The sequence below is a fragment of the Bradyrhizobium semiaridum genome (assembly GCF_020329505.1).
In the GTDB taxonomy this organism is placed as follows: Bacteria; Pseudomonadota; Alphaproteobacteria; order Rhizobiales; family Xanthobacteraceae; genus Bradyrhizobium; species Bradyrhizobium semiaridum.
Map to the genome: position 1 here is coordinate 1 of NZ_JAGKJJ010000005.1, position 57,178 is coordinate 57,178.

50 protein-coding genes (1 of these 50 cut by a window edge) are annotated in these 57,178 nt (G+C 65.7%); 23 read left to right on the forward strand and 27 right to left on the reverse strand.

Annotated elements, in window-relative coordinates:
* A partial coding sequence (locus J6500_RS07585; protein WP_249781398.1) for a sugar phosphate nucleotidyltransferase occupies positions 1-285 on the reverse strand: 285 nt, incomplete at its 3' end.
* 333 nt (positions 286-618) lie between these two features.
* Here J6500_RS07585 and J6500_RS07590 point away from each other — a divergent pair.
* The gene (locus tag J6500_RS07590; protein WP_225712066.1) at positions 619-1,584 is read left to right on the forward strand and encodes a lysylphosphatidylglycerol synthase transmembrane domain-containing protein; all 966 of its coding nucleotides are present in this window, start codon (positions 619-621) and stop codon (positions 1,582-1,584) included.
* A 9-nt stretch (positions 1,585-1,593) separates the two neighbouring features.
* Entirely contained in the window at positions 1,594-2,619 is a 1,026-nt protein-coding gene (locus J6500_RS07595) for an MraY family glycosyltransferase (RefSeq protein ID WP_225712067.1), read from the forward strand.
* A gap of 18 nt (positions 2,620-2,637) precedes the next feature.
* On the opposite strand, the gene J6500_RS07600 is transcribed toward J6500_RS07595, so the two are convergent.
* From J6500_RS07600 to rfaD, 6 genes are all read right to left on the reverse strand, one after another.
* A complete protein-coding gene (locus J6500_RS07600; RefSeq protein ID WP_225712068.1) occupies positions 2,638-3,579 on the reverse strand; it encodes an NAD-dependent epimerase/dehydratase family protein in 942 nt (313 codons plus the stop codon).
* Positions 3,576-4,790 carry a glycosyltransferase family 4 protein gene (locus tag J6500_RS07605; protein ID WP_225712069.1) on the reverse strand — a complete coding sequence of 405 codons (1,215 nt, stop codon included), beginning with the start codon at positions 4,788-4,790 and terminating at the stop codon, positions 3,576-3,578. The genes J6500_RS07600 and J6500_RS07605 overlap by 4 nt, the downstream gene beginning before the upstream one ends.
* Before the next feature lie 46 nt (positions 4,791-4,836).
* On the reverse strand, positions 4,837-6,750 hold the full coding sequence (locus J6500_RS07610) for a nucleoside-diphosphate sugar epimerase/dehydratase (RefSeq protein WP_225712070.1): 1,914 nt from the start codon (positions 6,748-6,750) through the stop codon (positions 4,837-4,839).
* An 82-nt stretch (positions 6,751-6,832) separates the two neighbouring features.
* On the reverse strand, positions 6,833-8,113 hold the full coding sequence (locus J6500_RS07615; protein ID WP_225712071.1) for an O-antigen ligase family protein: 1,281 nt from the start codon (positions 8,111-8,113) through the stop codon (positions 6,833-6,835).
* An 8-nt stretch (positions 8,114-8,121) separates the two neighbouring features.
* Positions 8,122-9,594: a D-glycero-beta-D-manno-heptose-7-phosphate kinase gene (gene rfaE1, locus J6500_RS07620; protein ID WP_225712072.1), complete on the reverse strand. Its 1,473-nt coding sequence runs from the start codon at positions 9,592-9,594 to the stop codon at positions 8,122-8,124.
* A gap of 18 nt (positions 9,595-9,612) precedes the next feature.
* Positions 9,613-10,593: an ADP-glyceromanno-heptose 6-epimerase gene (gene rfaD / locus J6500_RS07625; protein WP_225712073.1), complete on the reverse strand. Its 981-nt coding sequence runs from the start codon at positions 10,591-10,593 to the stop codon at positions 9,613-9,615.
* Between the two features lie 137 nt (positions 10,594-10,730).
* Between rfaD and waaF the strand changes: the two genes are divergently transcribed.
* On the forward strand, positions 10,731-11,795 hold the full coding sequence (gene waaF, locus J6500_RS07630) for a lipopolysaccharide heptosyltransferase II (protein WP_225712074.1): 1,065 nt from the start codon (positions 10,731-10,733) through the stop codon (positions 11,793-11,795).
* Here the strand turns inward: waaF and J6500_RS07635 are convergent.
* Complete coding sequence (locus tag J6500_RS07635; protein ID WP_249781399.1) at positions 11,777-12,868, reverse strand: glycosyltransferase family 4 protein; 1,092 nt, start codon at positions 12,866-12,868, stop codon at positions 11,777-11,779. The two genes, waaF and J6500_RS07635, sit on opposite strands and share 19 nt — an antisense overlap.
* Before the next feature lie 85 nt (positions 12,869-12,953).
* On the opposite strand from J6500_RS07635, the gene galE reads away from it, so the two are divergent.
* Together galE and J6500_RS07645 are read left to right on the forward strand one after the other, a co-directional pair.
* Entirely contained in the window at positions 12,954-13,967 is a 1,014-nt protein-coding gene (galE, locus tag J6500_RS07640) for a UDP-glucose 4-epimerase GalE (RefSeq protein ID WP_225712075.1), read from the forward strand.
* Positions 13,968-14,065: 98 nt separating this feature from the next.
* Positions 14,066-15,871 carry an ABC transporter ATP-binding protein gene (locus tag J6500_RS07645; protein WP_225712076.1) on the forward strand — a complete coding sequence of 602 codons (1,806 nt, stop codon included), beginning with the start codon at positions 14,066-14,068 and terminating at the stop codon, positions 15,869-15,871.
* Positions 15,872-16,080: 209 nt separating this feature from the next.
* On the opposite strand, the gene J6500_RS07650 is transcribed toward J6500_RS07645, so the two are convergent.
* Positions 16,081-17,259 carry a dipeptidase gene (locus tag J6500_RS07650; RefSeq protein WP_225712077.1) on the reverse strand — a complete coding sequence of 393 codons (1,179 nt, stop codon included), beginning with the start codon at positions 17,257-17,259 and terminating at the stop codon, positions 16,081-16,083.
* A gap of 153 nt (positions 17,260-17,412) precedes the next feature.
* Here J6500_RS07650 and J6500_RS07655 point away from each other — a divergent pair, with 153 nt between their 5' ends.
* On the forward strand, positions 17,413-18,114 hold the full coding sequence (locus J6500_RS07655; RefSeq protein WP_225712078.1) for a fumarylacetoacetate hydrolase family protein: 702 nt from the start codon (positions 17,413-17,415) through the stop codon (positions 18,112-18,114).
* 74 nt (positions 18,115-18,188) lie between these two features.
* On the opposite strand, the gene J6500_RS07660 is transcribed toward J6500_RS07655, so the two are convergent.
* Positions 18,189-19,883, reverse strand: a complete 1,695-nt coding sequence (locus J6500_RS07660; protein WP_225712079.1) for an NAD-dependent malic enzyme — start codon at positions 19,881-19,883, stop codon at positions 18,189-18,191.
* 290 nt (positions 19,884-20,173) lie between these two features.
* Here J6500_RS07660 and J6500_RS07665 point away from each other — a divergent pair, with 290 nt between their 5' ends.
* Together J6500_RS07665 and J6500_RS07670 are read left to right on the forward strand one after the other, a co-directional pair.
* Complete coding sequence (locus J6500_RS07665) at positions 20,174-20,434, forward strand: type II toxin-antitoxin system RelE/ParE family toxin (protein WP_312018202.1); 261 nt, start codon at positions 20,174-20,176, stop codon at positions 20,432-20,434.
* Positions 20,435-20,477: 43 nt separating this feature from the next.
* Positions 20,478-20,777 (forward strand): HigA family addiction module antitoxin, encoded by a 300-nt coding sequence (locus J6500_RS07670; protein ID WP_225712080.1) that lies wholly within the window; start codon positions 20,478-20,480, stop codon positions 20,775-20,777.
* A gap of 30 nt (positions 20,778-20,807) precedes the next feature.
* Here the strand turns inward: J6500_RS07670 and J6500_RS07675 are convergent, their stop codons facing one another.
* Positions 20,808-21,737, reverse strand: a complete 930-nt coding sequence (locus tag J6500_RS07675) for an aspartyl/asparaginyl beta-hydroxylase domain-containing protein (protein WP_225712081.1) — start codon at positions 21,735-21,737, stop codon at positions 20,808-20,810.
* Positions 21,738-22,082: 345 nt separating this feature from the next.
* Between J6500_RS07675 and J6500_RS07680 the strand changes: the two genes are divergently transcribed.
* The 3 genes from J6500_RS07680 (at position 22,083) to J6500_RS07690 (ending at position 26,059) form a co-directional block, all read left to right on the forward strand.
* Entirely contained in the window at positions 22,083-23,285 is a 1,203-nt protein-coding gene (locus J6500_RS07680; protein ID WP_225712082.1) for an ABC transporter substrate-binding protein, read from the forward strand.
* A 10-nt stretch (positions 23,286-23,295) separates the two neighbouring features.
* Entirely contained in the window at positions 23,296-25,002 is a 1,707-nt protein-coding gene (locus J6500_RS07685) for an FAD-dependent oxidoreductase (RefSeq protein ID WP_225712083.1), read from the forward strand.
* A gap of 262 nt (positions 25,003-25,264) precedes the next feature.
* Entirely contained in the window at positions 25,265-26,059 is a 795-nt protein-coding gene (locus tag J6500_RS07690) for an IclR family transcriptional regulator (RefSeq protein WP_225712084.1), read from the forward strand.
* 279 nt (positions 26,060-26,338) lie between these two features.
* Here J6500_RS07690 and ahcY read toward each other — a convergent pair whose 3' ends face one another.
* The 3 genes from ahcY to J6500_RS07705 all read right to left on the reverse strand — a co-directional run bounded on the left by ahcY (position 26,339) and on the right by J6500_RS07705 (position 30,629).
* Positions 26,339-27,766, reverse strand: a complete 1,428-nt coding sequence (gene ahcY / locus J6500_RS07695; RefSeq protein WP_225712085.1) for an adenosylhomocysteinase — start codon at positions 27,764-27,766, stop codon at positions 26,339-26,341.
* Positions 27,767-28,020: 254 nt separating this feature from the next.
* The gene (gene metK, locus J6500_RS07700) at positions 28,021-29,214 is read right to left on the reverse strand and encodes a methionine adenosyltransferase (RefSeq protein WP_225712086.1); all 1,194 of its coding nucleotides are present in this window, start codon (positions 29,212-29,214) and stop codon (positions 28,021-28,023) included.
* Positions 29,215-29,273: 59 nt separating this feature from the next.
* On the reverse strand, positions 29,274-30,629 hold the full coding sequence (locus tag J6500_RS07705) for a carbonic anhydrase (protein ID WP_225712087.1): 1,356 nt from the start codon (positions 30,627-30,629) through the stop codon (positions 29,274-29,276).
* Positions 30,630-30,804: 175 nt separating this feature from the next.
* On the opposite strand from J6500_RS07705, the gene J6500_RS07710 reads away from it, so the two are divergent.
* Positions 30,805-32,529, forward strand: coding sequence for a caspase family protein (locus J6500_RS07710; protein ID WP_225712088.1), 1,725 nt, complete (start codon positions 30,805-30,807; stop codon positions 32,527-32,529).
* Positions 32,530-32,751: 222 nt separating this feature from the next.
* Here J6500_RS07710 and J6500_RS07715 read toward each other — a convergent pair whose 3' ends face one another.
* The 6 genes from J6500_RS07715 to J6500_RS07740 form a co-directional block, all read right to left on the reverse strand.
* Positions 32,752-33,870, reverse strand: a complete 1,119-nt coding sequence (locus J6500_RS07715) for a cobalamin-independent methionine synthase II family protein (protein ID WP_225712089.1) — start codon at positions 33,868-33,870, stop codon at positions 32,752-32,754.
* 42 nt (positions 33,871-33,912) lie between these two features.
* Positions 33,913-34,629: an ABC transporter ATP-binding protein gene (locus tag J6500_RS07720; protein WP_225712090.1), complete on the reverse strand. Its 717-nt coding sequence runs from the start codon at positions 34,627-34,629 to the stop codon at positions 33,913-33,915.
* A complete protein-coding gene (locus J6500_RS07725) occupies positions 34,622-35,374 on the reverse strand; it encodes an ABC transporter ATP-binding protein (RefSeq protein ID WP_225712091.1) in 753 nt (250 codons plus the stop codon). Before J6500_RS07725 ends, J6500_RS07720 begins: the two co-directional genes overlap by 8 nt.
* On the reverse strand, positions 35,371-36,402 hold the full coding sequence (locus J6500_RS07730) for a branched-chain amino acid ABC transporter permease (protein WP_225712092.1): 1,032 nt from the start codon (positions 36,400-36,402) through the stop codon (positions 35,371-35,373). Before J6500_RS07730 ends, J6500_RS07725 begins: the two co-directional genes overlap by 4 nt.
* A gap of 10 nt (positions 36,403-36,412) precedes the next feature.
* On the reverse strand, positions 36,413-37,282 hold the full coding sequence (locus J6500_RS07735) for a branched-chain amino acid ABC transporter permease (protein WP_225712093.1): 870 nt from the start codon (positions 37,280-37,282) through the stop codon (positions 36,413-36,415).
* A gap of 204 nt (positions 37,283-37,486) precedes the next feature.
* Positions 37,487-38,665 (reverse strand): ABC transporter substrate-binding protein, encoded by a 1,179-nt coding sequence (locus J6500_RS07740; protein WP_225712094.1) that lies wholly within the window; start codon positions 38,663-38,665, stop codon positions 37,487-37,489.
* A 382-nt stretch (positions 38,666-39,047) separates the two neighbouring features.
* Between J6500_RS07740 and J6500_RS07745 the strand changes: the two genes are divergently transcribed.
* Entirely contained in the window at positions 39,048-39,332 is a 285-nt protein-coding gene (locus tag J6500_RS07745) for a hypothetical protein (RefSeq protein ID WP_376707767.1), read from the forward strand.
* Here J6500_RS07745 and purU read toward each other — a convergent pair.
* Positions 39,329-40,192: a formyltetrahydrofolate deformylase gene (gene purU, locus J6500_RS07750; RefSeq protein ID WP_225712095.1), complete on the reverse strand. Its 864-nt coding sequence runs from the start codon at positions 40,190-40,192 to the stop codon at positions 39,329-39,331. The genes J6500_RS07745 and purU overlap by 4 nt on opposite strands.
* A 137-nt stretch (positions 40,193-40,329) precedes the next feature.
* Between purU and J6500_RS07755 the strand changes: the two genes are divergently transcribed.
* On the forward strand, positions 40,330-41,175 hold the full coding sequence (locus J6500_RS07755; protein ID WP_225712096.1) for a uroporphyrinogen-III synthase: 846 nt from the start codon (positions 40,330-40,332) through the stop codon (positions 41,173-41,175).
* A gap of 203 nt (positions 41,176-41,378) precedes the next feature.
* On the opposite strand, the gene fcl is transcribed toward J6500_RS07755, so the two are convergent.
* The 3 genes from fcl to J6500_RS07770 all read right to left on the reverse strand — a co-directional run bounded on the left by fcl (position 41,379) and on the right by J6500_RS07770 (position 44,233).
* Entirely contained in the window at positions 41,379-42,335 is a 957-nt protein-coding gene (gene fcl / locus J6500_RS07760; RefSeq protein ID WP_283842895.1) for a GDP-L-fucose synthase, read from the reverse strand.
* The gene (gene gmd, locus J6500_RS07765) at positions 42,316-43,401 is read right to left on the reverse strand and encodes a GDP-mannose 4,6-dehydratase (protein WP_225712097.1); all 1,086 of its coding nucleotides are present in this window, start codon (positions 43,399-43,401) and stop codon (positions 42,316-42,318) included. The genes fcl and gmd overlap by 20 nt, the downstream gene beginning before the upstream one ends.
* Positions 43,402-43,558: 157 nt before the next feature.
* Entirely contained in the window at positions 43,559-44,233 is a 675-nt protein-coding gene (locus J6500_RS07770; RefSeq protein ID WP_225712098.1) for a Crp/Fnr family transcriptional regulator, read from the reverse strand.
* A 402-nt stretch (positions 44,234-44,635) separates the two neighbouring features.
* Between J6500_RS07770 and J6500_RS07775 the strand changes: the two genes are divergently transcribed.
* Positions 44,636-45,457, forward strand: a complete 822-nt coding sequence (locus tag J6500_RS07775; protein ID WP_225712099.1) for an ABC transporter ATP-binding protein — start codon at positions 44,636-44,638, stop codon at positions 45,455-45,457.
* Complete coding sequence (locus J6500_RS07780; RefSeq protein ID WP_225712100.1) at positions 45,454-47,382, forward strand: long-chain fatty acid--CoA ligase; 1,929 nt, start codon at positions 45,454-45,456, stop codon at positions 47,380-47,382. The genes J6500_RS07775 and J6500_RS07780 overlap by 4 nt, the downstream gene beginning before the upstream one ends.
* 62 nt (positions 47,383-47,444) lie before the next feature.
* On the opposite strand, the gene J6500_RS07785 is transcribed toward J6500_RS07780, so the two are convergent.
* Entirely contained in the window at positions 47,445-47,810 is a 366-nt protein-coding gene (locus J6500_RS07785) for an endonuclease domain-containing protein (protein ID WP_225712101.1), read from the reverse strand.
* Between the two features lie 105 nt (positions 47,811-47,915).
* Here J6500_RS07785 and J6500_RS07790 point away from each other — a divergent pair, with 105 nt between their 5' ends.
* The 4 genes from J6500_RS07790 (at position 47,916) to J6500_RS07805 (ending at position 52,329) form a co-directional block, all read left to right on the forward strand.
* Positions 47,916-48,809: a branched-chain amino acid ABC transporter permease gene (locus J6500_RS07790; RefSeq protein WP_225712102.1), complete on the forward strand. Its 894-nt coding sequence runs from the start codon at positions 47,916-47,918 to the stop codon at positions 48,807-48,809.
* 106 nt (positions 48,810-48,915) lie between these two features.
* Positions 48,916-49,989, forward strand: a complete 1,074-nt coding sequence (locus tag J6500_RS07795) for a branched-chain amino acid ABC transporter permease (protein ID WP_225712103.1) — start codon at positions 48,916-48,918, stop codon at positions 49,987-49,989.
* Between the two features lie 57 nt (positions 49,990-50,046).
* Complete coding sequence (locus tag J6500_RS07800; protein ID WP_225712104.1) at positions 50,047-51,330, forward strand: ABC transporter substrate-binding protein; 1,284 nt, start codon at positions 50,047-50,049, stop codon at positions 51,328-51,330.
* Between the two features lie 159 nt (positions 51,331-51,489).
* Positions 51,490-52,329 carry an ABC transporter ATP-binding protein gene (locus J6500_RS07805; RefSeq protein ID WP_225712105.1) on the forward strand — a complete coding sequence of 280 codons (840 nt, stop codon included), beginning with the start codon at positions 51,490-51,492 and terminating at the stop codon, positions 52,327-52,329.
* A 60-nt stretch (positions 52,330-52,389) separates the two neighbouring features.
* Here J6500_RS07805 and J6500_RS07810 read toward each other — a convergent pair whose 3' ends face one another.
* Entirely contained in the window at positions 52,390-53,529 is a 1,140-nt protein-coding gene (locus J6500_RS07810; RefSeq protein ID WP_225712106.1) for an AGE family epimerase/isomerase, read from the reverse strand.
* A 95-nt stretch (positions 53,530-53,624) separates the two neighbouring features.
* Here J6500_RS07810 and J6500_RS07815 point away from each other — a divergent pair, with 95 nt between their 5' ends.
* The 3 genes from J6500_RS07815 to J6500_RS07825 all read left to right on the forward strand — a co-directional run bounded on the left by J6500_RS07815 (position 53,625) and on the right by J6500_RS07825 (position 56,911).
* Complete coding sequence (locus tag J6500_RS07815) at positions 53,625-54,848, forward strand: phenylacetate--CoA ligase family protein (RefSeq protein ID WP_225712107.1); 1,224 nt, start codon at positions 53,625-53,627, stop codon at positions 54,846-54,848.
* A gap of 191 nt (positions 54,849-55,039) precedes the next feature.
* Positions 55,040-55,531: an HAD family hydrolase gene (locus J6500_RS07820; protein ID WP_376707768.1), complete on the forward strand. Its 492-nt coding sequence runs from the start codon at positions 55,040-55,042 to the stop codon at positions 55,529-55,531.
* A 114-nt stretch (positions 55,532-55,645) separates the two neighbouring features.
* Positions 55,646-56,911, forward strand: coding sequence for a glycosyltransferase family 4 protein (locus J6500_RS07825; RefSeq protein WP_225712109.1), 1,266 nt, complete (start codon positions 55,646-55,648; stop codon positions 56,909-56,911).
* Positions 56,912-57,040: 129 nt separating this feature from the next.
* Here J6500_RS07825 and J6500_RS07830 read toward each other — a convergent pair whose 3' ends face one another.
* On the reverse strand, positions 57,041-57,178 hold the end of the coding sequence (locus tag J6500_RS07830) for a DegT/DnrJ/EryC1/StrS family aminotransferase (RefSeq protein ID WP_225712110.1). It continues 960 nt past the right edge of the window; the window shows 138 of its 1,098 coding nt (coding positions 961-1,098); the start codon falls outside the window, past its right edge — the gene reads right to left on this strand; the stop codon is at positions 57,041-57,043.

Sequence of the window (57,178 nt, forward strand, 5' to 3'; positions counted from 1 at the left end):
GGCGATCGCCGGTCCCGAATCGCGCCGCATCGGCTCCAGCAGCACGTCGGCCTCGAGCCCGATCTCGGCGAGCTGCTCCAGCACCATGAAGCGGTAGGCCTCGTTGGTGATCACGATCGCCCGCTCGAACGTTGCCGCGTCCGACACCCGCAGCAGCGTCTCCTGGAAGGTCGAGCGCGCCCCGAACAGCGACAGGAACTGCTTCGGATGCACCTCGCGCGAGGCCGGCCACAGCCGGGTGCCCGCGCCGCCGCACATGATCAGGGGGATAATTCGTCGGTTCATCGATGCCTCAAGTCCTGTCACGTCCGTGGATGACACATCAAAATCGCGGGAGGCATCCTGGCGTCGACGGCCCGGTGCCCGGGGGCAACACGGGAGACCTACCACCCAAACCAGAGCGTCCGGCCCGCATTTTGCCGGTATTGTAAACCCCCGGTGTGCGGCTGGCTGCCCCGTTCCGGCCTCTTTAGCCGCCCGGTCGAGCCTGCCGCAATAGGGACCCGGGACGCCTATTGCCAGATCGCTGCAGAAACCATACCAAGGCGGCGAATTTGGGCGCGCGAAAGCGTTTTGCGCTGTTTTTGACACATTCTGAACCTGGCTAGCGCGGGCGACATGCGCCGAATCCTGCTTTCTGCACTCAAGATCGTGGTCTCGGCCGCGCTGCTTTATTTCTCGTTGCGCAAGGTCGATCTGCATGATCTCGCCTCGCGCATCCAGCTCGAGAGCCTCGGCTGGCTGGCGCTGGCGATTGCGATCACCTTCCTGCAGATCTTCCTTGGCGTGCTGCGCTGGCGGGAGATCGGCGTCGAATGCGGCGCGCCGCTGCAGACCTCGCAGGCAATGCGTTTCAACGTGATCGGCACCTTCTTCAATCAGACGCTGCCCTCATCGATCGGCGGCGATGCGGTGCGGCTGTGGCTGGTCGCCCGCAGCGGCGCCGGCTGGCGCGCCGCGACCTATTCGATCTTCGTCGATCGCGCGGTCGGACTGATCGCGCTGGCCGTGCTGATCGCCGCGACCTTGCCGTGGAGCTATCGGCTGATCTCCGATTTCCATGGCTGGACCGCGCTCCTGCTGCTCGACCTGGCGGCGCTCGGCGCCGGATTCGGCTTTCTCATGATCGGCGTCCTGCCGTGGCCCTGGCTGCGGCAATGGTGGGCGACGCATCACATCCATGCCTGCGCCGTGGTCGCCAACCGGGTGCTGTTCAGCCGTGCGCACGGGCTAAGGGTCGCCGTGCTGTCGATCCTGATTCACGTGATGGCCGTCGTGATCGGCTGGTGCGTGGTGCAGTCGATCGCGGCGCCGGTCACGTTCGGCGAGATTTTCCAGCTGCTGCCGCCGGTGATGCTGATCACGATGATGCCGATCTCGATCGCGGGCTGGGGGGTGCGCGAAGCCACCATGGGCCTGGCCTTCGGATATGCCGGATTGGCCGCCAATGAAGGCGTCAACATTTCGCTGCTGTTCGGCGCGGTCTCGTTCGTGGTCGGCGTGTTCGGCGGCCTGGTGTGGATCCTGAGCCCGGAAAAAGCCGCCAAGGGCACCGAGCCGATCGAAGCCCCCGTATCGCAATAGCCGGCCACAATGACCAGTTTCGAAATCCTCCTGTCGCTGCTCGCAGCGATCCTCGCCGCGGCAATCTCGGCGCTCCTGATCCAGGCGACGCGGCCGCTGCTGCTGCGCGTGGCGCTGGCCAAGCCGAATGCGCGCTCCTCGCACCGGACGCCGACGCCGCAGGGCGCCGGCATCGCGGTCGTCATGGCAACACTGCTCGCGGGCGGCATCGTGATCGTGCTGGCGGGATCAGCTGACCTGACCGTACCGCTCACCGTGTTCGCGGCCGGCCTGTTCATCGCGGTGGTGGGCTTTGCCGATGACGTCCGTCCGCTCCCCGTCGTGCCCCGGCTGCTGCTGCAAGCCGCCGCGGTCGCGGCCGTGGTGTTTGCCGCGCCCGGCGAGTTGCGGATCGTTCCGGCCTGTCCCGTCCTGCTCGAGCGCGCCTTGCTGCTGATCGCCGGCCTGTGGTTCGTGAACCTCGTCAATTTCATGGACGGGCTGGACCTGATGACCGCGGCCGAAGCGGTGCCGGTCGCGGTGGCGGTGGCGCTGCTCGGCAGCCTCGGCCACATCCCGGCCGCGACCACGATCGTCGCCGCCGCGCTATGCGGGGCGCTGCTCGGCTTCGTTCCGTTCAACCGGCCGGTCGCCAAAATCTTCCTCGGCGATGTCGGCAGCCTGCCGATCGGCCTGTTGTTGGGCTGGTGCCTGCTCCAGCTCGCGCTGCACCAGCAGTTCGCCGCGGCGCTCCTGCTGCCGCTGTACTACCTGGCGGATGCGACCGTGACATTGCTGCGCCGCATGGCGCGGCGCGAGGCGTTCTGGGCCGCGCACCGTTCGCACTTCTATCAGCGTGCGACCGACAACGGCTTTTCGGTGTGGCGCGTCGTCGGCAGCGTCTTCGCTCTCAATGTCGTGCTGGCGCTGCTCGCCTTCGCGTCGGTCGTGCTGAACTCGGCTTTCGCCGACATCGCCCTGCTGCTGGCCGGTGCGCTCGCGGTCGCCTTGCTGCTGCGCCGCTTCGCGCGGCCGCGCGCGGCCAAGCCCGCGTGATCCGGGCAAGCGGAGCGATCAGCCTGCGGTCTGATCCAAAGCGAGCTTCAAGCCTTCATCGAGGCTGATCGGCGGCCGCCAGCCGCTCGCGGCGAGCTTCGAGAGATCGAGCTCCAGCGACCCGAGCAGACTGTCATTGGCTTCGCTGCGGCCGCTGATGTGGAGCAGCGTGCGCAGCAGCGGCGGCGGCAACCAGAACAGACGCGGCGAGGTCCGCGCCGCGAATGCGAGGCGCTCGATGAACTGCGGCGTCGAGACCTGCTCGCTGTCGGCCACCAGGAACACGTCGAAATCCTGTCCCGGATGAGTCAGGCGATGCAGGATGAACGCGGCCAGATTCTGCACCGACAGGAACGCGCGGCGGTTATCGATGTCGGCCAGCGGCAGCGGAATGCGGCGCTTCACCGCCCTTTCGAGCAGCGCGAAATTGCCCCTGGCCCCGGCGCCGTAGATCAAGGGCGGCCGGATCACGGTCACCCGCATGCCGTTGCCCGGCACCAGTTCCTTCAGCCGGACTTCGGCGGCCGCTTTCGACATGCCGTAGAGACCACGCGGCGTCAGGATGTCGTCCTCGCGAAACGGCGGGCGCCCGTCGTTGCTGCGGCCGTGGACCAGGATCGTGCTGACGAAGATGAAATCTCGCACGCCGGCCGCGATCGCGGCACGCGCCAGATGCAGCGTGCCGCCGACATTGATGTTGTGGTAGAGCTCGATGGCGTGCTCTTCGTCCTGGTGATGGACGCGCGCGGCGAGATGCACCACGGCATTCACGCCGGCGAGCGCGGCGCGCCAGTCCGTGGTCGGGCCGAGCGACTCGATCTGCACGTCACGGGCGTCCCGAGGCGGGGTTCGCACGGCACGGCGCGTCGACCAGCCGTTGCGCTCCAGCAAGGGCAAGACGTGGCGGCCGACGAAACCGCTGGCGCCGGTCACCAGAACCGTCGGTCGACCGTCGCTCATGCCGTCCGCTCCACGTCCCGATTGCACAACAGCTCCCCGATCAGCGCGGCATAGCTGCCGAGCGCCCGCTCCGGACTGTAGGTCCGCGCAGCCGCCACTGCCCGCTCGGCCATCGCGGCATCCCGCGACTGCGAGGCCAGGCGGACGGCATCGGCGAGCCGATCGGGCCGGCCCGGCGTCACCACCCAGCCGAGCCCGCTCTCCTTCACCGTGAGCGCGGCCTCGGCCTCCGGCTCGGAGACCAGGATGACGGGACGGCCGGCCGCGAGCAGATTGTAGAACCGGCTCGGTACCGACACGCCGGCGACGTCCTTGCGATAGGGAATAAGCCACACATCGGCGCTGGAGAGAAGCGCATCGAGATCACCGTCGGCGACACGGTCGACCAGCGTGACATTGCCGAGCCGCGCTGCGGCCTGCATCTGCTTCAGGCGATCGAAACCGATGCCCCAGCCCGAGAGCAGGAAATGGATGTCCCCCTCGTCGCGCAGCAGCCGCGCGGCCTCGAACACGATATCCGGGTCGTGGGTGAAGCCGAGATTGCCCGACAACCCGACGACGAAGCGCGCGGCGATCGCCTTGCGGAACGGATTGTCCGGGCTCACCGGCCGCGGGCCGGGCGGCAGCGTCGCCCAGTTCGGGATGAACCTGATCTTGTCCGGCGTCATCCCGCGGTAGCGCAGCAGCAGCTTCTCGGCGTCGCGGCCGATCACGATCACCGCGTTCAGGGCGCGGAACATCAGCGCGTTGATCGCCCGCATCGCGCGCGCGACGAGCGAGGTCGGCCGCAACAGCCCGGCCATGACCAGCACGTCGGGAAACAGATCGTGCAGGATCAGTGCCGACTTCGCCCGCTTCAGCCGGGCCGCGGCGGCCACCGCGTAGGGAAGCACGAAGGGCGCGGTCACCGTCAGCGCCACGTCGCCGCGCTTGAGCCGCGTCAGCAGCGCGGCGAAGATCCGCGCCGTGAACAGCAGCTCGGCCGTTGCACGCCTGATCAGCGCCGCCTTGCCCGGCAGCCGGTTCTTGATCTCGACCACGACCGGCCGTCCGGGCGCGGCGGCCTTCGCCGAGCCGGGCATGCCGGAGACGACCACCACCTCGGCATCCTCTGCGATCCGCTCGGCGATCGCGGCCATGATCGCGGCGGTCGTCGAATGATCCGGCGGATAATGCTGGCTGACGACGACCACTTTGTTGGGCTTTCGCATCAGCGGCTTTCGCGATGGAGCGTCCGTACCGCGCGCGACGGCGCGATCAGGCTGCATTCGATCCGAACTCCGGTACGGCGTCCTGCAACACGGCGCGGATGGTCACGCGATCGTCCTTCTCGATCGCCTCCTCCAGCGCCGCGAGCCATTTGCGCATCGTCGACATCGGCGGCTGGTTCGGCTTGGCCGCCATCATGCCGTCGACGCCGATCTCGATGGTCGGCTCCTGGCTCGCGAACAGGATCTCGTTCAGCCGTTCGCCGGGGCGGATGCCGCTGAACACGATCTCGACATCGACGCCCGGCTGCAGGCCGGACAGGCGGATCATCCGCTCGGCGAGGTCGACGATCTTGACCGGCTGCCCCATGTTCAGCACGTAGACCGAAACGTCCGGCCGCGCCGGCGTCATCGCGTGCGTCGCCGCCGTGATGACGAGGTCGCAGGCCTCGCGGATGGTCATGAAATAGCGGACCATGTCCGGATGCGTGACCGTGATCGGCCCGCCGGCCTCGATCTGGGCCTTGAACTTCGGCACCACCGAGCCGTTGGACGCCAGCACGTTGCCGAACCGCACCGAGATCAGGCGCATATGCGGCTTGCTGCCCGCCTGCGCCATCAGGTCGTGATCGAGCGCCTGACAATACATTTCCGCGAACCGCTTGGTCAGGCCCAGCATCGACACCGGCTCGATCGCCTTGTCGGTCGAGATCATGACCATGGCGCTGGCGCCGGCGGCGAGCGCGGCGTCGGCGACGTTGACCGAGCCGAAGATGTTGGTCTTGACGCCTTCGCTCCAGTCGCGCTCGAGGATCGGCACATGCTTGAGCGCGGCGGCGTGGAACACGATGTCGGGCTTGAATTCGCGCATCAGCCGCGTGATGCGCTCGCGATCCCTAATGTCGGCGATGCGGCCCTCGATCACCGCGCCGGTGTCGCGGGTGGACAGCGCTTCGGTGACGGCATAGAGCGCAGGCTCCGAATTCTCGACCACCAGCAGGCGCGCCGCACCGAAGGTCGCGACCCGGTCGCAGATTTCCGCGCCGATCGAGCCGCCGCCGCCGGTCACGATCACCGACTTGCCCTTCACCAGCGCCTCGAGCCGCGCATAGTCGATCTTCTGGGTCGGACGCAGCAGCAGGTCCTCCACCGCGACATTGGTGAGCCTCGGCGCATCGCCGCTCTCGAGCGACGGCAGCCGGCTGACCATCATGCCGAGCCGCTTGGCGCGCATCAAGACGCTTTCCGGATGCGCCTCCGGTTCGAACGCCGAGGGCGTCATGACGACCCGCTTGATCGGCCGCTGCCGGCCTTCGAAATCGCGAATCACGGCCTCGATGTCGTCGACGCCGCCGACCACGGGAATGTTGCGGATCATCTGGCCCTGGTCCGACGGCGACGGCGACAGCACGCCGACCGGCCACAGCCGCTTGATGGCACCGTTCTCGATGCCGCGCAGCACCACCTCCGCGTCGGCGGTGCGTCCAACCAGCAGCGCAGGGGCGGCGTTGTCGGAGCGGGCATGCAGCCGAGTGCGCGAATAGCGGAAATAGCGATAGCCGAGCCGCAGCGCGCTCAGGGCGGCGATTTCGAGGAAGAAGAACAGGATGATCGTGATGCGGCCGAGGAAGACCGAGCCATGCGCCCCCGCCCCGGTGAAGAAGTAGACATAATCCAGCACCACGAGAGCGAGCGTCAGGATCACCGCGACGCGCAGGATGTTCACTGCATCGGGCAGCGAGGTGAAGCGCCATTTCGCCGTGGTCAGGTTGCAGAAATAACTGACCACGATGCTGAACAGCACGAACCAGGGCAGGATCCGCAGCAGCTGCGGCAAGCGGTCGGCGAGCAGATTGCCCTCGAAACGCAGATAAAAGCTCGCCAGCAACGCAAACGCCGTCGCGAGCGCGTCATGGGCCAAGATCAGGAAGTTGCGCAGAGTGAACTGTGAAAGGCGCGTCATGCAGCGGACGGGTTAACGGCAAACGGGAATTTGGGACGAGACGTCAAGGCTGATAGCGCATCTATAGCGCGCATGCCAGCGATCATGGTCGGACTGGGCGTTCGGGTTCCGTGCCGGCCGCCGCCCGCCCCTTCAACGCCATGCCGCCGGCGACGCCGACCCCCAGCACATACATCCATCCCTCGTGAAAATCGAATATGTGAGAATTGAACAATGATGAAAAAACATTCTGCACCACGACGAGAAGCCCGACCCAGTTGACGAGACCGCCGCCGCGGAACAACAACAGGTGCAGTATCCACATCGCATAAAGCAGCGCAACGCCGATCATGCCCCACTGGACGGCGACGTTCAACGTTTGATTGTGCGGATTGCCGATCACCTCTCCCGAGGCGCTTCTGACGCCGCCGGTCGCGACGCGCTCGAACAGGCCCCGCGTGGCTCCGGTGCCATGGCCGATCAGCGGCGCCTCGGCAAAGAAGCCGAGCGACTTGCGCCAGAATTCCAGCCGCAGCCCGATCGAGGTCGGCGCGTTGCGCTGCTTGTAGAGCTGGTAATCGCGGTTGAAGCTTTCGGCGGTCCGGCGCAACTGCGGCGATGAAGACCACGCCACCACGGAGAGCGCGGCGACCCCGCACAGGATCAGCACGATGCTGCGCCAGCGCAAATGCAGCAGCGCGAACACCGCGAACATGATCGGCACCGTGACCAGTGCCGTGCGCGACACCACCACGAACGCCATGTTGGCGAAGAAGCTCACCGCAATTGCGGTCAGCAGCGCGGCCAACGCGAAACGCTTCGAGCGCAGCAGCATGACGATCGGATAGCAGAGCGCCACCGCGCACAGGGTGAACTCCTGGCTCTGGTTGATATGATCCTTGACGAAGATGCCGCGCTCGGCGGTGTTCGGCGGCTTCAGCGTAAGGCCGGGATATTTCAGCAACAGCCAGGACATCGCCATCAGCAGCGTGCAGGAGACCAGGAACGCCACGAAAACCCAGGTGCCGCGCGTCGAGCGCTGGAAATGATAGAACAGCACCGGAAGCACCAGCAGCTTGGCCGTCGGTTCGACCGCATAGAACCGCGCGCGCCAGGCCGCATCCGACCAGAGCGTGCCGATCAGGGCGAGCGCGAACAGCGCGATCGGCACGATGCAGATCGGCCGCTTCAACAGCGCCCAGAACGCCCTGATGTCGATCGTCGGCGCGATCGCAATCAGCAGCACCACGCCGAAAATGCCGACCAGCGAAGTCGACCATGGCAATGACAGCGCAATCAGGACCGCGACCACATCGCTGGTCAGCTCCCAGCGCGCCGGGTCGCGCCAGGCGGGCAGCGCTGCGACCTGCGGTGAGGAAGCCATGCTCACGCTCACACCTTGCCTCCGCGGGCGCGATCGACCAGCGATGTCGTGCTGTGGCCCGGCAGGATGTCGATCAGCACCACCTCGCCGCCGGCGGCTTCGACGATCTCATGGCCGACCACCTGCTCGCGGGTGTAGTCGCCGCCCTTGACCAGTACGCTCGGCCGCACCCGCCTGATCAGGTCGATCGGCGTGTCCTCCTCGAAGATCGCGACGAGGTCGACCGCCTCGAGCGCCGCCAGCACCTCGGCGCGCGCCCGCTCGTCTTGCACCGGGCGTCCCTCGCCCTTCAGCCGCCGCACCGAGGCGTCGCTGTTCAGGCCGACGATCAGGCGGTCGCAGGCACTGCGGGCCGCGGTCAGCACCTTGACGTGACCGGGATGCAGGATGTCGAAGCAGCCGTTGGTGAAGCCGATGCGCAGATCCTGGCTGCGCCATGCAGCGAGATGCGCGTCGATGTCGCCGCCGGCCGCAACGATCTTCTCCTCCGCCACCAGCGAGGCGTGCGGCAGGATCCGCCGCCGCAATTCATCCGGCTTGACGATCGCGGTGCCGGTCTTGCCGACCGCCACCGCGGCCGCCGCGCTCGCGATCCGCAGTGCGCCGTCCCAGTCTGCGCCGCTGGCCAGCGCCAGCGACAGCGCCGCAGCGACGGTGTCGCCGGCACCGGAGACGTCGCGCACCTTGACCGGCAGCGCCGGCACATGGATCGACCGGCCGCCGCGCGCCACCAGCGTCATGCCGCGCTCGCCCTGCGTCACCAGCATCGCCTCGCAATCGGCGAGCACCATGGCGTCCGGCGCGGCCTGCGCGATGCTGTCCTGGGTGTCGGCGCGGCTACGGGTCGCCTCGGCGAATTCCTTGCGGTTCGGCGTCAGCACGGTGGCGCCACGATAGATCGCAAGATTGGCGCTCTTCGGATCGACGATCACGCGCTTGCGCGCCTGGCGCGCGGCATCGATCACGTTGCGGATCACCCGCGCGGTGAGCACGCCCTTGGCATAGTCGGAGAGCAGCACGATGTCGGCGCGCGCGAGCTGCGGCAGGATCGCATCGATCAGCTGCTGCTCGATCGCGGGCGCGGCCGGCGCCGCCAGCTCCCAGTCGGAACGCAGCATGTGGGTGGAGAAATGCTCGGATACGAAGCGCACCTTGCGCGTGGTGGGGCGGGTGGCGTCGCGCACCAGCACGCTCTCGATGCCGTGCTCCTTCTCAAGCGCCGCGGTCAGCGCCGCACCGGCGGCGTCCTCGCCGATCAGGCCGACGAAGATGCAACGGCCGCCGAGCGAGGCGATGTTGCGCGCGACATTGCCGGCGCCTCCGATATTGCGCTCGCTGCGCCGGACCGCGATGACCGGCGCCGGCGCTTCCGGCGAGATCCGCGACACCTCGCCATAGACGAACTCGTCGAGCATGAGGTCGCCGACGCAGAGCACGGTCTGGCCGGACATCGCACGCGAGATGGCTTCAAAATCGAACATCTGTGACCATGCCCCGCTTCAGCGATAGCGATCTGCGCGGTTGAGAAAACCCTTCACATAAGCCTCGACTGCGTCTTCCAGTGCCGTGAAGCCGCCGTTATAGCCCGCGTGCTGCAGGCGATCGACCGCGGCTTGCGTGAAGTACTGATAGCTGCCGCGAATCTGCTCCGGCATGTCGACATAGTCGATGTTCGGCCGCAGCCCCAGCGCGCCATAGGCGGCGACGATCAGGTCCTTGAAGCTGCGCGCCGTGCCGGTTCCGACGTTGAACAGCCCGCTGACATTGGGCGTCGCGAGCAGCCACAACATCACCCGCACGACGTCGTCGACATAGATGAAATCGCGCCGCTGGTCGCCGTCGGCGATCCCGTCGCGATGCGACTTGAACAGCTGCACGGCGCGGCCCGCTTTGACATCGTCGAAGCGCCGCGCCAGCACGCTCATCATCGGGCCCTTGTGATATTCGTTCGGACCGAACACGTTGAAGAACTTCAGCCCGGCCCATTGCGGCGGCAGCTTCTCGTCGCGCGCTGCACGCTCGGCGACGACGAGGTCGAATAGCTGCTTGCTCCAGCCGTAGAGGTTCATCGGTCGCAGCCGCTTCAGCGCCGCGACCGACGGGTCGTCGTCGAAGCCCTGGTCGCCGTCGCCATAGGTCGCGGCCGACGAGGCATAGAGGAAGGGCGTCGCATTGGCGGTGCACCAATCGAGCAGCCGCAGCGAGAGGCGGAAATTGGTCTCGACCACGAGGTCGCCGTCAGTCGCGGTGGTTTCCGAGATGGCGCCGAGATGGATGACGGCATCGAGGTGCCGTCCCTTCAGCCAGTCGCCGAGCTCGGCGGGTGGCACCAGGTCGGCCAGCTGGCGCTTCGCCAGGTTCCGCCACTTGCCATCGTGCCCGAGGGTATCGGCGACCACGACGTCGCTGCGGCCGGCGTCATTGAGCGCCGCCACGACGTTCGATCCGATGAAACCGGCACCCCCGGTTACGAGAAACATATGGAAATCCCACCAAATTTCACTTGCTGCCGCCAGCTTTGCCCCACTCCAGCGCCGCAGGCAACGACGGCTTTGACCTGCCTGTGCGAACCAGATACCGGAATGGCCGCAATCGTCCGGCTTGGCCATTTTTAGCTATGAACGACAATTCAGTATTAGGGATCGAGACCCAGGACGCCTCGGATACGCGCCCGATCCTGGTGATTCCCTATGTCTGGATCGGCGATTTTGTCCGGGGCCAGACCGTGGTCCGGGTGCTCCGCAAGCGCTGGCCGAACCGGCCCGTGGACCTGCTGGTCACCCGGCTATGCGCCCCGCTGGTCGACTACATGCCGGGGGTCCGCGCCGGGGTGGTTTTCGACCTGCCGCGCAGCCAGCTGGCGCTGGGCAAGCAGCGGGCGCTCGCCGCGGAACTGCGCGGGCGGAACTATGCCACCGCCCTGGTGCTGCCGCGCACCTGGAAGGCCGCCCTCGCGCCGGCCCTGGCCGGCATCCCGGAGCGGGTCGGCTTCTTCGGCGAGGCCCGATTCGGCCTGATCAACGCCATGCGCTGGGGCGAGCGGCAGCTGCCGCGCTTCATCGACAAGAATGCCGTCCTGGCGCTGCCTGACGGCGCGCCGCGCCCGCCGGAATGGCCGGTGCCGCAGCTCAGGGTTCCCGCCGAGGAGGCCGCCGGGTGGCGGCAGGCCAATGGATTGGGCACCGGGCCGGCCATCGCGCTCGGCCCGGGGTCGGTCGGCGAGTCGAAGCGCTGGACCTATTACCCGGAGGCCGCACGGCTGTTCGCCGAGCGCGGGCTCGACGTCTGGGTGGTCGGAGGTCCCGGCGAGAAGGCCCTGGCGCAACAGATCACGGCCGCCGGCGGGCCAAGGGTCCGCGATCTCACCGGCACCGACTTGCGCAACGGCGTGCTGGCGATGGCCGCGGCCAGCGTCGCAATTACGAACGATTCGGGGCTGATGCACATCGCGGCCGCGATCGGCACGCCGACCATGGGCATCTTCGGCCCGACCAGCCCCTATCTCTGGGCCCCGCTCAACGGCCTCGCCGCCACGGTGCTGCAGACCAAGAGCAAGCTGCCGTGCCAGCCTTGCCAGCGCACGGTCTGCACCATGAACGATCATCGCTGCATGCGCGATCTTCCTGCCGAAGAGGTGGTCGAGATCGCCCAGCGCGTGCTGGCTCAGATCAGCGTGCGATAGACCTCGGCGATCGCCCGCGCCTCGGCATCGAGGCTGAACTTATCCACAACCTGTGCCCGCGCCCGCGCCCCCATCGCTTTGGCCGACGCGACGTCGCGCATCAACGGCTCCAGCGCGGCGGCCAGCGCGGCGGCGTCGCCCGGCGGCGTCAGCACGCCGGTGACGCCGTCCTCGACGACGAACTCGGCGGCGCCCGCGCGCGCGGCGACCAGCGCCGCGCCTGTCGACATCGCCTCGATCAGGGTCAGGCCGAAGCCTTCGTTGCGCGAGGTGAAGGCATAGATCGTCAAACGCTGGTACCAGCGCACGACATCCTCGATCGGCAGCTCGCCGGTGATGATGATGCGCGACTGCAAGCCTGCGGCGGCGATGCGCTGCTTCAATTCATTGGCAAAGCCCTGCTGCTCAGGCACCACGGCGCCGACGATCACGGCGGTGAAATCCGGATAGCGCGGCAGCAGGGCGCACATCGCATCGACGAACACGTCGCTGCCCTTCTGTGCGCGGACGCGGCCAAAGCAGCCGATCGCGTAGCGCCCTGGCAGCCCGCTCTCGGCAAACGCTGCGGCGCGATCGGCCGGCGGCGCATAGCGATCCGTGTCGACACCATGCATCACCACCGTCGCATCGCGCTTCAGATATGACGCCGACAGCGGACTGGTCGCGATGACCGCATCCATGTTGCGGATCAGCCAGCGCGTCAGCCAGGTGTGATGGCGCTGCGCCGCCGAGGTGAAGATCAGTTTCAGCGGCCAGCCGAGCGCACGCAGCACGAGCCCTGCGATCATCTCGTCGTTGCGGCGTGCATGCCAAATCAGCGGCGCCTGTCGCCGCCACAACCGCATGAGGCCGACGAATCCCAACGCGGCGAAGCCGCCCGGCCGGTGCGAGCCGAGCCAGGCCGCGCGAAACATCTTCGCCAGCAGCGGGGCTACCATCCGGTTGGTCGCGGTGACGCCGGAATAGCGCCTGTGCAGATTCGGCACGATGAGTTCGAGCTCGCCGGCGGATATGTTCTCAATCGGCACGCAAGTCTCCGTTTCGCGCCAGTTCCTATACGCAACATTAAGCATGGTGGCCAGTTCGGCCGCGGCGAAACCCCCTCTTCACCACGCTCCCGCTAGCATCGCCAGTTAAAGATATCGGGAGAGCTGTTCGATGACCGTGCTCGTGACCGGCGGTGCCGGCTATATCGGAAGTCACATGGTGCACGCGCTGGTCGATGCCGGCGAGAGCGTCGTCGTGGTCGACAATCTCTCCACCGGTTTCTCCGCGTTCCTGCCCGAAACTGTTCCGCTGTTCATCGGCGATGCTGGCGACGAGAACCTCGTCGAAGGCGTGATCGCCCAGCACCAGATCGACTGCATCATCCATTTCGCCGGCTCGATCGTGGTGCCGGACTCGATGCGCGATCCGCTCGGCTACTACCGCAACAACACCATGACGACGCGCAGCCTGCTCAACGCGGCGGTGAAGGGCGGCGTCAGCCGTTTCATCTTCTCCTCGACCGCGGCGGTCTACGGCAATCCGGAACAGGTGCCGGTGCCGGAGATCGCGCCGACCCGTCCGCTGTCGCCCTACGGTTCGTCGAAGCTGATGACCGAGATCATGCTGCATGACGTTGCCTCGGCGCACGGCATGGGCTACGTCGTGCTGCGCTACTTCAACGTCGCCGGCGCCGATCCGCATGGCCGCTGCGGCCTTGCCACCGTCGGCGCCACGCATCTGCTCAAGATCGCGGTCGAGGCCGCGACCGGCCAGCGCGCCAAGATCGACGTGTTCGGCACCGACTATCCGACGCCGGACGGCAGCTGCATCCGGGACTTCATCCATGTTAGCGACCTCGTCGAGGCGCATCGCGCGGCGCTGTCCTATCTGCGCGGCGGCGGCCAGTCGGCGACGCTGAACTGCGGCTATGGCCGCGGCTATTCGGTGCTCGAGACGATCGAGGCGGTGCGCCGCGTCTCGATGCGCAATTTCGCCGTCGCCTACGCGGCGCGCCGGCCCGGCGACATCACGGCGATGGTCGCCGACACCAGCCGCATCCGCGCGACGCTCGACTGGACGCCGCGCTACGACAATATTGAGACCATCGCGGCCCATGCGCTCTCCTGGGAGGAGAAGCTGTTCAGGGAGCGCGGCGGCCTCCCGCGACAGGCAGAATCGGCCTAAAGATCAAGCCTTTATTGGGCTTGAAAAAGCAGCAACAAGCGGGCAAGGAGTCTTCGCAACCCTGACGGCCGGCGCGGCCCGCCGTCAATGGAACGCGGATGGCCCAGTTTCCAAAGAAAATTACCGACGATCCCTATGGCGCGGCGATCCTGATTCGCCGCCTGGTCATGGAACAGGGGATCATCTACTGGCGGCGGTACCTGATGGCGTTCGGCCTGATGGCGCTCGCCGCCGGCGCTACCGCCGGTGCGACCTATGTGCTCGGCCAGGTGATCAACCAGGCCTATGTCGACAAGAACATCCCGGGCATCGCGATGTTCGCCGGCGTCACCTGCGTGTTGCTGTTCATCAAGGGCGTGGCGACCTACGGCCACATGGTGATCCTCAACAAGATCTCCAACGCCATCCTCGCCAACAACCAGCGCCAGTTGTTCGCCAAGCTGATGAGCGAGAGCATCGGCTTCTTCTCGGAACGGCATTCGTCGGAATTCCTAGCGCGGCTCACCGCCGGCGCCAAGTCGATCACCGACGTGCTCAACATGCTGGTCAACGCGATCGGCCGCGACTTCCTGATGCTGATCAGCATGGTCGCGGTGATGGTGTGGCAGGATCCGCTGATGTCGTTCATCGGCCTCGTTGCGGTGCCGCCGGCGATGCTGGTGCTGCGCAAGCTGGTGAAGCGCATCAAGGGTCTCGCCTACAACCAGTTCACCGGCACCGCCGACATCCTCGAGACCATGCAGGAATCGCTGCAGGGCATCCGCACCGTGAAGGCGTTCACGCTCGAAGGCACGATGCAGCAGCGGATCGACGCCAACATCGCAACCGTCGAGAACAACGCCAACAAGATGGCGCGGATCGCCAACCGCTCCAACCCGCTGATGGAGATGCTGGGCGGCTTCGCGGTCGCCGGCTGCCTGCTCTATGGCGGCTACAGCGTGGTCGCGCTCGGCGCCACCCCGGGGCAGTTCTTCTCGTTCCTGACCGCGTTCCTGATGGCGACGGAACCTGCCAAGCGGCTGGCGCGGCTCAACATCGATCTCAACAGCCAGCTGGTCGGCGCGCGGATGCTGCTCGAAGTGGTCGACAGCCCAGCCAGCGAGCAGTCCGACGACGACAAGCCGGCGCTGCAACTCTCCGACGCGCGGATCGAGCTGCGCGACGTCAGCTTCGCCTATCGCGCGGGCGAACCCGTGCTCGACCGCATGAGCTTCATGGCCGAACCGGGCAAGGTGACCGCGCTGGTCGGCCCCTCCGGCGGCGGCAAGTCGACGGTGCTGGCTTTGCTGCTGCGCTTCTACGAGACGACGATGGGCTCGATCCTGATCGACGGCCAGTCGATCTCGCAGGTGTCGCGAAAATCGCTGCGGCAGCAAACCGCCTATGTCGGCCAGGACGTCTATCTGTTCCGCGACACCATCCGGAGCAACATCGCCTTCGGCCGGCCAGGCGCCAGCGAGGCCGAGATCATCGACGCCGCCAAGGCGGCCTGCGCGCATGATTTCATCATGAGTTTCCCGCTCGGCTACGACACGCCGGTCGGCGAACACGGCACCCAGCTCTCCGGCGGCCAGCGCCAGCGCATTGCGGTGGCGCGCGCGCTGATCAAGAACGCGCCGATCATCCTGCTCGACGAGGCCACCGCCGCGCTCGACTCCGAATCGGAGAAGCAGGTGCAGGAGGCGATCGAGCATCTGTGCCAGGGCCGCACCACGATCGTGATCGCGCACCGCCTGCACACCATCATGCATGCCGACGCGATCTTGGTCGTCGAGGCCGGCACCATCGTCGAGCGCGGCCGGCACGAGGACCTGCTCCGCCGCGGCGGCCGCTACGCCTCGTTCTTCCGCCTGCAGCATCACCACGACGTCTCGCCGCTGGCGCCGATCAGCGCCACCGCCTGAGCGTGATGAAGTTAGATTGAATTCGGTTTCGCCGTTGGCTCGGTCCACCTCTCCCCGACGGGGAGAGGTCGATTTGCGCCAGCAAATCGGGTGAGGGGCCGCAGCACTCGCGAGAGGCCGTAACCCCTCACCCGGCGCTACGCGCCGACCTCTCCCAAGGGAGAGGTGAAGCTACGATGCTGCTCCAGCTTAATCCGATCTCTAGAGTCTCATCCCTTCGGCATCAGCCCCGCGCGCAGCACGCGCAGGACGTTGCCGCCCATCACCTTGCGGATGTCGTCCTCGGAGAATCCGCTTTGCATCAGCGCCTGGGTCACGGCGACGACCTCACCGGCATCGAAGCCGGTGGTGGTCGAGCCGTCGAAATCTGAGCCGAGGCCGACGTAATCGATGCCGACGAGATCGCGGACATGAGCGATGGCCCGCGCGACATTCTTCGGATCGAGCGAGCAGACCGCGCCCTGCCAGAAACCGATTCCGATCACACCGCCGGTGCGCGCCACGCCCTTGATCTCGTCGTCGGTGAGGTTGCGGTTGACCTTGCAGGTCGCCTGCACGCCGCCGTGACTGGAGACCACCGGGCGCGTTGCCATCGCCAGCACGTCGGCGACCGCGGCATGGCTGGCATGGGCGATGTCGACGACCATGCCGATCCTCTCCATCCGCTGCACCACCTTGCGGCCGAGCGGCGTCAGCCCGCCCTTCGCAATGCCGTGCAGCGAGCCGGCGATGTCGTTGTCGAAGAAATGCGTCAGGCCCGCCATTCTGAACCCGGCCGCGTACAGCACATCGAGATTGTCTATATTGCCCTCGAGGTCGTGCAGGCCCTCGACCGAGAGCATGCCGCCGACCACCGCTGCGCCGCCTTTCCGATCGGCGAGCAGTCGATCGATGTCCGTGGATGTCGCGATCAGACGCAGTTGCCCACCCGACGCATCGGCAAAATTCCGCAATTTCTCGGCATGCCACAGCGAGCGTTGCAGCAGCGAGAACCAGGTTCGCGGCGGCTGCAGATCGATGATGGCGAGGTTGGTGATGGTGTCGGTATCTGATGGGTTCGAGTCGTAGTTCTGCCCCTTCGGCGATTTGGTGAAGGATGCGAACACCTGGAGCGCGTAATGTCCCGCGATCAGCCTCGGCAGGTCGACATGGCCGTGATCGGCGCGGGCCAGCAGATCGCGCTTCCAGGCCAAGCTGTCGGCATGCATGTCGGCGACGTCGAGCGTCGCCTGCAACGCCCGCGCCGCAGGCGTAATATCCAGCGCGACCCGCTGGACCCTGTTCTGCGCCCGGTCGATACGCTCCGGCATGATAGCGAAAACCGTGGCGCCACCGCCGACGATGACGGCGGCGACGACGGCGAGGCCGATCAAAAGCCGTTTCCTCACCGCCAGGACCTCCCCGGCCAGCCGCTGCCCGCTGTAACCAGCGGAAAGCTGGCCCCACATCTGCGCCGGGCAGGGCCGCAGCCCCTAGCCGCAAAGGCCGCAACCGCGTAAATACGGGGCGCTCTTTCTCCTTCAACCCACCGAGACCCGTCCATGAACGCCGCCTCCACTGTCATTCCGCTTCCGCAGCAAGCCTCGCTCCCCGTCGTCGGAGAGGCCGGCGTCTATCCGGTGCGCCGCATCTGGTGCGTCGGGCGCAACTATCTCGAGCATATCAGGGAGATGGGCAATGACGAGCGGGCGCCGCCGTTCTTCTTCGCCAAGCATGCCGACATGCTGGTAGCAGACGGCGCCACCATCCCCTATCCGCCGCTGACCAAGGATCTGCATCACGAGGTCGAACTCGTGGTCGCGATGAAGAGCGGCGGGCTGAACATCCCGGCCGACAAGGCGCTCGATCACGTCTACGGCTACGCCGTCGGCATCGACCTGACCCGCCGCGACCTGCAGATCGCCTCGCGCAAAAAGGAGCGTCCCTGGGAGATCGGCAAGTCGTTCGACTATTCGGCGCCGTGCTCGGCGATCCAGCCGGCCGCCAAGATCGGCCATCCGACCGCCGGCAAGATCTGGCTCACCGTCAACGGCAAGGAAACCCAGAAGGGCGACCTCACCGAACTGATCTGGAACGTGCCGGAGATCATCTGGCAGCTCTCGCAGCAGGTGAAGCTTGCCGCCGGCGACATCATCATGACCGGCACCCCGGCCGGCGTCTCGCAGCTGCAGCCTGGTGACGTCATCGAATGCGGCGTCGACGGTGTCGGCAAGCTGAAGGTGTCGATCGGCAAGCCGGAGTAAGCTCACCGCAAATTCACGGCGATTGCAAAGCCCCGGACCTGGCGTCCGGGGCTTTTACGTTGCTGTTTCGTCCATCAGGAGGCTGCGCCCGCCCGCTTGTACGGCACGTAGCGTGGCGCCCACATCTTGGCGTAGATGCGGGCCTCGATCTGGTCGATCGGCACGTCGCCGACGAGGCCCTCCTTGTGCGCCTGCAGCGCCACCGCGAGCGCGACGGTCACCGCGACGTCGCGCAGCGCGCTGACCGGCGGCAACAGATTGTGCTTCGGATTGTTGCGGGCCGGCGAGACGCTGGCGAGCGCCTTGGCCGCGGCCATGAACATCCCGTCGCTGACGCGGCGGGCGCCAACCGCGAGGGCGCCGAGGCCGACACCGGGGAAGATGTAGGAGTTGTTGGTCTGGTCGATCTTGAAGCGGGCCCCGTCGCGCATGATCGGCGGGAACGGGCTGCCAACGCCGATCAGCGCCCGCCCTTCGGTCCAGGCCTCGATGTCGACCGGTGTCGCCTCCGCGCGCGAGGTCGGATTGGACAACGGAAAGATCACCGGCCGCTTGTTGCATTCGGCCATCGCGCGAACCACCGGCTCGGAGAACGCGCCGGCCTGGCCGGAGACGCCGATCAGCACGGTCGGGCGCGCGTTGCGCACGACGTCGAGCAGCCCGATCTTGTCGGGATGGGTGAGTTGCCAGCCGGCGACCGCCTGCTTGTTCTGCAGGAACGGCAGCTGAAACGGCGCCAGCCCGCTCATGCCGTCGAGCAGCAGCCCGTCGCGGTCGACCATGAAGAAGCGCGTCGCCGCCTCGCTTTCGGACAGGCCGGCGTCGCGCATCGCGGCGCGGATCAGGCCGGCGATGCCGCAGCCGGCCGAGCCGGCGCCAAGCACTGCGACGCGCTGCTCGGTGAGCGACACGCCGGTGACGTTGATCGCCGACAGCAAGGTGCCGGTCGCGACGGCGGCGGTACCCTGGACGTCGTCGTTGAAGGTGCAGAGCCGGTCGCGATAGCGCTCCAGCATGCGCGTCGCGTTGTTCTTGGCAAAGTCCTCCCACTGCAGCAGCACGCGCGGCCAGCGCTTCACCACTGCCGCGATGAAGGCCTCGATGAAGTCGTCATATTGCTGGCCGCGGACGCGCTCGTTGCGCCAGCCGATATAGAGCGGGTCGGCGAGGCAATCCGGATTGTCTGTGCCGACATCGAGCAGGATCGGCAGCGTCGTCGCCGGATGCAGCCCGCCGCAGCCGGTATAGAGCGAGAGCTTTCCGATCGGGATGCCCATGCCGCCGGCGCCCTGGTCGCCGAGGCCGAGGATGCGCTCGCCATCGGTGACGACGATCGCCTCGACCTTGTCGAAGCGCGGCTGCGCCAGGATGCGGTCGATCCGGTGCTGGTGCGGGATGCTGAGGAACAGCCCGCGCGGCTTGCGGAACAGCCGGCTGAACTGCTGGCAGCCGGCGCCGACGGTCGGCGTGTAGACGATCGGCAGCAGCTCCTCGAGGTTCTCGACCAGCAGCGCGTAGAACAGCGTCTCGTTGGTGTCCTGCAACTCGCGCAGGAAGGCGTAGCGCTCGAGGTCACTCTCGAAACCGCGCAGCGCCTGCAGGCGGCGCGACACCTGCTCGTCGAGCGTCGCGACGTTCGGCGGCAGCAGCCCGTGCAGGTCGAACGCCTCGCGCTCGGCCTCGGAGAACGCCGTCCCCTTGTTGAGCTGCGGATCGGCCAGCAACTCGTACCCGCTCAGCGCGGTTGTGGCGAAAGACGTCTCGGACATGACAGAGTCCCCTCAAAGCAAGTACCGGCGCGGTGTTATACCAGCTCCGCGCAACGAATCGGAGACAACCTCACCTTCGGCATCAGGGCCAGCCAAAGATGCGTGATGTCCGCCCGCAAGGCATGATCAGCGCCGCTGCGAAGAGCGGAGCAGCCTGCCCCGGGCGATCGCGGCGCCGACCTTCCCATCGCCGGATCAGATTTGGGGGGTCTGTATCATACTGCGATACAGATTCGTGCCTTTTGTATCACAGTATGATACATAGAGCATCGTGATCAGGAGCTTCAAGGATGCGAGGACCCAGGCAGCCTTCAAAGGCGAAGCTCAAAAGGGCTCTCCCGACGATCAAGGTCGCCCGCCGAAAGCTCCAGTATCTCCACGCGGCAGTGACGTTGCAGGACCTGCGATCTCCGCCCGGCAATCAATTGGAAGCTCTCAAGGGCGACCGCAAGGGCCAGCATTCGATCCGCGTGAACGAGCAGTTTCGCATCTGCTTCGTCTGGACCGCCGACGGTCCAGACGACGTGGAGCTCACCGACTATCATTCCTAGCCACGCCGAGGGACCATTGCCCGGATCGCAGAAAGGATCGCACATGGCCAAGAAACTGCCTCCCATGCACCCTGGCGAAGTGCTCCGGGAAGAATTCCTCGTTCCGCTGGCGCTGTCCGCCGGCGCGCTCGCCAAGGTTTGCGGCGTTCCGCGGACCAGGATCGAGCGGATCGCGAATGAGGAGACTGCCATCACGGCAGATACCGCGCTCCGCCTGGCCAAGGCGCTGAACACGTCTGCTCAGCTCTGGCTGAACTTGCAGACCGCCTATGACGTTCGCACCGCGGAAGCCTCGCTTGGAAACGAGCTCAGCAAGATCAAGCCTGTGGTGCAGGCGGCCTGAAACCGGACGGATTGACCATCCGGCGCATGCTCACCGCAGCGCCGACATCACAATCAGGCCGAGGATCAGCGCGGTGAGCGAGTATTTCAGCGTGTAGTACACGTTGCGGTTCCACTCCTTGACCTTGCGGCTTAAGAGGTGGACCTCATAGAGCTTGCCGAACACCTTGTTGAGTGCGCCGACGTGTTCGCCGTCGACGTTCTGGGTCGCCGAGGCCTTGACGATGTTGTGGCTGACCCAGCGGTTCATCCTGGTCATGAAGCCGTACTTCATCGGCCGCTCGACGTCGCAGAACAGGATGATGCGATTGACGTCGGTCTTGTTCTCGGCGCTGTGGATGAAGGTCTCGTCGAACATGAAGGCCTCGCCGTCGCGCCAGACGCATTCGACGCCGTCGACCAGGATCCGGCACTCGTTCGAATTCGGTGTCACCAGACCGAGGTGATAGCGCAGCGAGCCGGCAAACGGATCGCGGTGCGCGCCGAGCTTGCCGCCCGGCGGCAGCATCGCGAACATCGCGCCGTGCACGTACGGGATCGAGTTCAACAGCTCGACGGTCTTCGGGCACAGCGCGCGCGCCGACGGCAGAAAGTCGTCGTACCATTTCAGATAGAAGCGCTTCCAGCCGCTCTTGAAGAAGGAATAGAAGCCCCAGTCGTTGTTCTTCGCCGCGGCGCGGATGAAGCCCTCGTCGAACAGGCGGGTGGCCTCGTCGCGGATCGTCTCCCAATTGTCGGAGAGCTTCTTCAGTTCGGGAAACTGCTCGACCGGGATCACCGGCGTGTTTGCTACCGCCGAGCCCGCATACATCAGCACGTTGTAGGGCGCGAGGTAGGTGGAGTGATCGCCGAGCTGGCGGGCGAAGCGCAGACGCTGCTTGCCGCGGAAGTGGACGTAGAGCGTGGAAGCCACCAGCACGTAGAGAATCACGAGCTGCGGCGCAAAGAGCTGTCTCAACATGGTCCGTCTATGATCGCGTCCCCTCGACGCCCTCCAGGCGCCGTCCTGCACGAGCTTCCCAAATAGGTGGCTCAGCATGGGCGGAGGAAGTGTCGTCCGCGAAAATTCCCCTTGTTCGTGTCTTGCTTGGCGCCGTCACAGGGCTCCGCACCGGACGCCGGAAGCCCCTGCCGAGGCGCCATCGAAAAATGCTTTGTAAGCGTCCGCTCACCGAATGGGAAGGCTTGCCCCATTCGATCAACGGTCTTGTGACAGGCCGGATTATTAGCCATTGACAAATTGATTATACAATTACTAATCAAGCCATGAGCCGCCGCCCGAGAACGCGGACAATCAAGAGGAGGAATGATGAGACACGTTGTGGCAGCCGCCCTACTCGCGGCCATAGCATCGGCCGCACATGCGCAGGTGTCCGATGACGTCGTGCGTATCGGCGTGCTGACCGACCTGTCGAGCTGGGGCCGCGACAATTCCGGCCCGGGTTCGGTCGAGGCGGCCAGGATGGCGGTCGAGGAATTCGGCCCGACCGTGCTCGGCAAGCCGATCGAGATCGTCTCCGCCGACCATCAGATGAAGACCGACGTCGGCGTGCAGATCGTGCGCGGCTGGTTCGACAACAGCAAGGTCGACGCGGTAGTCGATATCCCGAACTCCGGCATCGCGATCGCCGTGCACAACATGGTGCGCGAGCGCAACAAGATCGCCCTCCTCTCCGGCCCCGGTGCGAGCTCGCTGACGGACGAGCTATGCAGCCCCAACACGGTGCATTTCGCCTACGACACCTACGCGCTGTCGAAGGTGACGGCATCCGCGGTGATCCAGCAAGGCGGCAAATCCTGGTTTTTCGTCACCGCGGATTATGCTTTCGGCCAGCAGCTCGAGAAGGACGCCACGCGCTTCATCAACGAGATGGGCGGCAAGGTGCTCGGCGGCGTCCGCCATCCGACCAACACCGCCGACTTCTCCTCCTTCGCGCTGCAGGCGCAGAGCTCGAAGGCCGACGTGGTGGCGTTCGCCAATGCCGGCCAGGACACCGACAACGCGATCAAGCAGTCCGGCGAATTCGGCCTCGTGCAGGGCGGCCAGAAGCTGGTCGGCCTGTTGATGTTCGACACTGACGTGCACGCCATCGGCCTCAACGCCGCGCAGGGCACTTACATGACGACGGCATCCTACTGGAACATGGACGACAAGACGCGCGCCTGGTCGAAAAAATTCTTCGCCCGCGCCAATGTGATGCCGACCATGATCCACACCGGCGTCTACGGCTCGGTGCTGCATTATCTCAAGGCGATCAAGGCGGCCGGCAGCGACGATCCGAAAGCGGTGATGGCCAAGATGCGCGAGCTGCCGATCGAGGACACTTTTGTGCACGGCGGCAAATTGCGCGAGGATGGCCGCGTCATCCGCGACATGTATCTTGCCAGGGTGAAGAAGCCGTCGGAATCCAAGGAGCCGTGGGACTATCTCGATATCGTCAAGACCGTGAAGGGCGAGGACGCCTTCCGTCCGGTCTCCGAGTCGAAATGCCCGCTGCTGAAGCACTAGGATCGACCGCGTGGCCAGCGAGGAAACTCAGGAAATCTATCAATGCGACGCGCTGGTCGTCGGCTCCGGCTGTGCCGGGCTGTCGGCGGCCGTCACCGCCGGCCATCATGGCCTGAAGGTGCTGGTAGTCGAGAAGGAGGCGAAATTCGGCGGCACCACTGCCCGCTCCGGCGGCTGGCTGTGGATTCCCGGCACCTCGCTGGCGAAGGCGTGGGGCATCGAGGAGAGCCCCGATCAGGCCAAGACCTATCTGCGCCATGAGGCCGGCAACAGCTTCGATGCCGCGCGGGTCGATGCGTTCCTGACCGAGGGGCCGAAGGCGGTCGACTTCTTCACGACGAAGACTGCGGTGCGCTTCGACATGCCGCTGACCTTCCCGGACTATCACGCCGAGGCGCCCGGCGGCGCGCAGGGCGGCCGCTCGATGGTGACGCGGCCGTTCGACGGCCACGAGCTGGGTGAGGCCATCAAGGATCTCGGCAGCCCGCTGCCCGAGCTCACCGTGTTCGGCATGATGCTCGGCTCCGGCAAGGAGATCATCCATTTCATGCGGGCGACAAAGTCGCTGCCATCGGCGATCTACGTCGCCAAGCGGCTGTCGCGGCACGCCATGGACGTGGCGCGCAACGGCCGCGGCATGACGCTGACCAACGGCAATGCATTGGCCGGCCGGCTGGCGAAATCCGCCTTCGACCTCAAGATCCCGCTCTGGCTGTCCTCGCCGGTGCGCGAGTTGATCGTCGACAACGGCGCGGTGCGCGGCGCGGTGGTCGTACGCGAGGGCCGCACCATCCGCGTGATCGCGAAGCGCGGCGTCGTGCTCGCCTGCGGCGGCTTTCCGCACGACGTCGCACGACGACAAAAGATGTTCCCGCACGCGCCGACCGGCAAGGAGCATTACTCGCCGGGACCGGTCGGCAACACCGGCGACGGCTTGCGGCTTGCAGAATCCGCCGGCGGCCGCGTCGAGGATTCGCTGCCGAACGCGGCGGCCTGGGTGCCGGTCTCGGTGACGACGCGTAAGGACGGCTCGAAGGGCGTGATGCCGCACTTCATCGACCGCGCCAAGCCCGGCGTGATCGCGGTGATGGCTGACGGCAAGCGCTTTGCCAATGAGGGCAATTCCTACCACGACTTCGTCCAGGCGATGGTCAAGGCGGCGAAGCCTGGCGAGGAGATCGCAGCGTATCTCGTCTGCGATCACCGGACGCTGCGCAATTACGGCCTCGGCTGCGTGCCACCACGCCCGATGCCGCTCGGCCATCATCTGAAGACCGGCTATCTGAAGCGCGGCACGACGCTCGCGGACCTCGCCGCGCAGACCGGCATCGATGCGAACGCGTTCGAAGCCACCGTCGCCGAGTTCAACGCGTCGGCGGCCGAGGGCCGCGACCCCGCCTTCGGCAAGGGCTCGCGCGCGTACAACCGCTACCAGGGCGATGCGCTGCACGGGCCCAACCCCTGCGTCGCGCCGATCCAGCACGGGCCGTTCTACGCCATCAAGATGGTGATCGGCGACCTCGGCACCTATGCCGGCATCCGGACCGACGCCAACGCCCGCGCGCTCGATGCCGACGGCCGGCCGATCCAGGGCCTCTACGCCGCCGGCAACGACATGGCGAGCATCATGGGCGGCAACTATCCCGGCGCCGGCATCACGCTCGGACCGGCACTGACCTTCGGCTACATCGCGGGCAAGCACATCGCGGGGGTGTGATAGGAGAGCGGATCAAGCCCCGGCATTCCCAGAGAATGTGATTCACGAGCGACACCAAACTCAATGTCGTCCTGGCGAACGCCAGGACCCATTACCCCAGCCGCTTGTCCTTGAGCAACGCTGGGACCTCGATCGAATTCGGTGGTTATGGGTCCTGGCCTTCGCCAGGACGACGGCGCGGGGTGACCTCCCGCGCGTCGACGTCTCGCGGTCGATGCGGCTTCCGTGCTAAGTGCGAGAACGCGGACAGCAACAGGGCGACATGACGAAAGAAAGCCGCGGCATACAATCGATCGAGGTCGGCGGGGAGTTGCTCCGCGCGCTCGCCCGCAGCGGCGAGCCGATGATGCTGCGCGACCTGGCGCGCGAGGCCGGCATGCCGCCGGCCAAGGCGCATCCCTATCTGGTAAGCTTTTCCCGCATCGGCCTGATCGAGCAGGACGAGACGACAGGCCGCTACGAGATCGGCGCGCTGGCGCTCGAGCTCGGGCTGATCAGCCTGCGCCGGCTCTCCGCGGTGCGGATCGCGACGCCGCGGATCGCAGCGCTGGCCGACAGCATCAATCACGCGGTGTCGCTGTCGGTCTGGGGCACCCACGGCCCGACCGTGGTGCGGCTCGAGGAGCCGAGCCATCCGGTGCATATCGCGATGCGCGTCGGATCGGTGGTGGCCCTGCTGGAGACCGCGACCGGCCGCGCCTTCGCCGCCTTCATGCCGCCGAATGCGGTCAAGACGGCGCTGGAGAGCGGCCTCGACCGGCTCGGCGTCGGCTACAATCCGAAGCGCGCGCCGGCGAGCGCCAAGACCGCGGAGATACTCGCCGAGGTGCGCAGCCGCGGACTGGCGCGCGCGATCGGCGATCCCCTGCCCGGCGTCAACGCTTTCGCCGCGCCGGTGTTCGATCACGCCGGCCACGTCGCGCTGGTCATCACCGCGATGGGACCCGAAGGCACCTTCGACGTCGATTGGGAGAGCGCGATCGCGGCAGCGCTGCGCAGCTGCGGGAGCGAGATCTCGCGGCAGCTCGGGCACGGCACGGTGCAGGCGCCTGAGTGATACGGATGAAGGTGACGGTTCCGTAGCCCGAATGCAGCGAAGCGAAATCCGGGGCCGCCCTCACCTGTCGCGGCGCCGGTCCGGGATTGCGCTGCGCTCCGTCCGGGCTACGCAATGTTTGAGCGGCACGATGGATTGCTTCGTCGCTTCGCTCCTCGCAATGACGGCCGAGCTTCCGGTATACGAAACCATTCGACGCGTGGGAATGAATGGAATCACCCAGCAAAAAGCCCCGGGCGATGCCGGGGCCTTTCACTGAACTCGTCGCACCGCGAGGGATCAATAGCGGTAGTGATCGCTCTTGTACGGGCCTTCCGGCTTGACGCCGATATAGTCGGCCTGATCCTTGCGCAGCTCGGTCAGCTTGACGCCGATCTTGGCGAGGTGCAGGCGGGCGACCTTCTCGTCCAGCGTCTTCGGCAGCACGTAGACCTTCTTCTCGTACTTGCCGTCCTTGTTGTTGGCGAACAGCTCGATCTGCGCCAGCGTCTGGTTGGTGAAGGACGCCGACATCACGAAGGACGGATGGCCCATCGCATTGCCGAGGTTCACCAGGCGCCCTTCCGACAGCAGGATGATGCGGTGCTTGTCGGGGAATTCGATCTCGTCGACCTGCGGCTTGATGTTGGTCCACTTCAGGTTACGCAGAGCCGCGATCTGGATCTCGTTGTCGAAGTGGCCGATGTTGCAGACGATGGCGCGATCCTTCATCGCGCGCATGTGCTCGATGGTGATGATGTCCTTGTTGCCGGTGGCGGTGACGAAGATGTCGGCGCGCGGCGCGGCATCTTCCATGGTCACGACCTCATAGCCCTCCATCGCCGCCTGCAGCGCGCAGATCGGATCGACCTCGGAGACCATGACGCGGCAGCCGGCCTGGCGCAGCGAAGCAGCGGAGCCCTTGCCGACGTCGCCGAAGCCGGCGACCATCGCGACCTTGCCCGACAGCATCACGTCGGTGCCGCGGCGGATGCCGTCGACCAGCGACTCGCGGCAGCCATAGAGATTGTCGAACTTCGACTTGGTGACGCTGTCGTTGACGTTGATCGCCGGGAACAAGAGCGTGCCCTTGCCTGCCATCTCGTAGAGACGGTGCACGCCGGTGGTGGTCTCTTCCGAGACACCCTTGATGTTCTTCGCGATCTCGGCGAACCAGCCCTTCGGCTTCTCCTTCAGGAGCCGCTTCACCAGCGCGTAGAAGATCTCCTCTTCCTCCGATGTCGGCTTGTCGAGGAAGGCAACATCGCCCTGCTCGGCGCGGTAGCCGGCGTGCACCAGCATGGTAGCATCGCCGCCGTCATCGAGGATCATATTGGGCGTGCCGCCGCCGTGCCAGTCGAACAGCTTGGCGGTGTAGTCCCAGTACTCGGTCAGCGTCTCGCCCTTGACGGCGAACACCGGAATGCCGGCGGCGGCGATCGCAGCTGCCGCGTGATCCTGGGTCGAATAGATGTTGCAGGAGACCCAGCGGATATCGGCGCCAAGCGCGGCCAGCGTCTCGATCAGGACCGCGGTCTGGATCGTCATGTGCAGCGAGCCGGCGATGCGCGCGCCCTTCAGCGGCTGCTTGGGGCCGTACTCCTCGCGGGTCGCCATCAGGCCGGGCATCTCGGTCTCGGCCAGCGAGATCTCCTTGCGGCCGAAATCGGCCAGCGAAATGTCCTTGACGATGTAGTCGGTGAAGCCGGGCTTCGTGGGGGCGTTCATGTCGGTTTCCTAATGTGTGAGTCCAGCGTGTCAGTAACGAAGCAGGCCCTACGCCCTGCGGCGCGGCCCTCTCCCTCGCCCCGCTCTTGCGGGGAGAGGGCTGGGATGAGGGGCTCTATCCGCGCAAAGATTCGCGGAGAGCCCCCCTCACCCACCGCTTCGCGGGTAGCCGAAGCTTTGCTTCGGCGTCGTTTTCAAGTACGGCCGCCGAAGGCGGCCTGTGCTCTCCCCGCAAGCGGGGCGAGGTAAGAGCGTTACAGCGCGCGCTTCAGCGGCTCGACGAGATCGGTCTTCTCCCAGGAGAAGCCGCCCTCGTTGTCCGGCGTGCGGCCGAAATGGCCGTAGGCAGAGGTGCGCGCGTAGATCGGGCGGTTGAGGTCGAGATGGGTGCGGATGCCGCGCGGCGTCAGATCCATCGCCTTCGCCGCCGCCCGCTCGAGTTCGTCCTCCGACACCTTACCGGTGCCGTGGGTGTCGATGTAGATCGACAGCGGACGCGCCACGCCGATCGCGTAGGCCAGCTGCAGCGTGCAGCGGTCGGCGAGGCCGGCCGCGACGATGTTCTTGGCGACATAGCGCGCGGCATAGGCCGCGGAGCGGTCGACCTTGGTCGGATCCTTGCCGGAGAACGCGCCGCCGCCATGCGGGGCCGCGCCACCATAGGTGTCGACGATGATCTTGCGGCCGGTCAGGCCGGAGTCGCCGTCGGGACCGCCGATGTAGAACTTGCCGGTCGGGTTGATGTGCCAGATCGTCCTGTCGTTGATCCATTCCTTCGGCAGCGCCGCGCGCACATAGGGCTCGACGATGTCGCGAATCTGCTTGGACGAGATGTCCTCGACCAGATGCTGATGCGAGACGACGATCTCGCGAACGCCGACCGGCTTGCCGTTCTCGTACTGCACGGTGACCTGGCTCTTGGAGTCCGGACCCAGCACCTTCTCCTTGCCGGAGTGGCGCGCTTCGGAGATCAGGCGCAGGATCTTGTGGGCGTAGAAGATCGGCGCCGGCATCAGGTCGGGCGTCTCGTTGGTGGCGTAGCCGAACATGATGCCCTGGTCGCCCGCGCCCTCTTCCTTGTTCTCGGGCTGCTGCGCATCGACGCCCTGCGCGATATCGGCCGACTGCGGATGCAGCAGGATCTCGATATCGGCCTTCTCCCAGTGGAAGCCGTCCTGCTCGTAGCCGATGTCCTTGATCGCGGCGCGCACCACGCCCTCGATCTGCTCGTTGGTCACCGAGCTCGGGCCGCGCGTCTCGCCGGCGATCACCACCTTGTTGGTGGTCGCGAGCGTCTCGCAGGCGGCGCGGATCTGCCAGGGGTCGATGCCGGCCTTCGGCCCTTCCCGGTAGAACAGGTCGACGATTTCGTCCGAGATGCGATCGCAGACCTTGTCCGGATGGCCTTCGGAGACCGACTCGCTGGTGAACAGATAGGACGCGCGCATCAGTTGGACCTCATAATGATCGCCATTCCGGCGGTGGTTGTTGTGGATGTCATGGAATCTCAGTCGCGACGACGCGAGATGACGTAGGATTCGTCGTAAAACCAAAGCCCGTTGTGTTTGCGCAGAACCTCTCGGGTTGCATCGAGGGTCCGAGCGCTATCAGTCATTTCCGTCAGCCGGTCGTCTTCAATCTGCGCGACATACACCGCCGCGTTCCAGGCTGCAAAGGCCGTGGAGGTTCCGATCGAGCCGGTCACCTCATTGGGCAGCGCCTCCATAGCATAGCGAAAGATCGAGCGGTTATCCGCGTAGGCATTGAAGTTGAGGTCGCGCCCGGAGGCGCCCAGCTCGTACTTCACGGCGCGCAATATCTCATGGCGGCTGACGGCGAAAGGATTTTCCCCGGGCCAGACGGCTTGAATGATTTCAAGCCCCGGATCGTGCCCGTGGGAGTGGATTCCTATCAGCCGTCCGCCGCCGCGCAGGGCGCGCGCCAGCGGCGCGATGATGCGCTTGGCCCGGAAATTCACCGAAGATTTGGCCCGATAGGGCTGCGAGGCGATCACAAGGTCGAAATTGGCTTCGGTCCGGCCGGCCCGCGGGATGATGCCATCGAGCAGGAAGCGGTGATCGTCCCGGTACAGCACAAGCGCCACCGGCCGCTCATAGATCGGCATCGCGGTTCGCGGGCTGATATTGGCACGCCAGTTCTGCTCCAGAAACGGGCCGAGCTCCGCGATCTGAGCCTCGAAGTCACCGGAGGCGGCGCCCCGCAACGGCACCTCGTGCCAGATCATGCTGGCGGCGGCCGCGTTCGCCCGTGGTGTCAGCCAGGGCGCCTCGGCGTAGTACATGTTGGTGAACACGAAGACGCTTGCCGGATGCTCCACGATGCGGTCCGGCACCTTGTCGAGGGTGAGGCGGATGTCCTCCACGCTCAACTCCTTGCCGGCGACATAGAACGGCATATGAGGAAAGCGGCCGTGCATCGCCCGCAGCACCCGCGCCAGCACCGTGCCGTCGCCGATGCCGGCATCGAACACCCTGAGCGCCGGCGGCCGCGGCTGGATCGCCGACAATTCCAGCGCGACGCGGTCGGCGATCACCCGCTTCTCGCTGCAGGTATGGACGAACAGCAAATAGCGCTGGCGGTTCTCGAAGAAGCGGAAATTGCCCCTGGGGTCGCGCTTTTCCGGCGGCACCACGAGGCCGCGCGGCGGCGTCACTCCGCCCGGGGTGGACGCCGCGATGAAGGCGTTGATGCGGTCGAGCGTGTCGATGGTGATGCGCTTGCCCTCGCGCAGGCGGTGCACCAGCTTGCCGTCGTTGACCGCCCGGCGGCCGAACGTCGTCTCGGCCATGTCCGAGCGCCGGCAGAAGTCCGTGATCTCGCTGAGGATTTCGTCGTTCTTCATGGAGCCAGTGATGAACGGCGGCGAGTGGGACAAAAGTGGGCAGGAGCCGAGTTCGAACGTCTCTTAGCACCATTTTCCCACCAATTGAACCCCCATCTGGGATCCAATCACAAACAATCTCCCGAACGCCTTGTCGTGACCCGGCCGTTACAACCGTTTGCCCTTTGGATGCTCCATGCGCCGCCTGCTCATGATCTCTTGCCTGCTTGCCGCCATCCTGTGGGCAGCCCCCTGCCTCGCCCAGTCACGTGCGCAGCTTGGCCCACTCTGCACCACCGAGACCACGCCGGCCGACCAGATGATCGATGCCTGCACCAAGATCATCGCGCTGAAGGTGTTTTCCGGCGAGAAGCTCGCGACCATCCATTTCTGGCGCGCAGTCGGCTGGAACAAGAAGGGCAACTATCCGCAAGTGATCGCCGACGCCACCGAGGCGCTCCGCCTCAAGCCCAGCACAGCCGTCTACAATCTGCGCGGCTCAGCCTATTTCGACAAGGGCGAGTACGACATCGCGATATCAGACTTCAACGACGCGCTGCGGATGGGACCGCCGAGCGGCATCATCTTCCACAACCGCGGCAACGCGTATCGCAGCAAGGGCGACTACGCCAAGGCGATCGCCGACTATGATACCGCGATCAAGGCCGGCCCGAAGTCCGCCTTCTCCTATCAGAACCGCGGCAGCTCCAAACAGGCGCTTGGCGATCTCGCTGGTGCGCTCGCCGACATCAACGAGGCGATCCGCATCGACCCCTCGCTGCCGCAGCCTTTGATCAGCCGCGCGGTGATCTGGCGCGCCAGGGGCGATGCCGATCGCGCGATATCGGACACCACGGAGGCGATCCGGCTGGCGAAGGCGAAGGCGCCGGTCAATATCATGACGCCGCCCGGCAGCGTGCTGATCTCGGCCTACACCCAGCGCGGCCTGACCTATGAGGCGAAGGGCGACGCCGAGCGCGCCAGGCAGGACTATGCCGCCGCGCTCGAAGGCCGCGCCTCTGATGCCGGCAGCAAGGCCAACCAGGCCACCGCCAAGGTGCGGCTCTCGCTGCTGGAGGAAGCCGCCGTGCCGCGCAAGGGGGCAACGTCAGCCGCCGACGCGAGCCAACCGGCCTCGCCGGCTGCGCCGGCCGCCGAACCGGCTCCGCCGCCCGCGCGGGCAAAGGCTGTGGAAGGCAGCCGCCGCGTTGCGCTGGTGATCGGCAACGGCAGCTACGCGCATGTCAAGGCGCTGCCCAATCCGCCCAACGATGCGCGGGCGATGGCCAAGAGCCTGCGCGAGATCGGCTTCACCGTCTCGGAAGGCCTCGACCTCGACCGCGAGGCCATGCAGCGGACGATCCGCGATTTCCTGCGCGAGGCGGCACGCTCGCAGATCGCGGTGGTGTATTACGCCGGGCACGGCGTGCAGGTCGACGGCCGCAACTACCTCGTGCCCGTCGACGTCGCGTTCAAGGCCGACGGCCGCACGACCGATGCGATGGTCGACATGGACACCATCACCGCCGGCCTCGACGACCAGATCCGCACCAACATCCTGATCCTCGATGCCTGCCGCAACAATCCGATGGCGCCGCAGCTGGCGTCGGCGGGCGCCAGCCGCGGCATCGAGGGCGGATCGCCCGGCCTTGCCGCGCCGACCTCGCTCGGCACCGGCTCGACGCTCGGCGCCGGCACGCTGATCGCGTTCGCGACCGCGCCGGGCCAGGTCGCGCTGGACGGCGAAGGCGCCAACAGCCCGTTCTCGGCCGCGCTGTCGCGTCACATCGGCACGCCCGGCCTCGAGGTGCAGCAGATGCTGACCCGCGTCCGCGCCGAAGTGGTCGCAGCCACCAAGGGCAAGCAGGTGCCGTGGTCGAACTCCTCGCTGCTCGGCGAGGTCTTTCTGGCGGAGAAGTGACGGCGCGTTTAGCGCCGTCATTTAGGGGCTTGCTTGTTCAACTTGCTCGGTGTCATCACTCGCGCATGCGGCGATCCAGTATTCCAGAGGCGAGGGTGATTGAACCGAAAGGCCGCGGCGTACCGGATCGCCCGGTCCATGTGCGCAATTGCGCACGGGCCGGGCGATGACAGCGGTGAATGAGTGCGACGCTTCGCGCCATGCCGAAATGACGGCAGCGCGTCATTTCCCCCACACCTCGTTCGCGATCTCGACGGCGAGCCGCAGCTTGGCCCACTGCTCGTCCTCGGAGAGGATGTTGCCCTCTTCGGTCGAGGCGAAGCCGCATTGCGGTGACAGCGCGAGCTGCTCGAGCGGGGCGAACTTCGCCGCCTCATCCAGCCGCCGCTTGATGTCGTCCCGTTTCTCGAGCTCGCCGAACTTCGAGGTGATGACGCCGACCACCACGACCTTGTTGCCCTTCGGCAGGAAACGCAGCGGCTCGAAGCCGCCGGCGCGGTCGGAATCATATTCGAGAAAGTAGCCGTCGTAATTGGTGCCAGCCAGCATGGTCTCGGCCACCGGCTCGTAGCCGCCGGAGGAAATCCAGGTCGAGCGGAAATTGCCGCGGCAGACATGGGTGGTGATCACCATGTCGGCGGGGCGCTCGGCGATCGCGTAGTTGATGATACGGGCGTAGATTTCCTGCAAGCCGTCGGGATTGTCGCCGCGCTCGCGCGACTTCTGCAATTCCTCCTGCGAGCACAGATAGGCCCACACGGTGTCGTCGAACTGCAGATAGCGGCAGCTGGCATCGTAGAACGCCTTCACCGCCTTGCGATAGGTCTTGCCGAGGTCCTGATAGAACTCCTCGAGATCGGGATAGACCTCCTTCGAGATCAGCTTGCGGCCGCCGCGGAAGTGCAGCACCGCCGGCGACGGGATCGTCATCTTCGGCGTGACGTGAGCCTGGTCGGCGCATTTCTTCAGGAAGCGGAAGTGATCGAGCATCGGGTGCCGGTCGGAGAAGTCGAGCTTGCCGATCACCCTGATCGCGTCGTGCCGGGTCTGCACGCCCGCGAACTGGATGCCCGTGTCGGGATGGAACAGCTCGCAGCCGGTCAGATGGCTGAGGAAATCGAAATGCCACCAGGAGCGGCGGAACTCGCCGTCGGTCGCGAGCTTCAGACCGAGCGAGGCCTGCTTGTGCACGACCTTCTCGATCTCCATGTCCTCAACCTTGCGCAGCTCGTCGGCCGAGATCTCGCCCTTCTCCAGCCTGGCGCGGGCCTCCTTGATCTTCGGCGGACGCAACAGGCTGCCGACCTCGTCGGCACGGAACGGAGGCTTGGTTCGCTGCATAGTCAACTCCCGGACGTTTCTGATTTTGCCTCTAACGTGTCTCTAGTGCAGTTTCGTCCCGGAGACGCCGAGATGGCGCTCCAGGACCGACGGATCGGCCTTCAGCGCGCTGCTCGGCGCGTCGTGCACGATCGTGCCGCGTTCCAATATCACAACGCGGTCGGCGAGCCCCAGAATCTTTTGCGCGTGCTGCTCGACGATGATAGAGCAGATGCCGCCGGCCCGCGTGATGGTTCCGATCGCCTTTAACAATTCCTCAACGATGATCGGCGCCAGCCCCTCGGTCGGCTCATCGAGCAGCAGCACCTTCGGGTTCAGGGTCAGCGCACGGCCGATCGCCAGCATCTGCTGCTCGCCGCCCGACAGCTGGTTGCCGAAGTTGCCGCGGCGCTCCTTCAGCCGCGGAAACGTCTCGTACACCCGCTCGACCGTCCACGGCCCGGGCTGCGCCACCGCCGTCATGTTCTCTTCCACCGTGAGCGAGCGGAAGATGTTGCGCTCCTGTGGCACCCAGCCGATCCCGGCGCGGGCGCGCTGGTCCGGCCGCAGCGCGGTGATATCGAGGCCCGCGAGCGACAGGCTGCCGGCGAACCGCCTGACGATGCCGACGATCGAGTTGATCAGCGTGGTCTTGCCAGTGCCGTTGCGCCCGAGCAGCGCCAGCACCTGCCCTTCGGCGAGCGACAGCGACATGTCGGGCAGCACCACGGCCTCGCCATAACCGGCGCGCAGGCCCTTGATCGTGAGCAGATCAGGCATGGGCCGCCTCGCCGAGATAGACCGCCTTGACCTGCGGATCGCGCGCGACCTCGTCGGGCGCGCCCTCGGTGAGCAGCCCGCCATTGACCAGCACCGAGATGCGGTCGGCGAAAGAGAACACGAGGTCCATGTCGTGCTCGATCAGGAGCACGGTGACGTCGCGCGGCAGCGCGGCGACGGCCGCAAGGATGTCGTGACGCTCGCTCTCGGGCACGCCGGCGGCCGGCTCGTCGAGCAGCAAGACGCGCGGTCTGGCGGCGATCGCGACCGCGATCTCGAGCAGGCGCTGCTTGCCGTAGGGCAGTGTCGAGGTGAGCTCGGTCATGACGTCGAGCAGATGGAAACGCGACAGGATTCCGGCGACCTCGGCGTTGACGTCGTCGCGCGTCCCCATCCGCCGCCACCAGTCGCCGCCGTGGCCCATCCGCTCGGAGACCGCAAGGCCGATGGTCTCCAGCGGCGTCAGTTCGGGATAGAGCTGGTTGATCTGGAAGGTGCGCGACAGGCCGCGCAGCACCCGCCTGTGCACGGCAAGATCGGTGATGTCGCTGCCCTCGAGGAGGATGCGGCCGCTGTTCGGCTTCAATACACCGGTGAGTTGGTTGATGACCGTGGTCTTGCCGGCGCCGTTCGGCCCAATCAGCGCATGGCGCGCGCCCCGCGCCACCCGGAGCGACAGATCGCGGGTGACGCGAAGCCCGCCGAATGATTTTTCGAGGTTGCGGGTTTCGAGCGCAATCGTCATGGCGCGTCCCTCTCGGGCACGGCGACCACAGCCTTGCGGCCGGCGAACTGGCGGATGACCAGGTTCGGCACGAACAGCACCCAGCGATGGATGCGCTCGCGGCCGACCAGCACGATCACGACCAGCACGAGGCCGATCCAGAACAGCCAGTATTGCGGGGTGATGCTCTGAAACAGCTCCTGCAGCATCTTGAACACGACCGCGCCAATCAACCCGCCATAGAGATAGCCGGTGCCGCCGATGACCAGCACCAGCATCAGGTCGGCGGAGCGCTCGAAGGCGAACACGTCGAGCGAGGCCAGCGCCGTGGTCTGGGTGAACAGCGCACCGGCGATCCCGGCATAGAACGCGGCGAGCGTATAGATCGCGATCAGGCGGCGATTGACCGGCATGCCGATCGCCGCCGCGCGCAGCGGATTGTTCCTGATCGCCCGCAGCGACAGGCCGAACGGCGAATGCACCACGCGGCGGGCGAGCAGGAACAGGATGAACAGCACGATCAGCGAATAGAACAACCCGGTCTTGCCGAACATGTCGAAGGCGAACAGGCCGAGGATCGGCTGCATCTCGATGCCCTGCAGGCCGTCGGTGCCGCCGGTGATGTTGGAGAAGCGCTCGGCCAGCGCCTCCAGCAGCAGCGCGATCCCGAGCGTCACCATCAGCCGCGTCAGGTCGACGCCGCGGATGACGAGGAAGCTGGTCAGGAAGCCGAGCACCGCCGCGACGAGCCCGGCGACGACGAGTGCGATGACCGGCTCGTTGATGATGCCATGCAGCGCCAGCAAACCGGCCGAATAGGCACCGACCCCGAAGAACGCGGCATGGCCGAGCGAGACGACGCCGGCATAGCCGAGGATCAGGTCGAGCGACAGCGCGAACAGCGCCAGCCGCACGATGTCGGTCATGATCAGATAGCGCGACGGAAACAGGAAAGCGCAGGCCAGCGTCAGCACCCAGAACGCGACCTCGCTGACGCGCCAGCGCGCACCGGCCTTCGCGTGGGTCGAGACGTCGGACAGCGCGGTCATGGCGGGCTCATCATCGCGCCGCGGTGCGGCCGAACAGGCCGTTCGGGCGCCAGAGCAGGATCACGATCATCACGGTGTAGATCACGAACGGACCCATCTTCGGCACGTAATACTTGCCGGCGACGTCGGCGATGCCGAGCAGCAGCGAGGCCAGGAACGGCCCGGTGATCGAGGAGGAGCCGCCGACCGTCACGACGATCAGGAAGTAGATCATGAATTTCAGCGGAAAGTACGGATCGAGCCCGAGGATCTCCGCGCTCAGCGCGCCGCCGAGACCGGCAAGGCCGCTGCCGAATGCGAAGGTGAACGCGAACACCTGCGGCACGTTGATGCCGAGCCCGATGGCGGCACGCGGGTCGTCGACCGCGGCGCGCAGGCGGCTGCCGAACCGGGTCTTGGCCAGGATCAATTGCAGCGCCAGCGTCAGCAGCCCGCAGATCACCACGATCATCAGGCGGTAACGCCCGATGCCGACGCCGAACAGGCTGAGCTGGCCCTCCAGTGCGGCCGGCAGCTTGATGAAGATCCGCGACGATCCCATGATGTAGTCGACCGCCGCGACCGACATGAAGACGAGCCCGATCGAGAACAGCACCTGGTCGAGATGGCTGCGGGTATAGAGATGGCGGTACAGCGTCCGCTCCAGCGCGACGCCGATCGCGGCGCTGGCGACGAAGGCGAGCGGCAGCGCCGCGAAGAACGGCCAGCCGGAATTGTTCACGAGCACCGCGCAGATATAGCCGCCGGCCATCGCGAAGGCGCCGTGCGCCAGGTTGACGAAGTTCATCAGGCCGAGCGTCACCGCGAGCCCGCAGGCGAGCACGAACAGCAGCATGCCGTAGGCGACGCCGTCGAACAGGTTGGTGAGGATGGAAGCCATGGGGTCAGCTTAACCGAGAGGATGCCATCACGTCGCGCGCGAGGAAATCGTGATCGCCGGGCTTGTCCCGGCCATCCACGTCTTCCTCGCACGCCGCGGGAAAGACGTTGGATGCCCGGCACATCTGCGCGAAGACGCGCTTCGCGCTTTTGGCCGGGCATGACGCACAAGATGCGGCACGCGTCGAGAATGACGGCAGCAGCGTCACTTCTTGGTCTTGCCGGAATCCTTGACGGCCTCGAAGGTCGCGAATTCCACATTGTAGAGCTCGCCGTCGACCTTCTCGACCTTGCGGATGTAGATGTTCTGCACGATGTCGCGGGTCTCGGGATCGATCGAGATCGGGCCGCGCGGGCTCTCCCACTTCATGCCCTTCATCGCCTCGACCAGCTTGTCGCCGTTCGTATCACCGCCCGTCTTCTTCAGCGCCTCGTAGATCAGGTGCATGCCGTCATAGCCGCTGACCGCCATGAAGCCCGGGCGGTTGCCGAACGCCTTCTTGTAGGCGGCGACGAAATCCTTGTTCATCTGCGAGGGGTGCGCGGCCGAGTAGAGGTGCGCGGTGACCGCGCCGAGCGCGGCATCGCCCATGTTGTTGAGCAGATCGTCGTCCATGACGTCGCCCGGCCCGATCACCTTGATGCCGCTCTTGTCGAGGCCGCGTTCGGCATACTGCTTCATGAAGTTGCCGCCCTGCCCAGCCGGCACGAACACGAACATCGCGTCGGGCTTGGCGTCCTTCATGCGCTGCAGGAACGGCGCGAAGTCGGGGTTGGCGAGCGGCACCTTGACCTCTTCGACGACCTCGCCGCCCCCGGCGGTGAAGTGCTGCTTGAAGAAGGTCAGCGCGTCGTTGCCCGGGGCGTAGTCGGAGGTCAGGGTCGCGACCTTCTTGATGCCGTTCTTGATCGCCCAGTCGCCGATGATGGTGGAGGACTGCGCCAGCGTGAAGCTGGTGCGCACGATATAGGGCGAGCGCTCGGTGATGATCGAGGTGCCGGCCGCCATCACCACTTCCGGGATCTTCGCTTGGGTCGCCAGCGGCGCCGCGGCGAGCGCGGCGGGCGTCACGCCGAAGCCGGCGATGAAGTTGACCTTGTCGTTGACGATCAGTTCCTGGGCGAGCCGCTTGGTGTTGTCGGGCACCGCGGCGTCGTCCTTGAGGATGACCTCGATCTTCTTGCCGGCGACGGTATCGCCCTTCTGCTGCATGTAGAGCTTGACGGCGTTGTCGATCTGCTTGCCGGTCGACGCCTGGCCGCCGGTCATCGGCACGATCAGCCCGATCTTCACGGTCTCCTGCGCGGATGCCGGCATGGCGCAAAACCCGGCAACCGAGACCGTCGTGGCGGCCCACAGCAACATTTTGCGACGATTGTACATGAACGTCCCTCTCCCCCTTCCGAGGCGAACCGAGTCCCCGGCCCTTGCCTCACGTTACCCCATCTTCTTTGCGGCGGGGCCGCAAGGCGACATGGCGTCGTCCGCAGCCCCATTGTCAATCGGACGATGGGCGAGGGCCGCGGCCGGCGCGCGATCGGCCAACACCTTCCGGTATTTTACTACCGATAACGATCTGCGAGCAGAACGCCCCCGGAGACACTGAAACCGCGCGGCCGCCGGCTTCGCAGGTTGGAATTGACCGTCGCGTGATTTGTACGATTGTACAAACGAACTTGCGATGTCAACAAACAAGCACAATTGCAGCCGAACGCTCGTGCCCTAGATCCATCATCCTTAAAGATTACGGTTCTATCGTTCTCCGATGCTGACGATTACCCGCCATATCCCCGTCATGACCGTCCTGGTGCTCGCAGCCTGCGCACTCGGCGGATGCAGCTCGGTCAATGAAAAACTCTCGGCCGGCATGGCCGACTACATTCCCGCCTGGGCAGGCGGCCTGCCCGCGGATGCGCCACCGCGACAGGGCACGCCGGAATACGACGCCTTCATGAAGGAGCGCGAGCGCAAGCGGCTGATGCCGGCCGCAGAGCGCGGCGACGATCCCAAGGCCGCGCCGGCCGCGACCTCGCAGACTGCCCCGCGCTAATCGACGAACACCACGGTCTTGCGGCCGTTGAGGATGACGCGGTCGGCGAGGTGGTAGCGGATCGCCCGCGCCAGCACGCGCCGTTCGATGTCGCGGCCCTTGCGCACGAGGTCCTCGGGGGTGTCGCGATGGCTGATGCGCTCGACGTCCTGGTCGATGATCGGGCCCTCGTCGAGATCGCTGGTGACGTAATGCGCGGTGGCACCGATCAGCTTGACGCCACGCTCATGGGCCTGGTGGTAGGGCTTGGCGCCCTTGAAGCCCGGCAGGAACGAGTGATGGATGTTGATGCAGCGGCCACTCAGCCGCGCCGACATCTCGTCGGACAGGATCTGCATGTAGCGCGCCAGCACCACGAGATCTGTGTTGGTATCCTGGACCAGCTTCCACACCGCGTCCTCCTGCTGGCGCTTGGTCTCCCTGGACACCGGCAGATAGTGGAACGGGATGTCGCCGAAATCGAGCGCGCCATAGCTCTCGCGCGGATGGTTGGAGACGACGGCGGTCGGGATCATCTCGAGCTCGCCGGTGCGCCAACGATAGAGGATATCGACCAGGCAGTGATCGGACTTCGAGACCAGCAGCATCACCCGGCGGCGGCTGGCGCGGTCGCGCATCTGCCAGTCCATTGCGAAGCGCTCGGCGATCGCGGCAAAGCCGGTCTGCAACGCCGCCAGCTCGACCGCGAGATCGGCCGCCGTGAACACCACGCGCATGAAGAACTTGCCGGTCTCGATGTCGTCGAACTGCTGGGCGTCCAGGATGTTCTGGCCGTTATGGGCGAGGAAGGTCGAGACCGCCGAGACGATTCCCGGGCGATCCGGACAGGACAAAGTGAGGACGAATTGACGGTCGGGCATGCAGATTGACCAGCATTTGAGCAGATGCGCGGAACGGCGAATTTCGGCCCTCGTCTATCACCGCCTGCGGCCTTGCGCCAATCCCGCCGCAGGGCTCAAATCGAACCAATGACGACAATGTTTGTTAGGGCACCATCATGGCTGACCGGCTCAACGGCTACCGCATCCTGATCCTCGAAACCCGCGAGGAGGCGCAGTTCTCCCGCCTGCTCGCCGAGCAGGGCGCGGACGTCGTGCAATGCCCGATGTTCACCATTCATGACGCGCCCGACCCGGCACCGATCGAGGCCTGGATCCGCCGCGCCGTCGACCGGCCGCTCGACGACCTCGTGCTGATGACTGGCGAGGGCCTGCGCCGCCTGATGAAGGTGGTGCGCCGGATCGGGCTTGAGGCGGAGTTTGTTGGCAGCCTCGCCAAGGCGCGCAAATTCGCTCGCGGCCCGAAGCCCGGCCGCGCGCTGCGCGAGATCGCCCTGGAGCCGCAGATGACGACGGAGAAGCCGACCTCGGAGGGCGTCGCCGAGATGCTATCCAAGCTCGACCTGAACGGCCACCGCCTCGGCCTGCAGCTCTATCCCGACAAGGACCACGCGGCGCTGATCGGCGCGATCAAGGCGCAGGGCGCCGAGGTCGATACGGTGCTGCCCTACGTCTACGACGCGCAGGCCGCCGACGCCAACATCGTCACCGCGATCGCGGAGATGGCGCAGGGCCGCATCGACGCCATCGCGCTGACCAGCTCGGGCCAGGTCCGCCGCCTGATGGATGTCGCCAAGGCGCATGGCTGCGAGCCGCAGTTGCGCGACGGGCTGCAGCAGACGCCGATCGCCTCCGTCGGGCCCGTGGTGTCGGACGAGCTGAAGGCGTTTGGCCTGCGCACCGATATCTATCCAGCGAACGATGCCTTCTTCATGAAGCCGCTGATCTCGGCGATGGCGACCGAGCTGGCGAAGAAGCCGCCGCGGATGGCGGCCCGGTCGTGACCTGAGCCGTCATTGCGAGGAGCGAAGCGACGAAGCAATCCACCACTCCGCAAGTGGCGACATGGATTGCTGCGCTTCGCTCGCAATGACGAGGTGGAGAGGGCAGCCGTAGCCCGGGTGAGCGAAGCGATACCCGGGAGGTCTCCCGCATGTCGCTTCGCTCATGCGGGCTACAAGTCCTCAAGGGGGGAGAGAGCTGCGCCCTACTCCGCCGCCTGCTTGGTTTCGCTGAGATAGGCCTGATACGCGAGCTTGATGCCGTCCTCGAGCGAGGTCGTCGCGCGCCAGCCGAGCTTGGCGAGCCGGCCGACGTCGAGCAGCTTGCGCGGCGTGCCGTCGGGGCGCGAGGTGTCGAAACTGATCCCGCCGCGATAGCCGACGGCGGCTGCGACCACGCGGGCGAATTCGGCGATGGTGATGTCCTCGCCGGTGCCGATGTTGACCAGTTCCGGCGAGGAATAGGTCTTCATCAGATGGATGCAGGCGTCGGCGAGATCGTCGACATAGAGGAATTCGCGCCGCGGCGTACCGGTGCCCCAGACCACGACATTGTTCGCGCCCGACAGCTTGGCTTCGTGGAAGCGGCGGATCAGCGCGGCAACGACGTGGCTGTATTCGGGGTGGTAATTGTCGCCGGGGCCATAGAGGTTGGTCGGCATCACGCTGATGAAGTCGGAGCCGTATTGGCTGCGATAGGCTTCCGCCATCTTGATGCCGGCGATCTTGGCGATCGCATAGGGCTCGTTGGTCGGCTCCAGCGGGCCGGTCAGCATCGAATCCTCGCGCAGCGGCTGCGGCGCCAGCCGCGGATAGATGCAGGACGAGCCGAAGAACATCAGCTTCTCGCAACCATTGGCGTGGGAAGCCTGGATCACGTTGGTCGCGATCGCGAGGTTGTCGTAGAGAAATTCGGCGCGCAGCGTGTTGTTGGCGACGATGCCGCCGACCTTGGCGGCGGCGAGGAATACCGCCTGCGGCCGCTTGGCGGCGAACCAGGCGTCGACCGCGGCCTGGTTGCGCAGGTCGACCTCGCCGCGCGAGATCGTCAGGAGGTCCGCGCCCTCACGCGCCAGCCGGCGCATCAGCGCCGAGCCGACCATGCCGCGATGGCCGGCGACGAAGACCGTCCTGCCCTTCAGTTCAAACGGAGCGTTTGCCATTGGCGGCGTCCTGTCGGGCCTCGGCGAGATCGCCGGCGACCATTTCCTTCACCAGCTGCGCGAACGGGGTCTTCGGCTTCCAGCCGAGCTTGGCGCGCGCCTTGCTGGCGTCGCCGATCAGAAGATCGACCTCGGTCGGGCGGAAATAGGTCGGGTCGATGCGCACCACCGTCTTGCCGGACGCCTTGTCGACGCCGATCTCCTCGACGCCCGTGCCGCGCCATTCGATGCTGCGGCCGACCTCGCCGAATGCCAGCTCGACGAACTCGCGCACCGAACGGGTCTCGCCGGTCGACAGCACGAAATCGTCGGGGCTATCCGCCTGCAGGATCATGTGCATGCCCTCGACATAGTCGCGCGCATGGCCCCAGTCGCGCTTGGCCTCGAGATTGCCGAGATAGATGGTGTCCTCGAGGCCGACCTCGATTCGGGCCACGCCACGCGTGATCTTGCGGGTCACGAAGGTCTCGCCGCGGATCGGACTCTCGTGATTGAACAGGATGCCGTTGCAGGCGAACATGCCATAGGCCTCGCGGTAGTTCACCGTGATCCAGTAGCCGTAGAGCTTGGCGACCCCATAGGGCGAGCGCGGGTAGAACGGCGTGGTCTCCTTCTGCGGCACTTCCTGGACCAGACCGTAGAGTTCCGAGGTCGAGGCCTGGTAGAACCGCGTCTCCTTCTCCATGCCGAGGATGCGGATCGCCTCCAAGAGGCGCAGCACGCCGATCGCGTCGGCATTGGCGGTGTATTCCGGGCTCTCGAAGCTGACCGCGACGTGGCTCTGCGCGGCAAGGTTGTAGACTTCCGTCGGCCGGATCTGCTGCATCAGGCGGATCAGATTGGTCGAATCGGTCATGTCGCCGTAGTGCATCAGGAACGGCACATTGCCGACATGCGGGTCCTGATAGAGGTGATCGACCCGGGCGGTGTTGAACGAGGACGACCGCCGCTTGATGCCATGCACGGTGTAGCCGAGGCCGAGCAGATATTCGGCGAGATAGGCGCCATCCTGCCCGGTCACACCGGTGATCAGCGCGACGCGCCGCTTCGATTCCTGAACTGCCATATCGTCTCCAGAGCGCGAAATGTGCGCGGGGGCCCGGTCGGGCCGGGCCGGTCTGTAGCATCCGACCCGCCCCAAGTCTAATGCCCGGAGGCCACGGCCCGGGCGGCCGGAATCCGGCCTCAAAGCTCAAAAAACGGCCCGGAACGCCCGGGGAACATCATTCGCCGTAGTGGCGGAGACGCTCGAGGTCGATGATGGTGACCCCGCCATATTCCAGCCGCAGCAGCCCCTCCCGTTCCAGCCGCTTCAGGCACTGGTTGGCGTTCTGCCTAGAGATCCCGGACAGCGCCCCGATCTCCTCCTGGGTGATCTCCAGGTGCCGCGTCAGGTCCGGGTAGAGAATCGGGTTGAACAGCGAGGCGATCGAGCGGGCCAGCCGGGCGGTGGCATCCAGGGTGCGGCCGTATTCGAGCAGCGCGATGAACTGGCCGAGCCGCTCGTTGAGCTGGCCGACCAGGAATCGGTTGAAGCCGACGCTGTTCTCGAACAGCCAGACGAAGGTGCGGCGGTCCATCATCGCCAGGCGGGTGTCGCGCAGCGCGACCACGTCGTAGCGCCGCGGCTCGTTCTTGAGCACGGTGCCCTCGCCGAACCACGCACCGGCGGTGAGGCCGGCAAAGCTCGCGGCCTTGCCGCCGCGCGACACGATGCCCATCCGCGCAAGGCCGGTGACGATGCCGGTCCAGTACTGGAAATTGTCGCCGCGCATGAAGATGAATTCATCGGCGCGATAGGATTTCTCCGAGATGCCGGCGCGCGCGATCTCGATTTCCTGCTCCGTCAGCTCGCGCGACCAGGCCGCGATGCGCTTCAAATTATCAGCAGCGATCATTCCAGCGACGGCATCCCACCCCAGCTATTGCATGCCTCGATATTGCACCGCAACAAGGTCGCGGCACCGGTCAGGAACTCGACGCCTGGAATGCCAGCGAAAATTCCTGACCAATTGTCCGGCACATGACAATTCAACCTATCGCTTTCCCGTATTGAGAACCACCTCGCGTAACGCCGCGCGCTCCCGATGGATCGCCAACGGCAGGTGACGCGAGGTTGGGACAGGTGGGTGCGGCGTTACCGCGCATGATGTCGGAGAACGCGAGCGCAGCGCGGACACCCGGCATCAGTCGGATGGTCACCCCACAATGGCCCATGTAAGATCGAGTTTTGAGATCGCGTTCGAGCTTTCGAACAACAGATGAAGAGCGCACCAAGCGCCTTATCCGGAGGGAACAGGGTGGCTTACAGTCTTGAGGTGCGCGGAGTCTCATTGCGGTTTGGTGGCGTTCGCGCCCTGACCGATGTGAGCTTCGGCGTCAACGAGGGCGAGCTGTTCTCCATCATCGGCCCGAACGGCGCCGGCAAGACCTCGATCGTCAACTGCATCTCCGGGCGCTACCGACCGACCGAAGGCCAGCTGTTCTGGCGCGGCCAGGACATCACCGGCCTCAATCCGAATGCGCGGCCTGCGCTCGGCATCGGCCGCACCTTCCAGAATCTGGCGCTGTTTCACCATATGAGCGTGCTCGACAACATCATGGTCGGCCGCCATCACCTGCTGAAGAACAATTTCATCACGGGCTCGCTATACTGGCTCACCGGCGCGCGCCGCGAGGAGCTGAAGCACCGCCGCAAGGTCGAGGAGATCATCGACTTCCTCGACCTGCAGTCGGTGCGCAAGGCGACCGCCGGCACCCTGCCCTATGGCCTGCGCAAACGCGTCGAACTCGCCCGCGCCATGGCGCTGGAGCCGCGGCTGATCCTGCTCGACGAGCCGATGGCCGGCATGAACTTCGAAGAGAAGGAAGACATGGCGCGCTACATCGTCGACCTCAACGAGGAGTTCGGCATGACCGTGATGATGATCGAGCACGACATGGGCGTCGTGATGGACATCTCGCACCGCGTCATGGTGCTGGATTTCGGCCGCAAGATCGCCGAGGGCGATCCGGCGGCCGTGCTCGCCGATCCCCATGTCAAGCGCGCCTATCTCGGCGAAGAAGACGAGGTGCTGGTCGATCCCGACGACAAGGCGTCGGTGCGGGAGAGCGCGGCATGATGGACTATGCCGGTCGCGCCGCGCAGGCCGACACGTTCCCGAAAATGCTGCGCCTGAACGCGAAGGAGCACGGCGGCGAGATCGCGCTGCGCGAAAAGGATTTCGGGCTGTGGCGCGAATTCACTTGGAACGACTACCAGACCCGCACCCATGATTTCGCGCTCGGTATGGTCGAGCTCGGGCTCGGCCGCGGCGATGTGATCGGCATCATCGGCGATAACCGACCGGACTGGGTGGCGGCCGAGATCGCGGCCCATGCCATCGGCGCGATGAGCCTCGGCCTCTATCGCGACGTGCTGGACGAGGAAGCCGCCTATCTTCTCAGCTATGGCGAGGCCAGGCTGGTGTTCGCCGAGGACGAGGAGCAGGTCGACAAGCTGCTCGGGCTTGCCGATCGCGTGCCGCATCTCAAGCACATCGTCTATTCCGACCCGCGCGGCATGCGGAAATATGACGATCCGCGGCTGATGGAGGCGAGCAGACTGGTCGCCATGGGCCGCGACCGCGCCGCGCGCGAGCCGGGCCTTTACGACAAGCTCGTCGATGCCACCAAGGGCGAGGACGTCGCGATCCTCTGCACCACCTCGGGCACTACGGCCAATCCGAAGCTTGCGATGCTGGCTGCGGGGCGCGTGCTGCGGCACTGCGCGACGTATCTCTCGTTCGATCCCAAGGGCCCTGACGACGAATACGTCTCGGTGCTGCCGCTACCCTGGATCATGGAGCAGGTCTACGCCCTCGGCAAAGGTCTGCTGTGCCGGATGAAGGTCAACTTCGTCGAAGAGCCCGACACCATGATGCACGATTTCCGCGAGATCGCGCCGACTTTCGTGCTGTTCGCGCCAAGGGTCTGGGAATCGATCGCCGCCGATGTCCGTGCCGGGGTGATGGACGCCTCCCCGTTCAAGCAGCGGCTCTACGATCTCGGCATGCGAACCGGGCTTGCCGCGCTCGCCGAGGGCAAGCGCTCGCTGTTCGCCGACCAGCTCTTGTTCCGCGCGCTGCGCGACCGGCTCGGCTTCACCCGGCTGCGCTCGGCGGCGACCGGCGGCGCCGCGCTCGGGCCCGAGACGTTCAAGTTCTTCCAGGCGATGGGCGTGCCGCTGCGCACGCTCTACGGCCAGACCGAATTGCTCGGCGCCTATACGCTGCACCCCGAAGGCGAGGTCGACCCCGATACGACGGGCGTGCCGATGGACGAGACCATCGAGATCCGCATCGACAATCCCGACATCAACGGCGTCGGCGAGATCGTTGTCCGTCACCCCAACATGTTCCTCGGCTACTACAAGAACCCCGAGGCCTCGGTCGCCGACATCAAGGACGGCTGGATGCATTCGGGCGATGCCGGCTACTACAACGACAACAAGCAGCTGGTCGTGATCGACCGCATCAAGGATCTGGCAGAGACCTCGCGCGGCGAACGCTTCTCGCCGCAATATATCGAGAACAAGCTGAAATTCTCGCCCTACGTCGCCGAAGCCGTCGTGCTCGGCGCCGGCCGCGAGGCGCTCGCCGCGATGATCTGCATCCGCTACTCGATCATCTCGAAATGGGCCGAGAAGAACCGGCTCTCGTTCACCACCTACACCGACCTCTCGTCCCGTCCCGAGGTCTATGCGCTGCTGAAGAAAGAGGTCGAGACCGTCAACGCCACGCTGCCGCCGGCGCAGCGCATCTCGCGCTTCCTGTTGCTGTACAAGGAGCTCGACGCCGACGACGGCGAACTGACCCGCACCAGGAAAGTCCGCCGCGGCGTCATCAACGAGAAATACGCCGAGATCATCGAGGCGATCTACCGCGGCAAGGCCAACATCCCGGTCGACACCGTGATCCGCTTCCAGGACGGCACCACGCAACGTGTGCGCACCACGCTGCAGGTGGTGGACCTCGGCCGCGCGGTGGGCGCGGAGGCCGCGGAATGAGGGCTCCCGCGACACGCGCTGATCTTCGCCTCTCCCCGCCTGCGGGGAGAGGCCGGAGCGCGTCAGCGATCCGCGTGAGGGGGAGCCTCCGCGAGGGCGGTGACGATCGTTTCGAGGACACCCGCCAAATTGCTGGAGACCTCGTTGTTCCAAAACCGCAAAGCTCGATACTTGTGGTCGGTGAACCATTTGTCACGAGCCACGTCGCGCTGACTGTCGGCATGTTGTCCGCCCTCTACTTCGATGATGAGGCGGCATTCGCGACAGATGAAGTCGACGGTGTACGGACCGATCGGCTCCTGTCTAACGAACTTGTAGCCATTCAGCCTACGGCCGCGGAGGCGGTACCACAGCTTCCCTTCAACATCTGTCGAGGCATTTCGCAGATTCCTTGCGCGTTCGGTCTTGGACTCATCAGCACCGCGCATGCGGAGACTCCCCCTCACCCGTCTCGCTCCGGACGATGCTTCGCATCGCTCGGCGCGAGCCGGCCTCTCCCCGCAAGCGGGGAGAGGCGAAGGACAGCATAGCACATGAACACCCAGTTCCTGATCCAGCTCCTCGTCAACGGCCTCGTGGTCGGCACGCTCTATGGCGTGGTCGCGATGTCGTTCGTGCTGATCTACAAGGCGACACAGGTCGTCAACTTCGCGCAGGGCGAGCTGCTGCTGGTCGGCGCCTGGGTGTGCTGGGCGCTGCTGACCAAGTACCAGTTGCCGTTCTGGATCGGCATGCCGATCACCCTCGTCTTCATGTTCATCTTCGGCATCGCGATCCAGGTCATCATCCTGCGGCCGATGATCGGCGAGCCGATCATTTCGGTCATCATGGTGACGATCGGCCTGTCCACCGTGTTCCAGGCTGCGCTGAAGTGGATCTTCGGCGTGAACCCGCAGCCGTTCCCGCGCGTGTTCCAGAGCCAGGCGGTCGATCTGTTCGGGCTGCAGATCCAGACCGTGTACGTCATGAGCCTCGTGGTGTCGCTCGCCATGATGTTCGGCATGGCCTGGTTCTTCCGCGCCTCCAAATATGGTCTGGCGATGCGCGCCACCGCGTTCAACCAGCAGGTCGCGCAGTCGCTCGGCATCTCCGTCAAGAGCGTGTTCGCGATGGCCTGGGCGATCTCGGCCACCGTCTCGGCGGTCGCCGGCGTCGTAGTCGCGGTGGTCAACGGCGTGTCTTCCGGCCTCTCCGCCTATGGCATCAAGGTGTTTCCAGCGGCGATCCTCGGCGGCCTCGATTCGGTCGGCGGCGCCGTGCTCGGCGGCATCATCATCGGGCTGCTCGAGAACGTCGCGCAATATGTCGACAGCGAGTATCTGCACCTCGGCAATCTCTACGAGATCGCACCGTTCTACGTCTTGATCATCATCCTGATGATCAAGCCTTACGGCCTGTTCGGCACCAAGGACATTGAGCGGGTCTAGGCATGATCGCCGAAATGCCGAAACCGGTTTTTGGTAACGATCATGCCCAAACAAAAATGGGCGTGACGATGACTTCAGTCCAGCAGGGAGCGCAATAGAGCCCTCAATGGCAACAACCACCCTCATCCCGTCGGGCGATTTCCGCACCTCCTATGCGGCCGACACCACGATCTTCCCGACCGCAACCAGCCGCAACTTTGCCATCGCCGGCATTGTGCTCGCCTGCTTCGCGCCGATGCTGCTGAGCAATTACTGGCTCTCGATCGCGATCCAGGTCGGCATCTTCGCGATCGCGGCGCTCGGACTCAACGTGCTGGTCGGCTTCACCGGGCAGATCTCGATCGGCCATGCCGCGTTCTTCCTGCTCGGCGCCTTCACCTCGGCCTATATCTCCAACAACGCGCCGATCCCGGTGTTCTTCGCCATCCCCCTCGCCGGCCTGATCACGGCAATGGTCGGCCTGATCTTTGGTGTGCCGGCGGCGCGGCTGAAGGGGCTCTATCTCGTCATCGCCACGCTCGCCGCGCAGTACATCCTGCTCGACTTCTTCTCGCGCGCGGAATGGTTCTCCGGCGGCTCGGTGCCGGCGAGCGCCAACCCGTTCTCGATCTTCGGCTACACGCTGCGCGGCGACCGGCAGTATTTCTACGTCGTGCTGGCCTACATGGTGGTCAGCTATCTGCTCGTCACCAACCTGATGCGCACGCGCGACGGCCGCGCGCTGGTCGCGATTCGCGACCATTATCTCTCCGCCGAGATCATGGGCATCAACCTGACCAAATACCGCACGCTGTCGTTCGGGCTGGCCGCGTTCTTCGCTGGCATCGCCGGTGCGCTCTACGCCCACTACCAGCTCGTGGTCTCCCAGGAAGGTTTTGGCATCGAACGCTCGGTGCTGTTCCTCGCCATGGTCATCATCGGCGGCACCGGCTCTGTCATGGGCACGCTGATGGGCACCGCCTTCGTGGTGTTGCTGCCGGAATCGATGGAATGGCTGAGCGCGTGGCTGAAGGGCGGCGCCATCGACAAAGCGCTGCAGCTCAACAACAACATCACCTTCCTGCGCGAGATCGCGATCGGCCTGATCATCATCGGCTTTTTGATGTTCGAGCCGGACGGACTCGCGCATCGCTGGCGGCAGATCAAGGCCTACTGGAAACTCTACCCGTTCTCGCACTGAGGCAGGCGCGGGACATTACTCACCAGATCGTTCAACGAATAACAGGAGGAATCAACGATGACGATTAGATCCCTTTTGAGCTCGGTCTCACTCGCGCTGCTGCTCGGCAGCGGAGCTGCTACCGCGCAGGCCCAGATCGCAATCGGCCATCTGCAGGACCTCTCGGGCGGCACGTCCGACGTCGGCACACCCTATGGCCAGGGCGTCGCCGACACCTTCGCCTGGGTCAACAAGAACGGCGGCGTCGGCGGCAAGCAGCTCAACGTCGACAGCAACGACTACGGCTATCAGGTGCCGCGCGCGATCGCGCTGTACAAGAAGTGGTCGGCGCCGGACGGCAAGGTCGCGGCGATCATGGGCTGGGGCACCGCGGATACCGAGGCGCTGACCGGCTTCCTCGCCCAGGACAAGATCCCCGACATCTCCGGCTCCTACGCCGCCGCGCTGACCGATCCGGAAGGCACCAGCGGCAAGGCCAAGCCGGCGCCGTATAATTTCTTCTACGGCCCGAGCTATTCGGACGCGATGCGCGCGATGCTGACCTGGGCGGCGGAAGACTGGAAAGCCAAGGGCAAGTCCGGCAAGCCGAAATTCGTCCATATGGGCGCCAACCATCCCTATCCGAACGCGCCGAAGGCGGCCGGCGAGGCGCTCGCCACCGAGCTCGGCTTCGAGGTGCTGCCGCCGCTGGTGTTCGCGCTGTCGCCGGGCGACTATTCGGCGCAGTGCCTGAGCCTGAAGAGCTCCGGCGCCAACTACGCCTATCTCGGCAACACCGCCGCCTCGAACATCTCGGTGCTGAAGGCCTGCAAGACCGCCGGCGTCGACGTCCAGTTCCTCGGCAATGTCTGGGGCATGGACGAGAATGCCGCCAAGACCGCGGGCGATGCCGCCGACGGCGTGATCTTCCCGCTGCGCACCGCGGTTGCCTGGGGCGGCAACGCGCCCGGCATGAAGACGGTGATGGAAATCTCCAAGATGTCCGATCCGTCAGGCAAGGTGTATCGCCCGGTGCACTACATCGCGGCGGTGTGCAGCGCGCTCTACCTGAAGGAAGCGCTGGACTGGGCCGTCAAGAACGGCGGCGCCACCGGCGAGAACGTCGCCAAGGGCTTCTACCAGAAGAAGGACTGGGTGCCATCAGGCATGGAGGGCGTCTGCAATCCATCGACCTGGACCGAGAAGGATCACCGCCCGACCACGAAGGTCGACCTCTATCGCTCGAAAATCTCGGGCTCGACCGATGGCGACATCAATGACCTGATGGGCAAGGGCACGATCAAGCTCGACAAGGTCAAGACCGTCGAACTGCCGCGCAAGCCGGAATGGTTCGGCTGGTGAGGCTCGTGAGGCTGCCGACCGCGCAGCCTCACAATAACTCGTCATCCCCTGCGAAAGCGGGGGATCCAGTACGCCGCGGCTTCCCGATTGATCGCTGGCGTCCCTGGAATACTGGGCCGGCCGTATCAGCGGGTGACGACAGTCGAAGGTTATCGAAACATGACTGAAACCGCAACAGCCACACGCACGGGACCGACGGCGGTCCCGCCGCCCCCTTTGCTCAGCGTCAACAACATCGAGGTCGTCTATGACGACGTCATCCTGGTCTTGCGCGGCCTCAGCCTCGACGTGCCGAAGGGCGCGATCGTGGCGCTGCTCGGCGCCAACGGCGCCGGCAAGTCGACCACGCTGAAGGCGATTTCCGGCCTGCTCAAGACCGAGGACGGCGAGGTGACGCGCGGCGAGATCCTGTTCGAGGGCCAGCGCATCAACGGCATCGATCCGGACAAGATCGTGCGCCGCGGCATCTTCCAGGTGATGGAGGGCCGCCGCATCGTCGCCGACATGACCTCGCTGGAGAATCTGCGGCTCGGCGCCTTCACCCGCCGCGACAACGAGGTCGCCAGTGACATCGACATGGTGTTCAAATATTTCCCGCGCCTGAAGGAGCGCACCGGCCTTGCCGGCTATCTCTCCGGCGGTGAGCAGCAGATGCTGGCAATCGGCCGCGCGCTGATGGCGCGTCCGAAGATGATCCTGATGGACGAGCCGTCCATGGGCCTGTCGCCGCTGCTGGTCAAGGAAGTGTTTTCGATCATCAAGGAGATCAACCGCGATCTCGGCGTCACCATCCTCTTGGTCGAGCAGAACGCGCGCGCCGCGCTCTCGGTCGCAAGCCACGGCTACATCATGGAACAGGGCAAGGTGGTGCTCGACGGCTCCGCCGACGAGCTGCGCGACAACGAGGACGTCAAGGAATTCTATCTCGGCGGCGCCGGCGACCAGCGCAAGAGCTTCAAGAACCTGAAGAGCTTCAAGCGGCGCAAGCGCTGGCTGTAAACGCCGTTAAGCGAAGTGGAGAGCGTTCGCGTGAGGATGCGTCGGGACAGCGAGACGGTTCTAGCCGAGCACCTGCTCGGCCTCTGTGACCGCGCAGAGCACGTGATAGAACGACGACGCGGGAATGGTGGCGACCAGCGAATTGCCGTCGCGATCGAACTGGTCGTACCAGCCGCCCGCGACCGGATGGCTGAGATAGTGCCGCTCGAGCAGCACCAGCGCCGCGCGCGCCTCGTCCGCCGCCCCGCTCTCGCCGGCTTCGGCCTGCGCGATCCAGGCCTTCGCCAGCTCGCTCTGCGGCCACAGCCGGCGCGTATGACGGCGGATGTTGCCTTCGGCATCGCCTTCATCGACCAGGCAGCCGGTGGCCGCATCGCGATAGCGCAGCGCCGACGTCAAGAGCTCGCCGCGCGGACGCCCGGTCGGGCAGCCGGTGATGCGTTCAAAGCCCTTCAGCAGCCAAACCCACTCCGCGAGATGGCCGGGCTCGACGCTGACGGGCGGGATCTTCGACCAGTCCTCCTCGAAATACTCGCCGAGCACGCGCGTCTGCTTGTCGTAGAGATTGGCGAGGAACAGCGCGAAGAACTCGCCGGCGCGGTTCTGGAACGACAGGTCATGCGTCGCGTCGAAGCAGGCGATCATCGCCTCGAACAGATGCATCTGCGGATTTTGCCGGCGCGGCATCGACGGCGGCAGCCCTTCCTGAAAGCCGCCATGCGGCGAGCGCAGCTGCGCGTCGAGAAACGCCAGCAGCCCGTCGATCTCGGCGCGTATCTGGGCGTCTTGCTCGAGGCCATAGGCGGTCGCGAGCGCGAGCAGCACGAAGGCGTGGCCGTAGGTGTCGCGCAGCGGGTCGAGCACGCCGCCGTCCGGCGTCAGGCTGAAGACGAAGCCGGGACGGCCATCCGGCGCCTTCGCCCTGGCCAGCAGGTATTCCAGCCCTCTCAGCGCGATCGCACGTCCCTCCGGATACCAGCCCATCTGCGCCGCCTTGGCGTAGCAATAGATCTGGCGCGCCTGCACGAGCAGCCGGCGCGGGGCGGCATGATCGGCGCTGCCATCCCGGTGCAGCCGGTCGACAAAGCCGCCAGCCTTGGCGTCCCAGCCCACGCTCGACCACAGCGGCAGCGCATGGTCGACGATCCGGCTCTTCAATCTTGCGACGACGTCGGCCGCTCCGCCCTGTGCTTCAGCCATCCTCGTCCCTGGAACAGTCCCAACGTCCGTAAACGCCGTCTGATAGCACGCGCGAGGCGGCGCGCAACCTGCGCGAATCTTGCCAAGGACCAGCCATGACCGACCATTACGACGCCCTCGAAACCCGCGATCCGGCCGAGCGCGAGGCTGCCTTGTTCGCCCGCCTCCCCGAGGTGCTGCACAAGGCCATGGCCGCCCCTGCTTATGCCAATTTGCTGAGGGGCATAGATCCCGCCTCCGTCACCAGCCGGGACGCGCTGGCGCGGCTGCCGGTGCTGCGCAAGTCGGAACTCCCTGCCCTGCACAAGGCCGCGCCGCCGTTCGGCGGCTTCGTGGCCGGTGCTCCGGGCTCGTTCGCCCGGCTATTCACCTCGCCCGGGCCGATCTTCGAGCCGGAAGGCCGCCAGGCCGATCCCTGGCGCGGCGCCCGGGCGCTGTTCGCGGCCGGCTTTCGCGAGGGCGACGTGGTGCTGAACACGTTCAGCTACCACCTCACCCCCGGCGGCTTCATTTTCGACGCCTCGGCGCGGGCGCTGGGCTGCGCGGTGATCCCGGCCGGTCCCGGGAATACCGAGCAGCAGTTCGAGCTGATCGAGGCCTACCGACCGATCGGCTATAGCGGCACGCCGGACTTCCTGAAGATCCTGCTCGACGCCGCCGCAACTGCCGGCCGCGACGTCTCCTCGATCAAGCGCGCGCTGGTCTCCGGTGCCGCATTCCCGAAGTCGCTGCAGGAGGAGATGAAGTCGCGCGGCATCGAGGCCTATCAGGCCTTCGGCACCGCCGATCTCGGCATGATCGCGTTCGAGACGCCGGCGCGCGAGGGCATGACCGTCAACGAGGACCTGATCCTCGAGATCGTCAAACCCGGCACCGGCGATCCGATCGCGCCGGGCGATGTCGGCGAGATCGTGGTCACCTCGCTCGATCCGCATCATCCCTGGATCCGTCTCGCGCTCGGCGACCTCACCGCCGCGCTGCCGGGCAAGAGCCCGTGCGGACGCACCAACATGCGCATCAAGGGCTGGATAGGCCGCGCCGACCAGACCACCAAGGTCAAGGGCATGTTCGTGCGCCCCGAGCAGATCGCCGAGATCGGCAAGCGGCATCCCGAGCTCGGACGGCTGCGCCTCGTCGTCAGCCGCGCCGGCGAGACCGATGTGATGACGCTCAGGGCCGAATGCGCTGCACCGCCTGCGGCGCTGCAAGACGAGCTTGCGGCGACGCTGCGGGCGGTCACCAAGCTCGGCGGCAATGTCGAGATAGTCGGCGGCGGCGCGCTGCCCAACGACGGCAAGGTGATCGCCGACGAGCGGTAGGCCCGCGCTAGCCAGCCTTATATTCGCCTCTCGAGCCGACCCTGCAATCCCTCGTTGGCGCTGTGGACAGCGCTCGTATTGCGGCGCGACACATTGTGCGATTGAATGAAGATGGAAGTTGCCGCCACCCGAGTGAAATGCACCACGATCCGATGAGCAGCCCTACCGCTGGCCAAGCAAGAAGACCGGCCGTGTTCTTCGATCGCGACGGCGTCCTCAACCAGGATATCGGCTACCTGTTCGAGAGCGACAAATTGGTGTGGATCGACGGCGCGCGCGAGGCGGTGAAGGCCGTCAACGACGCCGGCTATTTTGCATTCGTCGTGACCAACCAGTCCGGCGTTGCACGAGGCCTTTACGAGGAGGCGCATGTCGAGGAGCTGCATCGCTGGATGGCGGCCGAACTCACCAGGATCGGCGCGCATATCGATGCGTTCGAATACTGCCCGTTCCACCCGGAAGGAAGCGTTGATCGGTATCGGCAGGTGAGCCATCGCCGCAAGCCCTCGCCCGGCATGATCAACGACCTCCTGGAGCGGTTTCCGGTCGATCTCGAGCGGAGCTTTCTGATCGGCGATCAGCCGACCGATCTGGAGGCCGCGCGTGCCGCCGGCCTCAAGGGCTACCTGTTCTCGGGACCCAATCTGGAGCTGTTCCTGAGGCCGCTGCTGCACATCGGCTGAGGGATCGCACTCCGACCAGCTGCCGCGCCGGCTTGGCAGTTCGACGGTCCAAGACGCTTGAGCCAAGACGCTTGAGCATGCTGCCGCGATCACCTACAGAGCGGTTTTGAGACAATGGCCAACCGAAAGCATTCCGCGCCGATGCCGACCGCATCCGAAAAGCCAGCCCGTCGGGAAACGTTCAAACGGATCGTTTTCGCCACCCAGTTCTACCCACCGGACTCCACCACGACGGCGACCTATCTGGGCAAGATCGCCAATGCTTTCGCAGCCGATGCCGAGGTCGTGGTGCTGTCTGCGACCGAGCAGTCGGCATCCGCGGCGAATGGGGCGCGCGCCAATCCGCTTGTGATCGAACTGAAGAGCTTTCAGGCGGGGAAGACGGCCGTCGTCTGGCGGGCGTTGGCGGTTCTCGCCCTTGCCGTCTCGATGTTCTTCGCGGTGCTGAGACGGACGCGGCGCGGCGACCTCGTGTTTTGCGTGACGACGCCGTTCACGCTGCCTTACGCCGTCGTGCTCGCCGCGAAATTACGCGGCGCAGCGACCGCACTGCTGATCTATGATCTCTATCCCGAGGCGCTGGTGGCGGGTGGCTTCATCAGCCCGGCATCGCCGCTCAACAAGGTTCTGCGCTTGCTGAACGGCATCATGTTCAGGACGCTGGACGGCATCATCGTCATAGGCCGCGACGTCGCCCCGCTGCTGCTGAAATATCGCGGCGTCCGCGCCGACCGGATTCACTTCATTCCCAACTGGACATTCCAGTCGGTTGGCTATCGCGAACTGTCGTCATCAAATCGCTTCAGGCCGCGTGACGCTGCACATCTGGTGATCGGCCTGTCGGGTAACCTCGGCTTTACGCACGATCCCCGCACGGTGTTCGAAGCGGCGAGGATTCTTCGCAACGAGACGAACATTCACTTCCTCTTGTCGGGCTGGGGCGTGGGCTGGAAACAGCTCGGCGAGCTTCAATCGGCGGACAGACTGCCGAACGTGACGCTGCTCGATCCCGTGCCGGCCGAGCAACTGGTCGAATTCCTGTCTGCGGCCGATCTCTGGACCATTCCCTATCGGCGCAACATGGCCGGCGTATCGATTCCCAGCCGTCTCTACAATCTGCTAGCGATTGGACGCGCCGTCATGGTCGGCGCAGAGGACCATTCCGAAGCCGCGATCGAAGTTCGCGACGAGAAAATCGGCTGGGTGGTCCCACCCGAGGACCCTGCGCGGCTTGCGGAAGCGATCCGCGCGGCCGCAGCCGATCTGAACGAGGTTGCGCGGATGGGCCGGTCAGCGGCGGTGGCCGCCGAGAAGTTCACCGAAGAGGCGGCGCTGGCGCGCTACCGCGACGTCGTCGCGCAGATCAAGGCCAGTCGCTAACCTAAAGCGCGATGAGATTGGATTGAATCCTCATCGCGCTTTAGCGCCTTGTTTGAGCATGATCTCCGCGCAAACGCGTCCGGCGTTTGTCGCGAGGGAAACCCGCTTCACACTTTTCCGGATCATGCTCTAGAACGTCCGCACCAGCTCGATCACCTCGTCCTGCTGCTCGCGGGTGATCTCGGCGAACATCGGCAGCGAGAGGATCTGTCGCTGATCGCGGTGCGCGTTCGGGAATTGTTCCGGATGGTGGCCGAGCCGGGCGTA

Bases quoted from the DNA above. Each gene is read 5' to 3' on its own strand.
- metK (WP_225712086.1), bottom strand. From the start codon at position 29,214: ATGCGCGCGTCCTATCTGTTCACCAGCGAGTCGGTCTCCGAAGGCCAT.
- galE (WP_225712075.1), top strand. From the start codon at position 12,954: ATGACCGTGCTCGTGACCGGCGGTGCCGGCTATATCGGAAGTCACATG.
- J6500_RS07690 (WP_225712084.1), top strand. From the start codon at position 25,265: ATGACGAAAGAAAGCCGCGGCATACAATCGATCGAGGTCGGCGGGGAG.
- J6500_RS07655 (WP_225712078.1), top strand. From the start codon at position 17,413: ATGAACGCCGCCTCCACTGTCATTCCGCTTCCGCAGCAAGCCTCGCTC.
- J6500_RS07715 (WP_225712089.1), bottom strand. From the start codon at position 33,870: ATGCAGCGAACCAAGCCTCCGTTCCGTGCCGACGAGGTCGGCAGCCTG.
- J6500_RS07790 (WP_225712102.1), top strand. From the start codon at position 47,916: ATGAACACCCAGTTCCTGATCCAGCTCCTCGTCAACGGCCTCGTGGTC.
- J6500_RS07590 (WP_225712066.1), top strand. From the start codon at position 619: ATGCGCCGAATCCTGCTTTCTGCACTCAAGATCGTGGTCTCGGCCGCG.
- J6500_RS07745 (WP_376707767.1), top strand. From the start codon at position 39,048: ATGCTGACGATTACCCGCCATATCCCCGTCATGACCGTCCTGGTGCTC.
- J6500_RS07735 (WP_225712093.1), bottom strand. From the start codon at position 37,282: ATGGCTTCCATCCTCACCAACCTGTTCGACGGCGTCGCCTACGGCATG.
- J6500_RS07660 (WP_225712079.1), bottom strand. From the start codon at position 19,883: ATGTCCGAGACGTCTTTCGCCACAACCGCGCTGAGCGGGTACGAGTTG.
- ahcY (WP_225712085.1), bottom strand. From the start codon at position 27,766: ATGAACGCCCCCACGAAGCCCGGCTTCACCGACTACATCGTCAAGGAC.
- J6500_RS07725 (WP_225712091.1), bottom strand. From the start codon at position 35,374: ATGACGATTGCGCTCGAAACCCGCAACCTCGAAAAATCATTCGGCGGG.
- J6500_RS07645 (WP_225712076.1), top strand. From the start codon at position 14,066: ATGGCCCAGTTTCCAAAGAAAATTACCGACGATCCCTATGGCGCGGCG.
- waaF (WP_225712074.1), top strand. From the start codon at position 10,731: ATGAACGACAATTCAGTATTAGGGATCGAGACCCAGGACGCCTCGGAT.
- J6500_RS07755 (WP_225712096.1), top strand. From the start codon at position 40,330: ATGGCTGACCGGCTCAACGGCTACCGCATCCTGATCCTCGAAACCCGC.
- J6500_RS07705 (WP_225712087.1), bottom strand. From the start codon at position 30,629: ATGAAGAACGACGAAATCCTCAGCGAGATCACGGACTTCTGCCGGCGC.
- J6500_RS07740 (WP_225712094.1), bottom strand. From the start codon at position 38,665: ATGTACAATCGTCGCAAAATGTTGCTGTGGGCCGCCACGACGGTCTCG.
- purU (WP_225712095.1), bottom strand. From the start codon at position 40,192: ATGCCCGACCGTCAATTCGTCCTCACTTTGTCCTGTCCGGATCGCCCG.
- J6500_RS07615 (WP_225712071.1), bottom strand. From the start codon at position 8,113: ATGGCTTCCTCACCGCAGGTCGCAGCGCTGCCCGCCTGGCGCGACCCG.
- J6500_RS07780 (WP_225712100.1), top strand. From the start codon at position 45,454: ATGATGGACTATGCCGGTCGCGCCGCGCAGGCCGACACGTTCCCGAAA.
- J6500_RS07815 (WP_225712107.1), top strand. From the start codon at position 53,625: ATGACCGACCATTACGACGCCCTCGAAACCCGCGATCCGGCCGAGCGC.
- J6500_RS07670 (WP_225712080.1), top strand. From the start codon at position 20,478: ATGGCCAAGAAACTGCCTCCCATGCACCCTGGCGAAGTGCTCCGGGAA.
- J6500_RS07785 (WP_225712101.1), bottom strand. From the start codon at position 47,810: ATGCGCGGTGCTGATGAGTCCAAGACCGAACGCGCAAGGAATCTGCGA.
- J6500_RS07675 (WP_225712081.1), bottom strand. From the start codon at position 21,737: ATGTTGAGACAGCTCTTTGCGCCGCAGCTCGTGATTCTCTACGTGCTG.
- J6500_RS07680 (WP_225712082.1), top strand. From the start codon at position 22,083: ATGATGAGACACGTTGTGGCAGCCGCCCTACTCGCGGCCATAGCATCG.
- J6500_RS07800 (WP_225712104.1), top strand. From the start codon at position 50,047: ATGACGATTAGATCCCTTTTGAGCTCGGTCTCACTCGCGCTGCTGCTC.
- J6500_RS07770 (WP_225712098.1), bottom strand. From the start codon at position 44,233: ATGATCGCTGCTGATAATTTGAAGCGCATCGCGGCCTGGTCGCGCGAG.
- J6500_RS07730 (WP_225712092.1), bottom strand. From the start codon at position 36,402: ATGACCGCGCTGTCCGACGTCTCGACCCACGCGAAGGCCGGTGCGCGC.
- J6500_RS07595 (WP_225712067.1), top strand. From the start codon at position 1,594: ATGACCAGTTTCGAAATCCTCCTGTCGCTGCTCGCAGCGATCCTCGCC.
- J6500_RS07720 (WP_225712090.1), bottom strand. From the start codon at position 34,629: ATGCCTGATCTGCTCACGATCAAGGGCCTGCGCGCCGGTTATGGCGAG.
- J6500_RS07665 (WP_312018202.1), top strand. From the start codon at position 20,174: ATGCGAGGACCCAGGCAGCCTTCAAAGGCGAAGCTCAAAAGGGCTCTC.
- J6500_RS07605 (WP_225712069.1), bottom strand. From the start codon at position 4,790: ATGCGAAAGCCCAACAAAGTGGTCGTCGTCAGCCAGCATTATCCGCCG.
- J6500_RS07635 (WP_249781399.1), bottom strand. From the start codon at position 12,868: ATGCTTAATGTTGCGTATAGGAACTGGCGCGAAACGGAGACTTGCGTG.
- J6500_RS07805 (WP_225712105.1), top strand. From the start codon at position 51,490: ATGACTGAAACCGCAACAGCCACACGCACGGGACCGACGGCGGTCCCG.
- J6500_RS07610 (WP_225712070.1), bottom strand. From the start codon at position 6,750: ATGACGCGCCTTTCACAGTTCACTCTGCGCAACTTCCTGATCTTGGCC.
- gmd (WP_225712097.1), bottom strand. From the start codon at position 43,401: ATGGCAGTTCAGGAATCGAAGCGGCGCGTCGCGCTGATCACCGGTGTG.
- rfaE1 (WP_225712072.1), bottom strand. From the start codon at position 9,594: ATGTTCGATTTTGAAGCCATCTCGCGTGCGATGTCCGGCCAGACCGTG.
- fcl (WP_283842895.1), bottom strand. From the start codon at position 42,335: ATGGCAAACGCTCCGTTTGAACTGAAGGGCAGGACGGTCTTCGTCGCC.
- J6500_RS07600 (WP_225712068.1), bottom strand. From the start codon at position 3,579: ATGAGCGACGGTCGACCGACGGTTCTGGTGACCGGCGCCAGCGGTTTC.
- J6500_RS07825 (WP_225712109.1), top strand. From the start codon at position 55,646: ATGGCCAACCGAAAGCATTCCGCGCCGATGCCGACCGCATCCGAAAAG.
- J6500_RS07810 (WP_225712106.1), bottom strand. From the start codon at position 53,529: ATGGCTGAAGCACAGGGCGGAGCGGCCGACGTCGTCGCAAGATTGAAG.
- rfaD (WP_225712073.1), bottom strand. From the start codon at position 10,593: ATGTTTCTCGTAACCGGGGGTGCCGGTTTCATCGGATCGAACGTCGTG.
- J6500_RS07795 (WP_225712103.1), top strand. From the start codon at position 48,916: ATGGCAACAACCACCCTCATCCCGTCGGGCGATTTCCGCACCTCCTAT.
- J6500_RS07710 (WP_225712088.1), top strand. From the start codon at position 30,805: ATGCGCCGCCTGCTCATGATCTCTTGCCTGCTTGCCGCCATCCTGTGG.